The organism is Ruminococcus sp. 210702-SL.1.03 (genome assembly GCF_020559915.1).
GTDB lineage: Bacteria > Bacillota > Clostridia > Oscillospirales > Ruminococcaceae > YE71.
The window spans coordinates 1-57671 of record NZ_JAJCLZ010000014.1 but is presented as its reverse complement, the minus strand read 5'-3'; the positions used below and the strand labels follow the sequence as shown (position 1 = coordinate 57671).

The window sequence follows — 57671 nt, the reverse complement described above, 5'->3', positions numbered from 1 at the left end:
GCTAAGGTAGAAGCCGGCTACGAGCCGCCCACAAAAACGCAGGCGGCGCAGGCGTACATCACCGAGCTGCTGACCAAAATGGGCATCGAGAACATAAGCGTAGTGCCTACCGAGATCGAGAACGGAGTAAATTTCGAGATCGGCGGCGAAGGATTTGAAGAGCTTATCGGCAAAAAGGGCGAGCTGCTTGACGCGCTGCAGTACCTTTCCTCGCTGGTATGCAACAAGATCGACAGAGAGTATTTCCGCATAACCACCGATTGCAACGGTTTCCGCGACCGCAGACGCGAGCAGCTTGAAAAGCTTGCCGCAAAGATAGCCGCTGGCGTAAAAAAGACGGGCAGAACGAGCGCTTTAGAGCCTATGAACCCGTATGAAAGACGCATAATCCACGCGGCGGTATCTGAGATAGAGGGCGTTACCTCAAGATCGGTAGGCGAAGAGCCTTACAGAAAGGTAATAATCAGCTCTACCGAAAAGAAGCCTTACCGCGGCGGATACAAGGGCGGCAAGGGCAACGGCGGCAGAAGAGGCGGCAAGCGCCCGAGATCAAAGCCGCACTACGACATCACCACCAGCTTTGAGAAAGATTACAAAAAGCCGAAGCCGGAGGACGACCTCGACCTCGGTTCGGGACTTTACGGAAAGATAGAGTTCTGATAAACAAAATTTAGCAAATTTACAGCAACGGTTGACTGTTTTTGGCAGTCAACCGTTTTTTGCGCTAAAAAGCAGGACGGTGTTTTGCATTTGCTCATACTTCTCGTACTCCTTGTACTACTTTCCCGCCGCGCTGAATATGCTGTACAAAAAGGAGTAGTTGCTATGAAAAATATGTTTAAATTTGCAAATATCGCCCGCAGACTGGTCGCTGTTGTGATGGCGGCAGGCGCGGCGGCGGCTTTCGGCGGGTGCGCGCATGGGGATTCCCTCGGCGTGCCCGCTGCCGCTTCGGTCGGCGCGGTCAAGCCCCTCGTAGTTATCGACGCGGGCCACGGCGGCTCTGACGGCGGCGGCGTTTCCGTAAACGGCGTGCCTGAAAAAGGCATAAATCTCAATATAGCCGCCACCCTCTCGGATATGCTCCGCGCCTTCGGCTACCGCACCGTCCTCACCCGCACCGCCGATGTTTCTATTTACGATAAGTCCGCCGAGGGCGCGGGTCTGCGCGCGCAAAAGCTTTCCGATATGAAAAACCGCCTCGCGCTCTTTAATACTAAGGACGCAGTCTGTATCTCCGTCCACCAAAATCGCTACACCGACCCCGTCTACCACGGCGCGCAGATGTTTTTCCACCGCGAAAACGCCGAGGGCGCGCAGCTTGCTGAGTGCCTGCGGGCGCGTATCTGCTCGCTGCTCCAGCCAGATAATCAGCGCGAAACCAAGCCCATGGACGACGAACTGTACCTCCTCTGCAACTGCAAAAACCCCGCCGTCATGGCGGAGTGCGGCTTTATCTCAAACCCCGAGGAAGCCGCCATGCTCGAGCAAGAGCCGTACCAGCGGCAAATGGCTTTCGCGCTGATGTGCGGCATGAACGATTTCTGCTATAACACCGGTCGATTAAACACATAAAAAACAGCGGATAGCCCGAAAAGCTGTCCGCTGAGATTTCAGGCAACACCGCACAACTACCGCCTAGCGGCTTTGTGCGGTATTGCCTTTATCTTGTAGTGAGAAATTTGATGGCGCGCTCGATCGAGTCTTTGGAATTGCCCCAGTCTGCGTCCTTGCCCGTGTTGCGGTAGTCGTACATCTTGCAGTAGTGCGAAACGTCCTTCTCCAGCTCGTCGAGGTACTTCTTCACAAGCTCGTTGCAGGCGGTGCGAAATTCGTTCCTGTGCGCCTTATCGACGTCTGTTTCGCTGCGCTTCATCAGCATTTTGTAGTGCGGCAGGCAGATGTACTCCTGCTCGGCGAACTGCGCGCGAAACTCCCGCTCTTTGCCGTAAAGCTCGAACACGGTGTTCATCAGGCGGGACATTCCCCACTCTATCTTGTTGCAAACAAAGCAGTCGCAGGTTATCTTCGATACTTTCTCGACTGTCTTTTTGTTCTTGCCCTCGCGCGTTTCAAAGAGCTTTTTCTCGTCGAAAACGTGCTTTTGCAGCTCCTGCAAATGTGTTTGCAGCATCAGCGCGAGCGAAAGGCGGTTCTTGCAGGCGCGCATCTGCTCAAAATGCTCTTTGCAGAAGCCCGCCTTGTTTGTTTCGATGCGCACGTCCGGCTCCATCATAGCCGCGCCCATTATATATTCAATGGTGTGCTGCTCCAGCGTGTCGCGTATGCGGCATATCGGGCAGCCGCATTTCGGCTCGAATACGTCAGTGATAGGTATAGTAAGTATGCTTTCGCGCATGGCGTGTCACCTCTCGTTCTTTATTGCGGCGATAACGCCGTTCAGCTCTTCCAAAAAGCTCTGGTCGGTGCGGCTGAGTCGGTAGCTGCTCTGGTATATCAGCATATCTTTGCTTGTGTGCTTTACGTCGGCGCAGGGTATCTGCACCAGCCTGTACCGCCGCAGTATCTCTTTCGGCAGCGGCGAAACGTACATGAACGTGTTCGGTACCGAGCTTAGTATGTCGAACTGGCTGCCCCGCTCAAAGACGTATATGTGCCGCTTGTGGCACTTCATGCGGCTGTTTTTCTTTTGCAGCGCCGCCGATACGTTCGGCACGGCGTTGTCCCCGTGCAGTATCTCTATGCAGTCCTCAAGCTGGCTCTCGCTTATCGAGCGCATACCCGCGAGCGTGCTGTTTTCGCTCATGAGTATCACGTTATCGAATGTCCAAATGTCCTGCATTTTCAGATTTTTCTCGCTCAGCAGCGAGGTGAAAAAGTCCTCCTGCCCCAGCTCGCAGCGTATTATAGCGAGGTTGCATTCGCACTCCACCACCGCGTTTATAGCGTCGAGCGAGTTTGTTTCCTTGAATTTTACGTCCATAGCTTCCGTTTTCGGCAGACGGCTGAGAAATTTTGTAAATGCGTAGGTGACGTAGCTCGCGCGCGGCAGCATTAGCTGAAAATCAGTGCGCGATTCGCTGTTTTCCTTGTAAAGCGACTCCATTTTGTCCATCTGCACGATTATAGCTTTGGCGTACTGCAAAAATTCCTGCCCCTTTTCGGTAGGCACCACGCCCTTTGCCGAGCGCTTGAATATCGGTATGCCTATCTCAAGCTCCATTTCCTTTATCGCCTTTGAGAGGTTCGGCTGACCCATGTATAGCGCCGCCGCGGCTTTAGTTATCGAACCGTGCCTTTCCACCTCTACCATATATCGTAAATGCGTAAGATTCATGCTTCCGTTGACCCTCCTATATATCTTTTCACATATGCTAGCTTTAATATATTTCTATTAAATTATACATGACTTTCCCGCTTTTGTCAACACTAAAAACAATAAAGGCAACACCGCACAACTACCGCCTAGCGGCTTTGTGCACATCTTGCTTGCGTTTTTGCGAAGCCAAAACAATTTTCCGTCATATCACCCAAAACCTCCTAGCTTAACGCGAGTTAAGCGTCGTCGGCTTTAGGCAATCTGACGAAAAATCTGACGACGCGATCTGCACACAATAGTTGTGCGGTATTGCCTAAAAAAACCTGCCCCGTTTCAAAGGCAGGATAATTTTTGCATCAGTTCGTCAGTTCGTCATAGTCGGCGAAGCTTATGTCCGCGCAGGCTATAAGCTTTTCGTGGTCGCAGGCGTAGTATTCGTCTAAGCAGGCGCATACGAAAAATCCCGCGCGCTTCGCGCTCTCCGCCCCCTGATACACGTCCTCGAATACCGCGCAGTCGCTTACTCGGCAGCCCAGCTTGCCCGCGGCGTATATGTAAACGTCGGGCGATTCCTTGCTGCGGCAGACCTCGTCGGTGGAGGCGAATGCGTCGAAAAGCTCGTAAACGCCGTTGTTTTTCAGCACTGCGGTGTAAAGCGCCTTGTCCGATGCCGTCGCCAGCGCCAGCTTCACGCCATTTTCGCGCAGCGCCCTCAGAAACTCGGCGGCGTGCGGCTTCATGCAGATATTGTGCTCGTACTCATATCTTGCCATCTCGAACCACTCCGCCACTATGTCCTCCGCGCGCTCGTTCAGTCCGAAACGCGCTATCGTGTACTCCGCGCCCTCGCGAAAATTCATGCAGGAGATCTTCTTGAAATAGTCCTCAGGCACTTCAAACCCGCGCTTTGCCAAAAATTTCACGTCAATGTCGCTCCAAACGTGCGAAGAGCGTATCAGCGTGCCGTCCAGATCAAATATCGCGCCGCGTGGCAGCTTGTCTTTAAAATCGTAACTTGCCATATTTCACCTTTAAAGCTTAAAAATGCCTACTTGCTCGCCCTTGTAGTAAGCCGCACGGGGCACTCTCTCGGAAATACCGCAGACTATCTCGTAGCCGATAGTTCCCGTCAGCGCGGCTATGTCGTCCGCAGTTATGCGCTCGCTGCCCTCTTCGCCGATGAGGGTCACGGTGTCGCCCGCCTGCGCCTCAACGCCGCTGATGTCTGCCATAAATTGGTCCATACATACCCTGCCGACAATGGGGCAGCGCACGCCGTGCACCAGTATCTCGCCGACGTTTGAAAGCGCGCGCGGGTAGCCGTCGGCGTATCCGCAAGCCACGGTCGCGATCTTCATTGGCTTTTTCGAGGTGAAAGTTCTGCCGTAGCTGATGTCAACGCCCGCGTCTATCTCTTTTATCTGAGAAATGGTGGATCTTAAGGAAAGTACGGGCTTAATGTCTATCGGCAGATCAAGCCCGCGGTCGGGTGTCAGACCGTATAGGGTAATGCCCAGCCGTGCCAGCGCCGAGCGTGGGGTGTAGTGAAAAAGCCCGCCCGCCGAGTTGAGCGAATGTATGGTCTTGAGCGCCGTGCCCCTCTGCGCCGCGATGTCAGCCGCCGCGTAAATCAGCTCGGTCTGCTTGTCGGTATACGATATGCAGTCCTCGGTTAGGGTGTCAGCCACAGCATAGTGTGTGAAAGCGCCCTCCGCCAGCAGCTTATCCATCGCCGCTATCTCGCAGATGCCCTGCGCTATCTGCTCCGCCGTGCCGCGAATGCCTATGCGCGTCATGCCCGTGTCGATAGCGATATGGCAGCGCACGCCCTTTTTCAGCCCCGCTTTCGCGGCGTTTGCCGAAAGCGCACGGGCATAGGGAATGTCCAGCACAGCTTGGATTATATCATATTTCTCCAGCTCTGCCGCTTCTTCGGGGGCGGTGTAGCCGAGAATGAGTATTTCGCCAGTTATCCCCATGTCGCGCAGGCGTATAGCTTCGTCAAGATTTGAAACGGCGAACCACTTCGCGCCCAGTTCGTTTTGCAAAAAAGGCGCAGCCGCCGTGTCGGAATGGCCGTAGCAGCTCGCTTTGACAACGCACATTATGTCAGTATTTGTGTTTTTAGCCACTTTATCGTAATAATTGTGGTAGTTTTCGGCTAAATTATCAAGGCTTATCTCAGCCCAAGTGCGTTTAAAAAGTTTCATTCGCAATACCTTCTCGTATGTTTATTTTTGGTAAAACTTGCCCTGCCAAGAGCCTCTTTTTACCAATTCCTTGTCGATCTCGTTCATTACGCAAAGCTTTTTCAAGCTCCACTGCGGGGCGATGAGCCTGCCGCGCTCGCCGTCGCCTGTCAGCCGTGCTATTATCAGCTTCGGCGGCAGTACCTCCAGCTGCGAGCACACCGTCTGCACATACTCCCCGCGCTGCTGCACGGCAAATTCGCCGCGGCGGTACATCTCGGCAAGCCGCGTGCCCTCCTGCACATAAAGCAGGTGTATTTTCAGCATATGCAGCTCCAGCTTCGCGATTTCGCGCGCCGTTTCTATCATCATTTCGGGCGTTTCGTTCGGCAGCCCGTTTATTATATGCGTGCCTACGTTCACGCCGCGCTCGTGCAGCAGTCTGTACGCCGCGAGAAATTCATCGTAGGTGTGGCAGCGGTTCATAGCCGCCGCCGTTTCGTCGTGCACTGTCTGCAAGCCCAGCTCCACCGTTAGGTATGTGCGCCCGCTCAGCCCCGCCAGCAGGTCGGCGGTGCGCTCGTCCACGCAGTCCGCCCGCGTCGCGATGGATAAGCCTATCACGTTCTCAAAGCTCAGCGCCTGCTCGAAAACTTTCGCAAATTCGTTCAGCTCGCCGTAGGTGTTGCTGCCGCTTTGGAAGTAGGCGATGTACGGGCCGTCGGGGCACTTTTTGCTGATCTCAGCCCTGCCCCGCTCAAACTGCGCCCGCAGCGCCGCGCTTTCCATTCCGCAAAATTTTCCCCGCGCAGCCGCGCCCTCGGCGCAGAATACGCACCCGCCGCTGCCGCGCACGCCGTCGCGGTTCGGGCAGCCCGCGCCGCAGTCAAGCGCTATTCGGTACACTTTCGCGCCGAAACGCTCTTTCAGATAATGATTGTAGGTAAGATACCGCTTGTTATCGGCAGAATATGGGTAAGGATTGTTCATATTTTAATATTCAATAATTCGCCATTTATTCCGCCTGCGAGCTGCTGTTGTCATCGCCGTCCGCAGCCGATGTTTCGGGCTGCGAGCTTTCATCGGGGGCGGTGGTAGTCGTAGTAGTTTCGGGCGGCACGGTGGTAGTAGTGGTCGCGCCCGGCGCGTCGTTGTTCGTAGTGGTGGTCTGTCCCTCGCTGCTGTCGCTCGAGGACGATGAGCTTGAGTTCGAGGGGTCGAGCTTTATCGGGCTGATCTTGCGGTTGGTGATATTGTCCTCTTCCTCCTCCTGCGGGGGCTGAGTTTCCGCCGCGCTCTCAGTCGGCTCGGCAGTCGTGCTCGTGCTGTTCAGCGGGCTGTTGTCCGCAATGTCGTTTTCGATGCTGTAAGGGTCGTCCATATTTTTCTTCGACGTTATGTCGATGATGTCGGTCTTGTTGCCTATGCCGAAGCAGTATTTTAGGTAGCTCTCGGCGTTGTGCAGGTAGTCTTTCAGCGGCAGCGAGTCATTGAATTCTTTCTCTGCGCGCGCCAGATAGTTGCCCGAGAAAAAGCTTTTTGCGGTCAGCCTGTTTTCTGAGGCGAAGTCCTGCTTGTTTGTAAGCGCCAAAAATGCTGCGCCGAAGAATATAACAACTACCGCGAGCACCAGCAGTTCTATTATGTCGTAATGCGCGCGGGAATCCTCGGCGTTTATAGCCTCCAGCGCTTCGTCGTCCGCCGCCGCGGGGTCGGGCATTTCCGGTTCGTCTTTTACTGATTCTAAAAACCGCTGAGCCTCGTCAGGCTCGGGACGTTTTTTTCTGAAACCAAACATTTCTCTATCTTCCTTTTATATGTTTAAATCTTTAAGCTTCTTGTCGTAATTCCAAACGCTAAAACGCTCACGCGCCCGCAGTTTCCGCCGCGGCTATGATAAACGTTACTATCAGCAGCAGCGCGGTGAGCAGGGTCTTCAGCGTTCTTACCCTGCCGTAAGCCTTTGGCGACTTCTCGCCGTAAGCCGTCAGCGCGCCGTTTATGCCCCTGCCGATGGGCGTTACGCTTATCAGCGCTATCAGCAGCAGCCAGCAGTTGTTTATTATGATGTACTTTACAGCCTTGCTCAGTTGGTAAAGCGTGCCCCTGCCCATCAGGCAGCCCAGCCAGCTCTTCCATTCGCCAAAGCTGCCGAATGCGAAAGCCGAGAAGGTCAGCATAGCGATAACAAACAGCACGGGCACTTTCAGCACCGTGGGTATCTTCTCTATCGCTTCGTAGCTCAGCAGATTTTCTATCATAAGCAGCAGCGCGATTACTGCGCCCATTGCCATAGCGAACTTGCTCTGCGCGTAAAATCCCGCGCCGATAAGCCCGAAGACCGCCGTCAGCAGAAACGCCGCGCCGCCCTTGCCGCAAATGTCGCGGAAAAAGCCTGCCATGCTGGTGTTGTAGCTGTTTACCAGTCCGCCCACCATGTGCTTTGCCGTTATCGGGCGGTAGTTTACTTCGCAGTCAAAGCCGTTCATGCGCGCGCAGCCCGCGCCCATGTCTGAAAGTCCCGCGAATGAGAAGTATGCCGCGCCGAAAAACGCGATCATGCCCGCCCATGCGCCGATGAGCGTAGGCTCTTTCGGGTCAAGACCCGCGTTCGCGAGCTTGGTCAGTACAGGCACTACCAGCGTTACTTTCGCAAAGCCCAGCGCGAAGCTGCTCAGACCCGAGCTTATCTTGCTGAGGTCGGTGCCGCGCTTTCTTATCTGCGGCTCTACATCGCCGTAGCGCACCACGGGGCCTGCCAGCAGGAAAGGATAGCTCATGCCGTATGTCAGCAGGCAGAAGATGTTGCGCTCAGCCTTTATCCTGCCGCTGTAAACGTCGTAGACGTATGAGAAATTTTTAAGCGTGTAAAAGCCTACGCCCACTGGTATCAGCGCGCTGCGCAGGTGCAGCGAGGAATCTGAAGCGAAAAGCTCGTTGTGTGTAAGCCAAACGAAAAGCCCCGCGTTGAATAAAAAGTCGATGACCATAAACACCGCTGCCGACTGCTTGCTGCGCTTTAGGCTGCCCTCAGCCGCTATCGCCAGCACGAAATCTACTATTACGGATAAGAATATCGCCGCCGCGGCAAAAGCCTTGCCCCATATCACAAAAAGCAGCGAGGTAACGCAGAGTATCAGATTTTTATACTCGGCAGATCTGTCGAACATCGCGGCAAGCACCGAGATGGGCAGTATCACCGAAGCAAAAAGCAGATTTGAGTAAGTCAATTTTCATGCTCTCCTTTGTTTCTTTTTATAGATAATTTCTGTATTGTACATAAGTTTTAAATAATTACGATATTGTTAATAAGTATTATTGCAGATACCGCACCTATAATTTTATCACATTTCACAAATTTAAGCAAGTGAAATTATGAAGAAAATAAAACTTTTATTGAAAAATATAAAAAACTATTTGCAAAATCAGAAAAGTGTGGTATAATATTTATATGAATTATTACTGCTTATTATTTTTGCGCGGAAATAAAAGAAATTTAATGAAAAATTCGGCATTGATCTGCGCAGCTTAGGGCGGCGGTATATGCGGCATTTTTTTATTTATGAAAGGGAAGTATTTTGATGAGCCGCGGGCGCGTACAGCCTGCCAGAAAAAAATCATAGGGAAAGGGGTTTCATATACTATGGCAAACGTTTTCATAACAGGTGCGAGCGGAATGATCGGCTTAGCTCTCACAGAAATGCTGCTGCGCAAAAAGCACAGAGTATTCGCAGTTGATGAACGTAATAATGATCTCATAGGAACGGACCAGAACTACACCTTCGTACAGTGCGACATCACTGATAAAGAATCTATAAAAAGCATAATCGAAAGCAACCAGATCGACACGATAGCGCATTTGGCCTGCACGGTAGATAACGACCTAGACCCGCTCGTTACCGACGCTGAGATGAAGCGCAGCAAGCTCTGCGATAAATTTCTTTACGAAACGGCGGATAAGTGCGGCGTGAAAAATATAGTACTCACCAGCACTTCAAACGTTTACGGCCTGCAAAAGGGCAGAGAGCCTATCCGCGAAACTACTGCGGAAAAGGGCAGCTCTAACTATGTAGATATGAAACTGACTTCCGAAAAGCTGCTTATGAAAGCTATGAAAAAGTCAGACACCGTGCCCGTTATCGCCAGAGTAGCGCCTATATACACGGCGGAGTTTACCGATAATCTGCGCGAGCACGTTTACGATAAAAAAGAGGACGTAGCTTATATTTATAAAGAGGGCGAATACGGCTTTTCATTCTGCTGTATGTATAATTACATAGATTTCATCAGCGGAGTTATAGAGATACCCTCGGGCAGATATGAGGGCGTTTACAACGTATGCGACACCCGCCCGATAACGGCTAAAGAGATACTGGATTTTGAGCGCGAGCACCACCGCATAGGCGCGGTAATACAGCGCAATCCCCCCTCGGGCGTAAGCTTCAATAAGTCGAAGGGCAAGACCGATTACCGCTTTTTCGACCCCGGCGCGGCTTTCGGCAACTGGAATATCGACAACACCAGAGCGAAGCGTATATCCACATTCAGATGGACGCTGAGCAACACTAAATAAGCTTCCTATGATTTTTTAGGCATATGCGGCAGGCGGAGAGCTTTTCTCCACTGCCGCGTTTGTTTTTTGCGGGCAAAAAAAAAGTAACTCGCCTGAACTAACGACGAGTTACAAAATACTTGATAGTATTTTCTATTTTACTTATCCTCGTGTACGCAATAATACATGAGATAAAAAAGTAACTCGCCTGAACCAGAGGCGAGTTACAAGTTGCTTGTAAAAGCAATACGTTAACAAACCAAGGCTGTCGCCTACAAGTCTTTGGTCAAAGGGCGGTACCGGTACCAACGGCGCCGCTCTTTCTATTTACATTATATCACAGCCTTGCGAAAATGTCAACAGCCAAAGACCATATTTTTCAAAATCTCTGTACTTCTTATACTTTCCTTTTTTGAGATCACTTTATCTTTCTCAGCGCGCGCATAGCGTTGAGGATAGCCAGTACAGCTACGCCTACGTCGGCAAATACCGCCGCCCACATATTCGTGATGCCCAGCGCGCTAGTTACCAGCACCAGCGCCTTTATCGCCAACGCCAGCACGATGTTCTGCCGAACTATGTTCAGCGTGCGGCGAGAGATCTTGAATGCCGTGATGAGCTTAGAGGGGTCGTCGTCCATAAGCACTATGTCCGCCGCTTCGATAGCCGCGTCAGAGCCCGCCGCGCCCATCGCTATTCCTACGTCCGCGCGGGAGAGCACGGGCGCGTCATTTATTCCGTCGCCGACGAATACTACGCTGCCGTTTTTCGACCTGCCGCGCGTTTCTTTTATAAGCTTTTCGGTGCAGACTACTTTGTCCTCGGGCATAAGCTCGGTGTAAACTTCGTCAACGCCCAGCGATTTCGCCGCCGCTTCGCCCGCCGCTTTGCTGTCACCCGTGAGGATAACGGTCTTTACGCCCAGCGCGCGCAGCTCGGATATAGTCTTTACGCTGTTTGATTTCAGCGTGTCGCCGATCTCGATAACGCCCATGTATACGCCGTCTGCCGCGATGTGCACCGCAGTGCCGCTTATCGGCGACTTGTCGTAAGATATGCCCTCTTGCTCCATAAGCCTGCCGTTGCCCGCAAATACTTTTTTGCCGCCGCAGATACAGCTGATCCCTCTGCCCGCAAGCTCGGTGTACTCAGAGATCTCGGGCAGGGCTATCTCGCCCGCCGCTTTCGCCAGCGATTGCGCTATCGGGTGATTTGAGCCGCTTTCAGCCGCCGCCGCAAGCTTCAAAAGCTCTTCTTCCGTGCAGCCGTGCGGAGTTATCTTCTTTACCGAAAATTCGCCCTTGGTGAGCGTGCCTGTTTTGTCAAAAACAGCCGTTTGCGCGTTCGAGAGCGTTTCCATATAGTTTCCGCCCTTTATCAGCACGCCCTCGCGCGAAGCGCCGCCTATACCGCCGAAAAAGCTGAGCGGTACGGAAATTACCAGCGCGCATGGGCAGGATACTACGAGGAAATTCAGCGCACGCATTATCCACTCGGTAAAGCTGCCGCCGCCTGCCAGCGGGGGTATGAATGCCAGCAATACCGCGCCCGCAACTACCGCAGGGGTGTATATGCGCGCAAATTTCGTGATGAAATTCTCGGCGCGCGCTTTTTTAGATGAAGCATTTTCCACAAGTTCCAGTATCTTGGACACCGTAGATTCGCCGAAAGGTTTTGTTGTGGTGCAGGTGAGCGTGCCTGTAAGATTTATACAGCCGCTGAGCACCTCGCTGCCCTCAGATACCTCGCGCGGCAGGCTCTCGCCCGTGAGAGCCGCGGTGTTCACACTGCCCGAGCCGACCTTTACAATGCAGTCGAGCGGAACTTTTTCGCCCGGCTTTATCACAATAGTTTCGCCAACGGCTACCTCAGAGGGGTCTACCGTGAGCGTTTCGCCGTTGCGAACTACCGCCGCCGTATCGGGACGAATGTCCATAAGCTCGGCTACCGAGCGGCGGGAATTTGCAGTAGCAATATTCTGGAAAAGCTCGCCGACCTGATAAAACAGCATTACCGCCGCGCCCTCGCTGTACTCGCCGACCGCCATAGCGCCGATGGTCGCAAGAGTCATGAGAAAATTCTCGTCAAATACCTGACCGTGGCCGATGTTGCGAACAGCGCGCCATACAACGTCGTAGCCCGCCACGATGAAAGGCAGGAGAAAAAGCGCCGCTTCAGCGAGCTTTGGCGGCTCGGCGAAGTGAGTGATGATAAAAGCCGCCGCGAGCAGGACTATGCCCGAAATTATGCGGACGAGCATTTTTTTCTGTTTGCGTGAAAGCTGGGAAAGCTTCATAAAAAGCGCTCCTTTCGAGGTGGGATGAGTATCAGTCGAATAAAACAGTGCAGTCAGGCTCTACCTTTTTAACGCACTTTTTAACAGCCTTAACGATCTTAGCCTGCTCGGCGTCGTCAAATTCGAGGGTCATTTTCTGCATCATGAAATTGATGTCGCAAGAGGAAACGCCTTCGAGTTTACAGATAGCGTCCTGCATTTTGCGAGCGCAGTTAGCGCAGTCGAGATCTTCCATATTGTAAACCTTTTTAACCATTGCCATAAAAATCAGAACCTTTCATTATAATAAATAAATTTTAGACTTGTGATGAATGAGCAGTTGTGTTTAAACTTGCTCGACTATTTTGCCGCTTAAACGAAGTAAAAGCCGCGGAGCAAAAGCCGAGCTAAAACAATCGTAAAGCGTGAATCTAAAAAAAGCGCGTGCTCAAGCGGCGCGCCAGCCGCTTGCGGGGTCGAGGGGCAGAGCCCATCGTCGCGCTCCGCAGAGCGCGAAACTCCCCAAAATCCGAAGGGCGCTCCGCATAGGGTGAATGGGAAAGTCGGCTTCGCCGAATTTCCTAAAACAGTCCGGTGGACTGTTTTTCCAAGAGGGGCATGCCCTGCAAGGGAGGGCTGCCCCTAGTAGGTCGCCCGTAGGCACATACCTTCAAGGGCGCACGCCCTTGAACGAACTAAGTAAAAGCCCCGACCCATAGCCGAACACACTAAACCGAGAAGCAAACAGTCACTCCTCAACGTGCTCCATACCCTTCTTGATAATAGACCGCACATGATCGTCAGAAAGCGAATAGTAAACGACCTTGCCCTCGCGGCGGAAACGAACAAGCTTGTTGTTCTTTAGTACCCGCAATTGGTGCGAACAAGCCGTTTGCGAAAGCCCTAAAAGCTTCGCCATGTCGCCTACGCAAAGCTCCGCTTCAAATAAGGCGTATAAGATGCGTATGCGCGTGCTGTCGCCAAAGACCTTGAAAAACTCGGCAAGATCATACAGCGTTTCCTCGGGCGGCATATCCATCGTAACTTGGTCGATCACGTCCTCGTGCACACAGCACTCTGCCTGCTTCGTCAGCTCTTCTTCTGTCATAACCCGTCACCTCTTTTTATCATATGTTCATCTGTTCATATGTTATCATATAAAAACGTATTTGTCAATAGGCAAAACGAAATTTTATAGGGTTTTACAAATATTCCGTCAATACCGACAAAAAATTCATAAATGTATAGTATAATATGCTAAGCCGCTCGAATTTGTACGGCAAAAATTAGTAAAGTATGGAAATGGAATGAAGTAAAATGGATAACGCAAAAATAATAGGCTTGCGCGTGCTGATAATGTCGGTGATACTGGTAGTCGGCGCTATCGCTTATAAGACTAAAATAATCAGTAAGGACGGCACAAAACAGCTTTCGTCAGTGGAACTTAATATAGTAAACCCCCTGCTGATATTTATGTCCTATCAAACGGAATTTGATTCGGAAAGACTGCACGGACTGATGTGGACTTTCCTGCTGAGTATTATCAGCTTCGCCGTAGTCATACCCTTCGCTAATCTGCTGAAACGTAAGGGCAGGGAGAATTTCTCGGTCGAGCGCTTCTCCTGTATATACTCTAACTGCGGATTTATGGGAATACCCCTTATCAGCGCGCTCTTCGGCAGCGACGGCGTGCTCTACCTCACCGCATATATCACCGTTTTCAACCTGCTCGTGTTCACGCACGGCTATATGATGATGAAAGAGGAAACGGACTTCTCCGCATTCATCAAGGCGGTAAAGTCGCCGACGGTGGTCGCTACGCTTATCGGTCTGGTGTGCTATGTGGCTAACCTGAAACTCTACCGCATACCCGTGGCTGGCGACGTTATCTCAGAATCTTTCCAGTTCATCGCCGATATGAACACCCCCCTCGCGATGCTTATAGCCGGCGCAACGGCGGCTCAGAGCAGCCTGCTGCGCTCGGTGTGCGACTGGAAGATAATCACCACTACGCTCTACAAGCTGGTGCTGCTGCCGATAGTGATAATCCTCATCATGAGCGTCCTGCCCGACGCCGTGCCCGAGATGTCGAAGACAATAGTCTGCATAGCCTGCGCCTGCCCCGCCGCCACGACGGGCACGATGTTCGCCCTGCTTTTCGATAAAAACGCCCAGCGCTGCTCCGAGATATTCGCGATAACCACGATATTCTCTATGGCAACTCTGCCGCTGATAACCGCGCTGGCCAGTATGATGATCTGATATTATATATTATAATAGTATCACACCGCTTGACAAACCGCCCACAGCGTGGTATAATTAAGATAACAAAAGAGGCGCACTGCTGTAAGCGGTTCTCCTCCATAAGTGATTGATTTTTGATAATCGCCTTATGTAGCAGTTGGGCGGTTATCTTTTTTTATTGCTTAAATCAAATGTTACTTTGACAGCGTCCAGTATTAAATGAAGTAATTGTATTACAACTGATAATATGCCCACCAAGCTCACCTCCATCTCTGGAGGAAGATTTGAACCGCCTACCGTTTTTGCAGTACGCCGGACTGTTTTCGGAAATTCGGCGAAGCCGACTTTCCACGCGTCGCTTGATCCCGCGCTTTTTATTTTCACGTCGTTCGGTGGAGCGGGCTATTACTGTTGCACCGCGAAATATATATGAATTTTTAATGAATATTTTGTCAAAAAAGCGATTTTGCGCGCTTGACAATCGCCGCGGATTGTGGTAAAATTGATAAGGCGGCGCAGGAAATGTACCGCCTTTTGGAAAGGACTTGAAAACTTGGCGCGAATTTATCCGCTCTTCTCGTCCAGTAAGGGCAACTGCACATTTTTTGGCAGCCCCGAGGGCGGGATACTTATAGACTGCGGCGTTTCATGCAAAAGGGTATGCGAAGCGCTGGCAGATAACGGCATTTCGCCGCAGGCGGTGAATAGCATATTCATCACCCATACCCACTCCGACCATGTGAAAGGGCTGACGGTGTTCCTGAAAAAATACCCCGCTCATATTTATGCTCAGCAGCGCAATCTCGACATACTTTTCGAGAGCGGAAAGCTGCCGCAGGGCGCTGAATGTACGGCGATAGAAAGCGGTGCGGAGGTCAGCGCGGCGGGCTTTACGGTCAGCGCTTTCGCCACCCCGCACGATACTCCCGCAAGCTGCGGTTACAGAGTTACATACCCCGATGGCAAGACGGCGGTGCTTTGCACCGACTTGGGCGAGGTCACCGATACGGTCTGGGCGAGCATAACGGGCGCGGATCTGGTGCTGCTGGAAGCGAATTACGATCCGGATATGCTGAAAAGCGGCAGTTATCCGCCCGATCTGAAAAGCCGAATAGCTTCAGACCACGGGCATTTATCGAACGGCGAATGCGGCAGGCGGCTGGCTATGCTGGCTGAGGGCGGCACGATGCACTTTGTGCTGGGGCATTTGAGCGAAGAGAACAACACGCCCGAAAGGGCTGCAAAAGCGGCGGCGTGCGCGCTGCTGCCGAGAGAGCGCGAGCGTGATTATATGCTGTATGTCGCACCCCCATGCGGCGGCAAGGCGGTGGTCTTTTGATAAAAGTCAACATAGTATGCGTCGGCAAGCTGAAAGAGAGTTACTGGCGCGAAGCGGTGGCAGAGTATGCGAAGCGGCTGGGCGCTTACTGCGTATTCAGCGTAGTAGAGCTGAGCGAATCGAAGCTGCCCGACCACCCGTCTGAGAAGCAGATCGCCGACGGCTTAGAAAAAGAAGCGGACGCGATGATGAAATATCTGAACGCGAGGGGCGCGCTGAATATAGCTATGTGCATCGAGGGCAGAGAGCAGAGTTCGGAAGCCTTAGCGGCGCGCCTGAACAAAGCGGCGGCAGAGGGCACATCGGCGGTGAATTTCTACATCGGCTCGTCATACGGCTTAGCGGGGCGGGTAAAGAAGATGTGTTCGGCGAAGCTTTCGATGTCGCCGATGACGTTTCCGCACCAGCTAGCGCGGGTAATGCTCTGCGAGCAGGTATACCGTGCCTTTTCGATAAATGCAAACGGAAAATATCACAAGTGACGCGCGGCGCTTGACAAACCGTCCGCGGCGTGGTATAATATAGATAATAAAAGAGGCGCACTGCTGTAAGCGGTTCTCCTCCAAGTTTTATGTGCTAAAAAATAGCTGCCTTATTGAAGAGTGGGGCGGCTATTTCTTTTTGTTTTTGTCAATTAAACAGCGCATGGCTATCTTTTTCCGTAGTCATGCGCTTATATTTTAGCTATTACGTCTGTTCGTTCAAGTGCCTGCGCACTTGAAGGGTTTTGCCTACGGGCGACTCACTAGGGGCAGCCCTCTCTTGCAGGGCATGCCCCTCTTGGATAACAGTCCACCAGACTGTTATCCAATTCACCCTATGCGGAGCGCCCTACGGATTGGGGAGTTTCGCGCTCTGCGGAGCGCGACGATTGGGGCTTCTCGCCCCCCTCGACCCCCTCGGCAAAGCAGGAAAATCAGCTTCGCTGATTTCCACGCGCCTTGCAACCGCATTTTTGGATAGGCGACTCTCTTTTGTTTGGTAAGAGAAACAAAGTTGGAAGTTGGCGCAGCCAACTTCTAGGAAACTTGGCGAAGCCAATTTTCCACGCACCGCGGCTTTTACTTTGTTCGTAAATGCTATTAAAAAAGGGAAGCCGCGTTTTCCGACTTCCCTTTAAATTTCTTACTCCAATGCGGTTATCCCGCTCGTATCGCTGAACGCATACGCCGCCAGCGGGTTCTTTAGCTTGCTCTCGCTGATCGTTTCGCCTTTCTCTATCTTCAGCGCGCCGTTCTCTATCGAGATCGCGTACATCGTGTAGCTGCCGATCGCCGAAGTCTCGCTCAGCATATATCCGTCATCCAGCCCGAATTTCGAGCGCCATGATACAAAATTGCCCAATTCTACCGCCTGCTCGCCGTTATATGTATACACAGTCGCCAATCTGTCCGCTTCGCAGCTTCCGATGTCCGTTATCAGCTCGGGCGTGCCGTCGCGGTCGATGTCCGCTATGTAATAATGGCTGAAAAGGTTGTAGCTGTCTGGGTCGGTGTCGCAGATCTCCGCTCCGCTCGCGATTATATCGCCGTAAGCTTTTGTTATCGAAGCGCCGATGGTTATGTATTCCGAGGGCATAGAGCTGTCGTCCGTCAGGCTTATCTCGCTGTCAATCGCGCTCTCGTTCGCCATGCCGTTTGCCTGCGAAATGCTGTCGGCGGGGTCTAGGCTCTGCGCAGGCTCGCTCTCGGCCACGCTTTCGTCCGTAATTTCCGTCTGCGGCGCAGTTTCCGCCGCGCTGCTTTCGTCGCTCGTGTCGTCCGCGCTTTCCTCTGCGGGCGCGCTGCTGTCCTCCGCCAGCGAAGAATCGCTCTGCGGAAATACCTCTTCCAGCTTTTCTCTGTCCTCGTCACTGAGCTCTATCAAACTGCACGATGCAAGCGTGAGCGCCAGCGCTGAGGCTGCCGTTATTGCTGTAAATTTATTGTGTAATTTCATAAAAATCATCTGCTCCAGTCACTTTCGCCCGTTTATGCCGCCGCTATTATGCGTCGGTATCGGTGTTGCGGTTTTCGATAAGCTTTTTGGTGCGGCGCATATGGCGCGCTTCTACTATGCGCTGCGCCAAGTCTACCAGCTTCTTGCGGATAGGCATGAATACATAGTAAAATTCGCCGACGTAGGTAACGACTTCGCCGTTAAAGCCCTTTTTGAATTTGTAAACGCCGTAGTTGGGGTGAGTTTCGTCCTTATAAAAAGGTATGCCCATAAAGTCGTAGATAAAGTTGTTCTTTTCCATAGCCCAGTTTATCATAGTCCACTGCATAAGATAATTGGGGTAAGTGTTGCGGTGGTGGTTTGAGGAAGCGCCGTAAACGTAGCAGGTCTTGCCCGCGTAGCGCGTGGTCAGCGCACCCGAAACAGGTATCGGCTTCTCGCCCTCCTGCTCTAAGTAGCATACGAAAAGGCGGCAGTGGTCTTCGCCCAGTGCGTCGAGCATTTTCGCGAAATATTCTTTTGAGCGTATAGAGAAGCCGTCGCGCGTGCCGGTAGCCTCCATCATGGGGTAAAAGTCGTCAAGCGCCTCTTTGCCGCAGGCTTTGCATACTACGCCTTTTCTGCCCGCCTTGCGTATACGGTTGCGCCAGTCTGATTTAAAGGTAGCCATTACATCGTCCGGGGTCTTGCCCTCTATATTTCTCAGCATATAGTTGTTTCTTGCCTGAATGGTGGAAAGTTCGGGAGCGTCGTCGATGTGGGTAAAGCCCATATCGCGGTACATTTGGGTAAGCTCGGTCTCTTTTTCCTCAAAGCAGGGATCCCACATAAACTGGTAAGCCTTGTGCTTTTTCGCGAGCACCTTCACGCCCTCGAAGAGGTCTGCTACAGTCTCCTTATCGGCGGGGTCGCAGCAGGGGCCGTGCGGCGCGTAGAGGAATGTGCAGCCGAAGAAGGGTATCTTCTTGATTATGCAAAGGCAGGTTCCGCGTATCTTTCCGTCCTTATCGCGGGAGATCACGGCGTCCCAGCCCCAGTTGTCCTTGACCTTAGGCCAGTTTATCGACTGCATAAAGTTGCCGTAGCGCGAGGTGGAGGCAAACTCCTCATATTCCGCAAGCAGATTTTTATCAGATTTATTTATGATCTCCATACTGATTTTTCCAGATCCTTTCAGTTTGAATGTATTCCAAATAGTTTTTATCGTCAATTATTTTTATCAACGGGCGTGTTTCAGCCATTATAATCTCCATTATATCACATATCACAATAAAAATCAATAGCCCCGCGCCATTATTTGCGCCAACTATCCGAAATTTTACGCACCTCAGCCATTTTGTAAATTTCGGGCACGCAATTTTGTGCATTTTGCCGACTGCCCTTACATAAGCGAACAAATTTAAAATTATCCTGCACAATTGTTCATGATTTATTTTATTACTTCACTGCACTGATATGTTATAATAGTATTGTATCGTTCATAAATCATATAATTATCACATGATTGGAGTTAGAAATATGTGGAATACTATCAATAAAGCTATCGAAACTTTCGATGGCTGGCTTTGGGGTCTGCCGCTGATACTGCTGATAATCCTCGGCGGTATATGGCTGACCATTCGCCTGCGCGGCGTGCAGTTCCATAAACTGGGGCTGGCGCTGAAGTACATGGTGAAAAACGAAGCGGGCGGCGAGGGCGAAGTTACCAGCTTCGGCGCGCTCTGCACCGCGCTTTCCGCCACCATCGGCACGGGCAATATCGTCGGCGTAGCTACGGCTATGGCGGTCGGCGGCCCCGGCGCGCTCTTTTGGATGGAGATAGCGGCGCTTTTCGGTATGGCTACCAAGTTCACTGAGGGTCTGCTGGCGATAAAGTTCAGAACTTTCGACTCTGCCGGCCATGTACTGGGCGGCCCTTTCTACTACATTGAAAACGGCATGGGCAAGCGCTGGAAGTGGCTGGGCAAGATGTTCGCGATATTCGGCATCGGCGCGGGTCTGCTGGGAATCGGCACGATAACCCAGATAAACGGCATAACCTCGGCGGCGAACAATTTCTTCAACGGCGACGCTGCAAAGCACATACACCTTTTCGGTCACGATTACTCGATAGTTACCATAATCGCAGGACTTTTGGTAACGATATTCGCGGCGCTGGTAATTATCGGCGGACTCAAGAGCATATCTAAGGTATCGCAGGTCATCGTACCTTTCATGGCGGTAGCGTATGTACTCTGCGCGCTCATCATCGTGCTTACGCACATCACCGAGATACCCGGCGCGATAGTTGAGATAGTACAGGGCGCGTTCGGCATCAAGCAGATAGCGGGCGCCGGCGTAGGCGGAACGATAATCCTCGCTATGCAAAAAGGCGTAGCGCGCGGAATATTCTCTAACGAAGCGGGCTTAGGTTCCGCACCGATAGCGGCGGCTGCTGCGCAGACGAAAGACCCCGTTCGTCAGGGTCTTGTTACCATGACGGGAACATTCATCGACACCATCTGCATATGCACCATGACGGGTCTTGCTATCGTAATTTCGGGCGCGTGGGCTGACCCGAATTTACAGGGCGTAGAGATCACCACGGCGGCTTTCCAGTACGGTCTGCCCGGCCCTGACAAACTGGCGTCGTTCATACTGATGATATGCTTAGTATTCTTCGCATTCACGACTATACTGGGCTGGAGCTATTATTCCGAGAGATGCCTGGCGTATCTGACAGGCGCGAACGTATCCATAACAAAGGTATACAGATGGATATACATAGCGGCGATATTTGCAGGCCCGTACATCAGCGTTGAGGCGGTATGGAACATCGCGGACATATTCAACGGACTGATGGCGCTGCCGAACGTAATAGCGCTGATCTCGCTTTCGGGCGTAGCGGCGGCTGAAACGAAGGATTATCTGAAAAACAGAGCGCAGAGAAAAGCGCTTGAGAACACTTGACAATCCCGCGAGCGTGTGATATAATAAAATAAAAGAGGCGCACTGCGATAAGCGGTTCTCCTCCATCGTAGATTATTTTTGCAAATAACCGCCTTATGTAGGAGTAGGGCGGTTATTTCTTTTTTTATTATTGCAAATGTCGAGTATTAGATCGACTATGTTAATGACCAGTGTAAGTATTGCTACTATATCTGCCACGCTCATATATGCTCACCTCCATCTCTGGAGGAAGATTTGAACCGCCTACCGTCTTTGCAGTACGCCTTATTGGTATTATATCACACTTGTAGAATTTTGTCAATTAAAAAGCGCATGGCTATCTTTTCGGTAGTCATGCGCTTATATTTTAGCTATTACGTCTGTTTATTCAAGTGCCGCGCACTTGAAGGGGGCTATGTACGGGCGACCTACTAGGGGCAGCCCTCTCTTGCAGGGCCTGCCCCTCTTTAAAATCAGTCCACCGGACTGATTTTCAATTCACCCTATGCGGAGCGCCCTACGGTGGGGGTTTCGCCGCCTGCGGGCGGCGACGATTGGGGCTGCTCGCCCCCCTCGACCCCCTCGGCAACGGCTGGCGCGTCGTTGCATCCCGCGCTTTTTAATTTTTAGCCACGTTGCAAGGGTTCTATTGACAGGCGATTTTCAGTTGTTCGGGAGTGAAACAAACTGGAAATTAGGCGAAGCCGACTTTCCACACCCAAATTCACCACTTCCGCTCTGCCGAGGGACAGTGCATAGCCCGTTTCGCGGCGCGCAGTTCCACAAAGCACCCGCATTCACCGCATACCCCCGCGCCAAGCTGCCCGCATTCGCGGCATAACTCCAGCCGACGATGGTATTCGCCCTCGTCAACGCGCTTTTCGGGCGGCAGGGCTTCCACCATGTCCGCTACCCGCGCATATTCCTCCGCAAATCCGCTCTCGCTCAGCAGACATTTCCTGCAAAACGGCCGCGCCGTGCTTGTGTCTGCCGCGCTTATTCCGCTCATTCCGCAAAAATGCGTATCTCGGCCGCCGAGCATGGGGGCAGCTCGGCTTTCAGCACGCCGTTTTCCAGTTTGGCTTCGAGCGGCTTTATCGTCAGCTTTTCGGGGCAGTCGAAATCGTTGAGATCTCGCGCCGCGCCTGTAAGTATCCGCGCTTTCACGCTCGCCGCCGCAAACCCGTTTATGCCGCAGTTTATCTCCGCAGGTTCGCTCATCGAGCAGTTCGCCGCCGTGATGGTCAGCACGCCGTCCTTTACGGATGCCGAGGTCGAGAGCATCGGCGCGCCGCCCGCCATCTGCTCGTTCTCGCTCCAGCAGTACACCGCTTCGCCGCCCTGATGCTCTTTGTACAAGTCGAAAACGTGGTAGGTCGGGGTCTTTACCATCTTCTCGCCCTCGGTCAGCACCAGCGCCTGCAATACGTTCACTGCCTGCGCAAGGTTCGCCATCACTACCCTTCCGCTGTGGCGGTTGAAGATGTTCAGCGTGAGCGCCGCCACCATCGCGTCGCGCATCGTGTTCTGCTGATAGAGGAAGCCGGGGTTCGTGCCCTCTTCCACATCGTACCAAGTACCCCACTCGTCTACCGCCAGCCCTATCTTGTTTTCGGGGTCGTAGCGATCCATTATCTGCGTGTGGCGGGTTATCAGCTCGTCCATGTAGTTCGCGGTGTTCATCAGCTCGTAGTACTGCTCGTCGGTAAATTCCGCAGCCTTGCCCTTATTGTTCCAGTCGCGCAGGGCGTAGTAGTGCAGTGAGATCGCTTTCGCGTGCCATTCGCCGAGGTTTTTCATCATTACTTCCGTCCAGTTGTAATCGCTTGAGCTGGGGCCGCAGGCTATCTTGAAAAGCTCGTTGCCAGAGTAGTTTTTGCAGAAGCTTTGGAAACGTCTGTAAACGTCGGCGTAATATTCGGGGCGCATACTTCCGCCGCAGCCCCAGTTTTCGTTGCCTATGCCGAGGTATTTCAGCTTCCAGGGCTTTTCTCTGCCGTTTTTGCGGCGCAGGTCGGCCATCGGCGATATGCCGTCAAAAGTTATGTACTCCACCCACTCGGCAAGCTCCTGCACCGTGCCGCTGCCGACGTTTCCCGCAATGTAAGGCTGGCAGCCCACCTGCTCGCAGAGGTCCATAAATTCGTGCGTGCCGAAAGAATTATCCTCCGTAACGCCGCCCCAGTTGGTGTTCACCATCTTTTTGCGCTGCGATTTTTCGCCAATGCCGTCCTTCCAGTGGTATTCGTCGGCGAAGCAGCCGCCCGGCCAGCGCAGCAGCGGCATTTTTATGTTCTTGAAAGCCTCTACAATGTCGCTGCGTATGCCGCGCACGTTTGGTATAGGCGAGTTTTCGCCGACGTAGATGCCATTGTAGATGCATCTGCCGAGGTGCTCGGAAAAGTGTCCGTATATCTCGGGGGCGATGTGCGAGCGCACGTCGGCGGCGTTTATCAGCATGGAAAATTTCTTCATATCAAATTACCCTTTCTGTAATTGTCGATGAGTTTGTCTGTACCGTATATCTTAATGATACACCTTGACAAATTTTTTGCAATGATATATAATATTTTTTGTACTTACATATCGTATGATTATGAGTGAAAGGAAGTCCCCTCTATGATGAAGCTCCACGCGATAGGTATGGCGGTGCGCCATACGGCAGATTTCGTTATCGACCGCCCTGCAGGCTCGGGCGACGACTTGCTTATAATTTTTAAGACCCCCGCTGAGCTTATAATAGGCGGCGAGGTGCTGCGCGCTCAGGCAGGCTGCGCCATTGTCTATACCGCCGATATGCCCCAGTATTACCGCGCTTTCGGCGGTATATATGTTAATCACTTTATGCACTTCGAGGGTTACGAGCAGGCTGAGGATACGCCGCTGCCCCCTGCGGGAAAGCTCATCGCGCTGACCAATATCGGCGAGGTGGAAGAGCTGCTGCGCATGATAAGCCGCACCCGCATGGGCGATGAAAAGCATATGGAAGCCAGCCTTGACCTACTGATAAAATTGCTGATGATAAAGCTCAGCGAGGGCGCGCGAGAGCCGCGGCTTTCGGCAGATATGGGCGCGCACCACGCCGAGCTGAGCGCCCTGCGTGCCGAGCTTTACAGCAGCGCGGGCGAGTTTCGCGGGGTGGGGCAGATGGCGAAACGGCTGAATTTCAGCGTGCCCTACCTCCAGCAGCTTTACCGCGCGCAGTTCGGCGTTAGCTGCTACGAGGATATTCTCGCCGCCCGCACCAAGACCGCGAAGTACTACCTGCGCGCCACCACCCTCACCGTGAAAGAGATAGCGGCGCTCTGCGGCTACGAGAACGATGTTTGCTTTATGCGCCTTTTCAAGCAGCGCACGGGACTTACCCCAACTTTGTACCGCGAAAAGCGCGGGCTTGATGGGCTGGATATGAGCGAAATCGTTTGAAATTAACGGGGCGTTGTATGAAATGCCCAAAAGTCAGCGCGGGGATTTGTGAATAAAATAGATTTGCACGGCAAATTTACTGTACGCTATTGACAAATTAAATCGACTATGGTAGACTAATTATAGTGAATTTGATGTAATTTACATGAATATGATTTTTGTATCTTTATATTGGAGTGTTACCTTTCAGTTATAATTGATCGGGCATGACCAACTTTTTACGGACATATTATAGCTGTTCGTAACAGGTTGGTTTTTTTGTTTTTATGGGGTGTTTTCGATGAAAATTATAAAGGTGATAAACAATAATACAGTCTGCGTGCTCGACGATAAGCGCCGCGAGCAGATAATCTCGGGAAAGGGCATAGGCTTCGGCAAGAAGTTTGGCGACCGCCCCGACGCGGATAAGATAGAAAAAATGTATCTCATTACCGACTCGGCGCTGCGCAAGCGGCTCATCGAGTGCCTTGCCGAGATACCTTACGAATATATAAAGCTCACTGAGGGTCTGGCGGAGCAGGCGGCGAAAGAGCTTGACTGCGAGCTGAACGAATCGCTCATGATCTCCCTCTCAGACCACATATATTTCGCGGTACAGCGCAAACAGCAGGGCATTGAGTTTGAAAACCCGCTGATGGAGGCTATAAGCGATTATTTTCCGAAAGAGCTGGAGCTTGGCAGGCGGTGCGTAGACGAGGTGAAAAGGCAGATGGGCGTGCAGCTCGCGCCTGACGAAGCGGGCTTCGCCGCAATGCACATCATAAACGCGCGCATGGGCACGAAAATGTCGCAGATAACTGACATAACTAAGTTTGTAGAAAGCTGCGCCGCCCTTGCGGACACCTGCTTCGGCGGAAAGTTGGATAAAAATAGCGTGGCTTACGAAAGATTTTTGGTGCATCTGAAATTTCTTGCAAAGCGGCTTTTTACCGTGCAGGAGCTTCCGCAGGTGCTCAGCCGCGACGAAGATCTGCTCGAATTGATGATAGTTAAGTTTAAAAGGCAATACAAATGCGCAGAATGTATACAAGACCACATTTTGAAAAATTATAAAAAAAGCATTTCAGAGGAAGAGCTTCTTACGCTCACCCTGCACCTAAGAAGAATAAGCGCGTAAGTGCAGATTCTATATATGCTGTAAACTAATACGATCGGTACCTAAATATTGTGTTTTATGGCTTGCAACTAAATAAACTTATGTATTTGTATGGAGGATAAGCTTTATGAAAGACAAGATCTTCGGGGTGCTCCAGCGAGTAGGCAGATCGTTTATGCTGCCGATAGCGCTGCTGCCCGTAGCGGGTCTGCTGCTGGGAATAGGCAGCTCCTTTACGAACCCCACCACTATCGAAACATATCATTTGGGCAAAGTAATTTACGAGGGCGGCGTGCTTTACACCGTGCTCGACATCATGAGCAAGACGGGCAGCGCGGTATTCGATAACCTCGCACTGCTCTTCGCGATGGGCGTTGCCATCGGCATGGCAAAAAAGGAAAAAGAGGTAGCGGCGCTCTCCGGCGCGATCTCCTACCTCGTCATGAATACCGCGATAAGCGTTATGATAGACGCAAAGGGCGGCGTGGAAGCTATGGCGGCGAACTCTACAACGCAGGTGCTGGGTATAACCACCCTGCAAATGGGCGTTTTCGGCGGTATAATCGTAGGCCTCGGCGTAGCGGCACTGCACAACCGCTTTTATAAGGTAGAGCTGCCGCAGGTGCTCTCGTTCTTCGGCGGTACGCGCTTTGTGCCAATAGTCTGCACCGTGGCTTACCTGCTGGTGGGCATCGGAATGTTCTTCATCTGGCCGGTAGTGCAGCTAGGCATCTCAAAGCTCGGCGCACTGGTTCTCAGCTCGGGTTACGCAGGCACTTGGATATACGGAATACTCGAGCGCGCGCTGATACCTTTTGGACTTCACCACGTTTTCTATATGCCTTTCTGGCAGACCGAGCTTGGCGGCTCGATGGTGATAGACGGCAATACCGTTACGGGCGCGCAGAATATCTTCTTCGCCGAGCTGGCTTCAAAATCTACCGATGTTTTCTCGGTATCGGCAACAAGATTTATGTCGGGCAAATTCCCCTTCATGATATTCGGTCTGCCCGCCGCCGCGCTGGCAATGTACCGCGCCGCACGCCCCGAAAAGAAAAAGGTAGTAGGCAGCCTGCTGCTTTCCGCCGCGCTGACCTCTATGATAACGGGCATAACCGAGCCGCTGGAATTTACGTTCCTCTTTGTAGCCCCCGCGATGTACGCCGTACACTGCGTACTGGCAGGACTTTCCTATATGCTGATGCACATTCTTAACGTCGGCGTAGGCATGACCTTCTCTGGCGGCGCTATCGACCTCACCCTTTTCGGCATACTTCAGGGCAACGCTAAAACGCACTGGATATGGATAGTTGTGGTAGGTCTGATATACGCGGTGGTTTACTACTTCGTATTCTATTTCATGATAACCAAACTGAATCTCATGACCCCCGGCAGAGAGGCTGACGACGTAGAGCCGAAGCTTTACCGCCGTGCCGATATGCAGGATAAAAAGCAGGGCGCGGGCGCAGTTGCCGCAAAAGCGGAGGACATCGTGAGCGCGCTGATACTGACCGGCCTTGGCGGAAAAACTAACATTTCCGACCTCGACTGCTGCGCTACCCGCCTGAGAGTCACCGTTGCGGACTCTGATAAAGTAGACGACAAGGCGCTGAAAGAAAGCGGCGCGAGCGGCGTTATCCACAAGGGCAGCGGCGTGCAGGTCATCTACGGGCCTAAGGTTTCGGTAATAAAATCAAATCTTGAGGACTTCTTAGATACTCCGTATTCCGACCACCCAGAAGAACTTCTCGGCGGCGCGGATAATACTGCGGACAATTCAGAGAAGCAGGCTGAAAGGTCGGAAAACGCACAAAACGCTTCTGCGGAAACCGAGATCATCGGCGCGCATATGAACGGCAAGGCGATAAAGCTCAGCGAGGTGGAGGACGATGTGTTCTCGCAGGAAATACTGGGCAAAGGCGCGGCGATAGAGCCTAGCGAGGGCAAACTTTACGCCCCCTGCGGCGGCAAGATAGACAGCGTTTTTGATACAAAGCACGCGGTGAACATGGTGTCGGCAGGCGGCGCGGAAGTGCTGATGCACGTCGGAATAGACACCGTAAAGCTTGGCGGAAAATACTTTGAAGCGCACGTCAGCGACGGGCAGGAAGTAAAGAAAGGCGACCTGCTGCTGACATTCGATATTGAGCAGATAAAGGCGGCGGGCTATAAAGTCACCACGCCGATGATGATATGCAACACGGACGATTACGCGGCGGTAGAGCAGCTGAAAGAGGGCGAGACCGCGGCGGGAGAAAATATTATAAAGATAACGAAATAACAGGAGGATACCGACATGAAAGAATTTAACTACACAATCACAGACGAGATAGGCATACACGCAAGACCTGCGGGAATGCTGGCGAAGAAGGCAAAAGCTTTTGAGAGCAGCGTGACGATCGCGAAAGGCGAGAAAGAGGCTGCGCTGACGAAGCTGATGGCGGTAATGGCGCTTGGCGTGAAGCATGGCGATACCGTAACGGTGAAAGCCGAAGGCGCAGATGAGGAAGCCGCTATCGCGGAAATAAAGAAGTTCTTTGAGGAAAATCTGTAAGAAAAGCAGGCTTTCCAAACAAAGTAAAATACGCGGCAGAAACGCCGAGCACGAACAAACGAACGGCGTGAATATAAAAAGCGCGGGATGCAACGACGCGTGGAAAGTCGGCTTCGCCGATTTCCGAGAAGTTGGCTACGCCAACTTCCCACTTTGTTTCCCTTACCAAACGAAAGAGAGTCGCCTATCCAAAAATGCGGTTGCAAGGCGCGTGGAAATCAGCAAAGCTGAGTTTCCTGCTTTGCCGAGGGGGTCGAGGGGGGCGAGAAGCCCCAATCGTCGCCGTCCGCAGACGGCGAAACTCCCCATACCGAAGGGCGCTCCGCATAGGGTGAATGGGAAAGTCGGCTTCGCCGAATTTCCTAAATCAGTCCGGTGGACTGATTTTCAAGAGGGGCATGCCCTGCAAGGGAGGGCTGCCCCTAGTCCGTCGCCCGTAGACAAAACCCTTCAAGGGCGCAAGCCCTTGAACGAACAAAGTAAAAGCCCCCAACTCAAAATCCCCACACCCCCAGCAATCAACAAAACACAAAAAATAAAAAGGAGTTGACCGGATATGAAAAAGTTTAACGGAAAAGGCGTGTACGGCGCAGTGGCTATCGGAAAAATATCAGTTTTCAAAAAGCCCGACGCGGCAATAAAGAGAGTGCGCGTTGAGGATACCGAAAAGGAAAAGGAAAGGGTAGCACAGGCTAAGGCTGCCGCCGCTGAGCAGCTCCGGAAAATATACGAAAAGGCGCTCAAAGAGGTCGGCGAAACTAACGCGCAGATCTTCGAGATACACATGATGATGCTCGAAGACGACGATTATAACGAGTCGATAGAAAATATCATCGACAGCCAGAGCGTAAACGCCGAGTACGCAGTAGCCCTTACCGCCGATAACTTCGCCGAGATGTTCGCCTCGATGGACGACCCGTATATGCAGGCGCGCTCCGCCGACGTTAAGGATATTTCTAATAGGATGATCGCTAACCTTACAGGCGCGGCGGCTGACGGCGCGGAAACTAACGATAAAATGATAGTATGCGCCGACGACCTCGCCCCCAGCGAAACTATCTCGCTCGATAAGGATAAGGTGCTGGCTTTCGTTACCGCGCACGGCTCTTCAAATTCACATACCGCGATACTCGCGCGTAATATGAACATACCCGCAGTTATCGGCGTGGGCGATGAGTTTCTCGCGCAGATAAACGACGGCGATACCGCTATCGTAGACGGCTTTACAGGCGAGATATACCTCGACCCCGATGAACAGACCCTCGCAAAGATGGAGGAAAAACGCGCCGCCGATGAGGAGAAAAAACGCTTGCTCCAAGACCTGAAGGGCAAGGAGAACGTTACCCTTGATGGCAAAAAGATAAATATTTATGCCAATATAGGCGGCGTGGATAATATCGGTGCAGTGCTTCTTAACGACGCAGGCGGCATAGGCCTTTTCCGCAGCGAATTTCTGTATCTGGAAAATACCGATTACCCTACCGAGGAACAGCAGTTCCACGCATATAAACGCGTGCTCGAAAGCATGGCGGGCAAAAAAGTCATAATCCGTACTCTGGATATAGGCGCGGATAAACAGGTGGATTACTTCGGGCTGAAAAAAGAAGAAAACCCCGCCCTCGGCTTCCGCGCTATAAGAATTTGCCTTACCCGCCCCGAGATATTCAAGACACAGCTGCGCGCCCTCTACCGCGCTTCCGTTTACGGCGACCTGGGCATAATGTTCCCCATGATAACCAGCGTTTCAGAGGTTCAGCGCGTGCTCGCCGTCTGCGACGAGGTAAAGGCCGAGCTGAAAGAACAGGGTATAGAGTACAGCGAAAACGTAGAGCTGGGAATCATGATAGAAACGCCCGCCGCCGCCGTTATCAGCGATAAGCTCGCTCCTATGGTGGACTTTTTCAGCGTCGGCACAAACGACCTCACCCAGTATACCCTCGCCTGCGACCGCCAGAACCCCGATATAGAGCAGTTCTGCGATACCCACCACGAGGCTATACTTCGCCTGATAGAGATGTCCGCCGAAAACGCTCACAAAAACGGCGCTTGGATAGGCATTTGCGGCGAGCTTGCGGCAGATACCACCCTTACCGAAACTTTTCTGCGCATGGGCATAGACGAGCTTTCCGTTTCGCCGACATTTGTCCTCAAAGTGCGCGACGCGGTGAGAAAGTGCGACCTCAGCAAATAAATGCCCCGCGTATCGCGGTACAAGCAGCACGCCGACAAAAACTAAAGCATAATAACAAAGACCTGCACTTTTTACGGTGCAGGTCTTTTGCTTTTGCGTGGGGTCGTAGGTCACTCGTCGTTCGTGCCGTGCATACGCTCGAATTTGTGCGCGGGACGGGTGAAAAGCAGCGCCAGCATCATCAGCATGGCGGTCGCCGCAAGGCTTATAGGGTAGACGGTCATTATCGTTTCAAACGTTCTGCTGGTCGGGAATACGAACTTTATCCATGTAAGGCGTATTCCGCATACGCCGAGGGTGGTCAGCAGGGCGGGTACGAAGGAAATTCCGAAGCCGCGCATATAGCCCGACATCACCTCGTACAGCATACTGAAAAAGTAGCCCGAGAATATGTAGATAAGGCGCGTATAGCCTATGCTGATTACCGCGGGGTCGCTGTTGAATATCGAAAGCAGCGGCTTGCCGGCGGCGAGCACTATGCCTATCGCGAGGGCTGCCGCGGCGGTATCCTCCGCCAGACTGAGCGCCAGCGTGCGGCGGCAGCGGCGCATCTTCTTTGCGCCGTAGTTTTGTCCGACAAAGGTCGTGCACGCCTGCGCGAACGAGTTTATTATGTAGTAAGCCAGTATCTCGAGATTAAAAGCCGCGCTCGAAGCCGCTATAACGTCTGTACCCAGGCTGTTTATAGCCGACTGCACCACTATGTTTGCGAAAGAGAATACCGCGCCCTGCAGGCCCGCGGGCATGCCTATGCGCATTATTCGCAGAAATACCGAGCGGTGTATGCGCAGCTTTTTCGGGTCTACTTTGATCATCTTGTCGCTGCGGATAAGCTTTCGCAGAAGTATAGCCGAGCTGAAAAGGTTTGAGATTACCGTGGCGGTCGCAACTCCGCTGACTGTCATTTTCAGCACTATTACAAAAAAGAGGTTCAGCGCTACGTTCAGCAGTCCCGAGAAAAATAGCGCGATAAGCGGCGAACGTGTGTCGCCCACGCTGCGGAATATCGCCGCCTCGAAGTTGTAGAGGAATATTACGGGCATACCCAGCAGGTATATCCGCAGGTACTGCATGGCGTATGGGTAGACCTCTGCGGGCAGATTCAGCGCGTTCATTATCCACCCTGCCGAAAGCTCGCCCAGCAGTGCTATCACCGCGCCGCCCAGCAGAGCCGCGATTATAGAGGTATGCACCGCCTTGTGTACTGTTTTTTCATCGCCGCTTCCGATGGCGTTTGCGATTATTACGTTCGCGCCCAGCGCCACGCCTATGAAAAGGTTCAGTATCAGCCCGATGACGGGGCTGTTCGCGCCCACTGCCGCGACCGCTATCGTGCTCTTATCGCCCGTGAAATTGCCCACTACCGCGAGGTCTGAGGCATTAAAAAGCTGCTCCAGTATGGCGGTGGCAGCCACGGGCAGCGCGAAAAGCGGCAGCTTGTTCCAGATAGAGCCGTTCAGCATATCTATCTTAGCGCCGTTTTTTTCTTTTTTCATTTTCATTACTCACCCTTACAAACTTATAAAAAGTTACATCGCTTATTCTCTTCATGCTATTATTTTTGTAAGAGCAATTATATCACAAAAATTTCAAAAAAACAATGCTGAATTTTTTAATCAATTGTGTATAGGTCTGTTATTTGCTATCAGCCGCCGAAGCCTTTCAGCGCTACCAGTCGGCGGGAAAATTCCTGAGAAAATCCGCGGCTGACGGGCAGACGCACGCCGCCTGTTAGCGTAACGCTGCGCGAGGTGAATGAGATTATGCGGGCGCTGTTTACGGCGTAGCTTTTGTGGCACTGCAAAAAGCTTTTCGGCAGGTCGCGCAGCAGCTCGCCCAGCTTGCCGTTTATCGGCAGGTCGCCGCCCTCGCTGTGTATCACGAGCGTTTTGTTGCTGCTTTCGATGTAGATTATCTCCTCTGAGGGCAGGAAGAGGGTCTGCCCTCCGCTTTTCACCATCAGCGTTTCGCGCTCGGTATCGGCTAAGGCGCGCAGTTTATCCAGCGTTTTGCGCACGGCGGCGGGGTCGGCGGGCTTGGTCATAAAAGCCGCGGGGGTGAGGTCAATATCGCGCAGAAAAATATCTTGACAGTATTTCTCGGCATAGCTGCTGACAAACACCACGGGTATACTGCGGTAAGCGTGGGTTATGCAGGAGGCAAGCTCTATACCGTTGGTCTTTTTAAGCTCGATGTCGATAAAAAGCGCCGAAATATCCATGTAATTGCGGCGTATGTACTCGGTGCAGACGTCCTCGCTGCCGAAAGTTACAAGCTCGTCCCCCTCGGGCGCGGCTTCGGCGTAAGCCTCGGCAAAAAGGCGTATGTAGTTCGGGTCGTCGTCTAAAAGCACTATCTTGTTCGTTTTCAAGGTCTTGGGTTCTCCTAACAAAGAATTATTGCCAAAACAGCCATCGCAAGCAGGAACACCGCGTTCGCGGCGGTGAAGCAGGCTAGATATCTGCCCTTTTCAGCGGGCTTTTCGCGGCATATCTGCTTGTACGAGATAAGGCTCGCCATAGAGGCGATGAGCGTGCCCAGTCCGCCGATGTTTGTGCCGACTATCAGCGCGCGGACGTTATCCGTAAAGGCCGAGAGCAGTATCGCGCAGGGCACGTTGCTTATTATCTGGCTCGCAGCCGCCGCTGTAAAAAGCTCGCGCCCGCCGATGAACCTGCGCAGTGCGCCGCTGAACGCAGGTACAGCGCTGACGTTGCCGATAAAGATGAAAAATCCGCAGAATGTCAGCAGCAAGCTCCAGTCGATGTTTTTCAGCACCGCGCGGTCGGCGGATATGGTGCATATCAGCGCCGCCGCAGCCGCGACCTGCCACGGCAGTACCCGCGCTACGGTCAGCAGGCATAGCGCGAAAAGCGCGGCGTACATAGCCAGCCTGCCGCGGTGTATCTCGGGCAGGTCGGTATTGTCGGTATTATTATCGGTCGGCATATCCTGCGCGGGCAGCGCCGAGAGAGCGCCGCTTTTGCGGCAGAGCATATACGCCCACCCCGCGAGCATCGCCCCCGCCAGCAGGGTGTACGGCAGCATAAGCTTTATAAATCCCCCGACACGCATACCCGAAAGCCCGTAGAGATACAGATTTTGCGGATTTCCTATCGGGGTGAGCATACTGCCCAGGTTCGCGGCGATGGTCTGCATTACGGTAACGGGTATCGCCAGCCGCGCGCCGCCCTCGAGCCTGCTCAGCGCGGCAAGGCTCAGCGGAACGAAGGTTATCAGCGCAACGTCGTTCGTGATAGCCATGCTCGCGAAAAAGCAAGCCGCCGTCAGCGCGAGCACAAGCTGAAAATGCGTGCGTGCCGAGCGGGTCAGCAAGCCCGCCGCCCTCTCGAAAATGCCCATTCGCCTGCAACCCTCGGTCACCGCCATCAGCGAAAACAGCAGCCCCAGCGTGCGGAAGTCGATGTACCCCGCGTAAGCCCTGCTGGGCGGCACGAATACTGCCGATACCGCCGCAAGCCCCATAGCCGCGAGCAGCACCGTTTCGCGCCGCGCGAAGTCCGCAGCTTTTTTCAGTACAGCGCTCAATTTTCTTCGCCCGCCGTTTCCGCGACGCCTACGACGCCCGCTTTGTAAGCCGCGCCCCATTTCGCCATAGCTTCCAGTATCGGCGACATACTTTTGCCCAGCGGGGTGAGGGTGTACTCTACGCGCGGCGGCACTTCGGCGAATACTTCGCGCGTTACCAGCCCGTTATCCTCCATGTCCCGCAGATTTGAGGTCAGCACCTTCTGCGATATTCCGCCCACCGAGCGTTTCAGCTCGCCGAAGCGCTTAGTGCCCGTTTGCAGGTCGCGCAGTATAAGCACCTTCCACTTATCACCGATGAGCAGCAGGGTAGTTTCCACGGGGCAGGCGGGCAGTTCAGATCTGTTTATCATATCAAGTACCTACTTTCTATCTAACGCCAACGCTTATGGTTTCTAAAAGTGCGCTGGTATCTTTTTTATACGCTTGATATAATTTTAGCAGTTTTTCGGCAGATTGTCAAGAATAGCGTGAAAAAGCGACAAAAATTTTTCGCGCGGGGGCGCGGCGGTTTATGAAAATCTACGAAATCGCGCCGCGGGGCTTTACAGATACCGCAAAGTGTGATAAAATAATATCTGCAAAAAATTGAATGATTACTGGTCTTATTGGAAACGCACACGAGGGTTCTCTTTTACATTCGTGATAACGAACAACACAAAAAATTGTTCGCAGTCTATTGAAATGTAAAGGAGATTTTTTTATGCAGAAAAGTAAACTCGGAAATTTCGTATTCACCGCCGTAATGGCTTTCGTGATGGTGTACGCTATGGTGTGCTACAATATAGCGCTGGATAAGGGCGGCATGAGCAACGCCGTATTCCTGCTGGCTTTTCACGAGATACCTATAATGTGGCCCGCAGCCGTGATATTAGAACTTTTGGTGGCGGAGCGCGCCGCCGCTAAGCTGGCTTTTCGCTTCGTAACGCCGCAGAGCAGCCCCATTGCGATAACGCTCGCTATGTCCTCTATGATAGTATGCGTGATGTGCCCGATAATGAGCCTGCTCGCGACCTGCCTTTTCATGCACCCCGGCAAGCAGGTGATAGCCCTTTGGCTGCAAAAAGTAGTGCAGAATTTCCCGATGGCGCTTTGCTGGCAGATATTCTACGCCGGCCCCGCCGTAAGAAATCTGATGAAGCTTTTTGAGAAAAAGTCTGCCGAGTCTGACAAGCCGGCCGAATCAGCCGTATCCGCCGAGCGCGCCTAAAATTTGCCGTACAGAATAACGCCTATACAAAAAGAGCCTGCATTCGCTGTAATAAAAGCGTGCCGGCTCTTTCTGCATTTACAGGGGGGACTTTTTTGTTATTAAGATTGGGGTATCTTACCTCTTTCTTTTGTCCAATATCATATTACCACACCGCCCGCCGCTTTTCAAGGCTTTTGGCGAAACTGGCGCTTATAACGCGAAAACAGCAGGCTTGTTCACCTGCTGTTCATAAATTGCATTGTTCATATCTTCTCCACTTCGGCGGCGAGGTCTTGCGCGAAGCGGCGGTACAGCGCCGTGAACTGCTCGCGCTCCTCAGCAGTCCAGCGGGTGTAGAAAGCGTTTTCCGCCGCTACCAGTCGTTCGGCGGTTCTCTTCATGTGCTCGCTGCCGCGCGGGGTCAGGTATATCAGCGTGTTGCGCCCCTCGCCCTGCTTTAGGTAGATCATTCCCGCCTTTTCCAGCCGCCGCAGCGATGAATTTACCGTGGTGCGCGGCAGATTTGTCATTCGGCAGATGGTGCTTTGGCGGCAGCCCTCGCCCTGATCGTATATCATGTAGAGTATGTTCAGCTCGCTGTCTGACACGCCGAGCTTTCGCGCAGCCTCGCGGTAAATGCCGTTCACCGTGCCGATTATACTGTTTATCTCCTTCATCTCGACTTTAAGCATAGTGGTACCTGCCCCTCAGCTTTATCAGACAAGTCGCCGAAAGCACCAGCGCCAGCGCTTCCGCAACCACTATCGCGCACCAAACACCCGTAAGCCCGAATATAGCGGGCAGCAGAAGCACGCTGAATATCTGAAAGACAAGCGTTCTGCCGAAAGATATAAGCGCCGAGATAAGACCGTTGTTGAGCGCCGTGAAGAAAGACGAAGCGTAGATATTGAAGCCCGAGAGCAGGAACGAGAGCGAGTATATGCGGAAAGCCTGCTCGGTCATGGCGTAAAGCTCGGGGTCGTAGCCGACGAATATCTTCGCGAGAAGCGGCGCGGCAAGCTGCGCGATCATAGCGATGACGAGCGCCGCCGTGCCGATTATGCGCAGGCTTTTGCGCAGTATGCTTTTCAGCTCGTCATGATTTTTCGCGCCGTAGTGGTAGCCGGTAACGGGCGCAGTGCCTATCGAGTAGCCGACGTACATACCTACGAATATAAAGCTAACGTACATTATAACGCCGTATGCCGAAACGCCGTTTTTGCCCGTGAGCCGCATGAGCTGATAATTGTAGAGCATATTTACCAGCGACATAGAAACGTTTGTCATAAATTCCGAAGAGCCGTTGGTGCAGGTCTTAGCCAAAGCTTTGCCGTCGAAATGCGTTTTGCCGAGGCGCAGATCGCTGCTGTTTGGCGATATGAAATATATCAGAGGTATGATCCCGCCGATGCACTGGCTAATGGCGGTAGCCGCCGCCGCGCCCGCAACGCCTTTGTGCAGCACCGCGAGGAAAAACCAGTCGAGCACCATATTTGAAACGCCCGCCGCTATCGTGACGTACAGCCCAAAATGCGGCCTTTCGGCGGTAACGAAAAAGCTCTGGAAAACGTTTTGCAGCATGAATGGCACGAGCGCCAGCATTATAATCCTGCCGTAGGTAACGCAGTAGCCGAGCATATCTGCGTCCGCGCCGAGCGCCTGAGCTACGGGGCGCATTAGCGCTATCCCCAGCAGGGTGAACACCGCGCCCACGCTTGTCAGCGCGTATATCAGCAGCGAGAATATCTCGTTAGCCTTATCCTTCTGCTGCTGACCCAGCTTCATAGATACCAGCGCGCTGCCGCCCGCGCCGACCATAAAGCCCACCGCGCCGAATACCATAAGGAACGGCATGATAAAATTCACGGCGGCAAACTGGGTAGAGCCTGCGTAATTTGATACGAAAAAGCCGTCTACCACGCCGTATATCGAGGTGAATATCATCATCACGACAGAGGGCAGAGTAAAGCGCAGCAGCCGCGAATAAGTAAAATGATCTGATAATCTGATCTTCATATAGATATGCTCTCCTTTATGTACGAAATCGTACATTGCTTATTATAGCAGGAATAGCGGCAAAGTCAAGCGCGTTCATGATTTTTTTACAATGATGTTTTCAAAACTCACCTTTTGTAATGACCTCATGTTGAAATTTGTCAAAAAATATGCTATAATAAGACAGATAATATATTGAAACTCAAATATTCTCAAATAAAGGGGAAGAATGAAGTATGCAGGATATTGGCGAAAGGCTCAGCTCTTACGAGCCGCTTTGGGAAAACTGGTATAGAGAAAGCTTTATCGGCGGCGGCTCTTTCGGCAAAGTGTATAAGCTGCGGCGCGATTTTTACGGCGAAACAGCTTACTCGGCGGTAAAGATAATACCTATAATAGTAAACGACGCGCTGAAGCCGAAGAATGTGGATACGCAGACCTATATAGAGCAGCGGCGCAGCGCCGTGGTGCAGGAGATAAAGAATATGCACAAGCTCGAGGGCTACCCCTACCTCGTTCACTGCATAGCCGACTCTATAAAAGATATTCGCGGCGATAACGGCGAGCTTGTCGGCTTCGACGTGCTGATACAGATGAATTACTACACCGCCCTTGCCGACGAGATGAAGCGGAGCGGCGCGCTGGATACCGCGCAGGTGCAGAAGCTTGCCACGCAGATAGCCGCCGCGCTGAAAGCTATGCACGATATAAATATGCTCCACCGCGACGTAAAGGTAGAGAACATATTCATCGACGAAAACGGCGATTACCTGCTGGGGGATTTCGGCGTATCGAAACAGGGCGAATCGAGCAGCTGCTCTACCCTCGCGGGCACTCAGCCCTTCATAGCGCCCGAAGTATGGAACGTTCAGCGCACCAACCGCCGCTACGCCAATACCGCCGACATCTACTCATACGGCATAACGCTCTACTACCTGCTGAATGACAATATGCTGCCGCTGACCGAGGGCAGCTTTACGGAAAATCAGGTGAACGACGCTATATTCGCGCGGCTGAACGGAAAAGCATTCCCCCCGCCGAAAAACGGCTCGGCGCTGCTGAAAGAGATAGTTATGAAATGCTGCGCCTACCGCCCCGAAGACCGCTTTCAGGACGCGGGCGAGATAATAGAAGCGTTTAATAACGGCAAGGTCGAGAGCCGCTGTCAGCCTAAGATAATGCCGAAGCCAGCCGCTAAGGACGCTTACGCTACCGTTTACGCTGGCGAGGGCGAAGAGCCGCAGAGGGCGCAGCAGAAAAACCGTCCGCAAAACGTTTTGCCTGTTTCGCCGGTGATAAACCGCCGCACGCCTGCAAGACCTCAGCAGCGCCCGCCGCAGTATCGCGCCGGCAATGCGAATGACCCTAACCCCGGCGGGCGTTATCCCACGGGGCAAAGACCCGCGCCGCGGCAGTACGGCTCTTACAGACCAAACAATTCATACCGTCCGAACGGGCAGTACGGCACATACCCGCCGCGTGGAACATACCGCCCCGCGCCTGCGCCGAAAAAGCAAAAGCGCAGCCCTTTCGCAGTGCTCTCGGTGATCATCACGATATTCACGGTGGCGATAACGGTGCTGCTGGTGCTTTATGTGCTGGATATGGAGGACGGCGAGAGCGGTGCGCAGGCTAAGCTGTACGAATACACATACGATATGAATGAGGGAAGCTTTGAAGATGGATACGAACCGTACTATTTACTACAAACCGAAGCCCGCGAAAACGGCTTCGCTGCTGATAATAGATAAGCTCTGCAAGCCCACGGTGGTGACCCTTACGGGAGATAAAACGCTGGGGCGCGATTATCCGCAGGCAGACTGCGATATACGTCTGCTCTCGCAGATAGTCAGCCGCCGCCACGGCGAATTTATATTCGACGACTCTGACGGCGCGAATTACTATATCGACAACAACAGCTACAACGGCACATACATAAACGGCGAGCGCCTAGCGCCGTACAACGACCGCGGCTCGCGCGCATACCGCCTTTCAGACGGCGATATTATCCGCATAGACCACGCCGAGCTTCATTCGCCGCACCCCGACGCGGTGCTGATAGTTTTCAGCACGAGCTTTGATATGAACGAGAAATGGAGCACGCTGGATATTAGCCGCATGGACGCGCTGAGCATCGGCAGGGGCGAGAACTGCACCCTGCGGCTGGGCGACCTTATGGCTTCGCGCTGCCACGCTATGATGCTGCACGAGGGCGGCTGCTGGTATATAGAGGATAACGGCAGCACCAACGGCGTGGGCGTGAACGGCGAAGAGATCTCGCGGCAGACGCGGCTTTTCGACAACGACGTTATACGCATAGCGAACACCACGCTCGTCATGACCCACGGCAGGCTTTTTTACAATAACGGCGGCGGAAAAGAGCGCTCGGCGCTGATGGTGGATATACGCGCGAAGAAAGTAGACTTCGGCAGAAAGACCCTGCTGAAAGATATACGCGCCGAGTTTGAAAACGGCGACTTTGTGCTTATACTCGGCGGCTCGGGCGCGGGCAAGACCACGCTTATCCGCGCGATATTGGGCGAGAGCAAGGCTGAGGGCAGGATAATACTAAACGGGCAGGACTTATACAAAAATTTCAAGAACATGAAATCGCAGATAGGCATGGTGCCGCAGTTCCTCACCCTGCGCAAGAACGACACCGTGCGCAACACGCTGATGGATACGGCGGGCATAAAGCTGGGCAGCTGCACCAAGCAGAAGCGCGAGCAGAGGGTGGATAATATACTCGAACACGTCGGCATAAAAGAGCACCAAAACAAGCTGATAGGTCAGCTAAGCGGCGGTCAGCAGAAAAAGGCGGCGGTGGCGAACCAGCTCGTCGGCTTTCAGAAGGTATTCATCTGCGACGAGCCTGACTCGGGACTGGACGCGGCTTCGCGCACGCAGCAGATGGAGATACTGAAAGAAATATCGCAGGAAAACAAGATAGTAATGGTGATAACCCACGAGCCGGACGACGCAGTGCAGGTGATAGACGGCGTGAAAAAGAGCCTTTTCACCAAGGTGATAGTGCTGGCGCGAAACTCGGTAGACCGCGCGGGACACCTAGCCTTTTACGGAAGCGTGGAAAACGCGCTGGCGTTTTTTGGCGTGAGCAGATTGCAGGACATAATGATAGAGATAAACCCGCCTGCCGAGGGCGGCAAGGGCAGGGCGGATGAATACATCCGCAAATACAAAATGCTGACTGGGGGCAGGAACATTGGATAACGCATCATTCGCGGCGCAGACCTCGATATACTTCAAAAAGATACGGCGAATAGCGCTGAAAGAGAAGTTTTGGAAATTCGTAGTGTTCGCGGCGATAATCTCGCTGATAGTGGCGCTGGTGGTCGGAAAAGATATGTTCACTACCTACGAGGCTACGAAATCGGGCTTTTTCTCGATAGCCTCGGCGGGGATATGGATAGGCATATTCAACTCTATACAAAATATCTGCAAAGAGCACGAGATAATACGCGCCGAGTACCGCTCTGGCATGAAGATCTCGGCTTACGTCACGGCGAACGTGCTTTGGCAGTTTATCATCTGCCTGATACAGTCGGTGATAATGACGGCGGTATGCGCGGCTTTTATCGACTTTAACAGCGAAGGCATAATCATGCCCGCGATAGCGGAATATTTCATCACTATACTGCTCATCACATTCGGCGCGGATATAATGGGCATAATGATAAGCTCGATAGCGGGCACGCCCACCACCGCCATGACGATAATGCCATTCGTGCTGATATTGCAGCTAATAATGAGCGGCGTGCTTTTCGACCTTACGGGCTGGAGCGAGAAGATCTCTTACATAACTTTCAGCAAGTGGGGCATGAGCGCTTTTGGCAGCACCGCCGACCTAAACAGCGACGCTTTTCCGCTGAAACTCAGCGAGGTGTTCCCGCAGGTGGTGAAGCTTGAAACTGAGGACTGCTACGACCACACTGCGGGCAACCTCATGAGCGCGTGGGGAATGTGCGCGCTGATAAGCGCAGTCTGCTACGTCGTGAGCATACTCAGCCTGAAAATAAGAAACCACGACTCCTAACTTGCGCAGGGGGGATTAGGCAAGATGAAAGTGAAGAAAGACGAACTGAAAATAAAGGCACAGCGGGCGTTCGCCATGCCGAATATGACATTTGATATAAGCATAAGCACCCACAGCGGGCTTGTGCGCGCGGTGAACGAGGACAGCTTTTCGCTGAACGGCTACCGCAGGCGGCGGGAGAAGAGCGCGCTTACCTACCGCGAGCAGATGACGGGCGGGGCTTTTATGCTGGAAGTCTGCGACGGCATGGGCGGCGAGGCTTGCGGCGACCTTGCGGCTGAAACGGCTGCGGTGCACAGCGCGGCGCTTTTTGAAAAGCTCAACACCCTGCCCGCCGAAAGGCTCGAGGGCGCGGTGAACGAGTACGTCGCGGAGGTGAACGGCGAGATATGCCGCCTGCTGGGAAACAGCGGCTCTCATCGCGGCGGCACTACCTTTGCGCTTGTGTATATCCGCGGCGGGGTGGCTTACCCCTTTTCATTGGGCGACAGCAGGATATACCTCTGCGCGGGCGGGAACATCGACCAAATAAGCTTTGACCACACGCTTGCTATGCGCAAGTACATGGCGAACATCTACACGCTCGAGGAGGCGGAAAACAGCCCCGACAGCCACAAGCTTACGCTTTTTCTGGGCGTAGACGCAGAGGGCAGAGGGCTTACGGCGCAGACCTACGAGCCTATACAGCTCGAGCGCGGCATGAAGCTGCTGCTTTGCAGCGACGGCCTTTACGATATGTGTCCGCAGGAGGAGATAGCGCGGATAATGTCGGGCGAAACGCTCGGCTGCGCGAAAAAGCTTGTAAAAAGTGCGCTGGCGCACGGCGGCATAGACAACATAACCTGCGCGGCGGCGGGATTTATAAAGTAAAACAGCACCAAAAACGGGAGAAAGCTTCAAAAAGGCTTTCTCCCGTTTCTTAATATCAGTACCTAAAAATCACTTTTCGCATTTATGCCGAATGTGTATGATCTGCGGTTTACTTGGTGGTGATGACCTTTACGTCAGACCAGTCGCCGTATATCTTCTTGCCGCCTACGGTGGTGTAGCTGCGTACTTTTACGAAACATGTCTTGCCCGATCTCAGCTTGCTTACGCTCAGCGAGGTCGTGCTGTTGGTCTTTACATACTTCGATCTGCCGTTCTCAAAGTCGGAATTGTTGGCGTATTTGAGCTGGTAGCCGTCAGCCATGCTCTGCTTTTTCCACTTTGCGGTAAATCCGCCCTTAGCCGCCTTTATCTTGGTTATCTTCTGCTTAGCGGTGGATATTTTGAAAGTTTTGCTGAAGCTTCCGCTGTATTCGCCGCAGCCCTTTACGGTAACGGTCGCCATGCCTATATTCTTGTTATTGGAGTAAGAAACGGTGAAGTCTTTATTTAGTGTGAGCTTTTTGCCGCCGAGGTATGCGCGGACTTCGGGGGTCTTGGTCTTGCCGTCGTAAACGTACTTGCTGCTGGAAAGTTTTATGCGCGCTTCGGAGATGAGGCGCAGGCTCTCGGGCTTGTTGCAGTGCATTTTTGCGGACTTTATGTCTTTTCTGAAATCGCCCTCTATGGCGTTCCACTCGTCGGCGCTGCCGGTGTACCAGATGTTCTTTACGGGCGAGTCGGCGAAAGCTTCCGTGCCGATGGTCTTTACGCTCTTAGAGATTATGACGGTCTTGAGCGAATCGCAGAGCGAGAATGCGGAGCTGCCGACGCTCTCTACGCTTTCTGGTATCTTTACGGTCTTGAGCGAGGTGGCGGCGAACGCCGCTTCGCCAATGGTCTTTACGCCGGGCTTGATGTCAACGCTTTCGAGGGATAAGCACATCGAGAAAGCCGCGTCGCCTATGCTTTCAACAGATGCGGGTATGGTTATGCGGTAAAGCGCCATGCAGAGCATGAAAGCGCCATCATCTATCTTCGTAACGCTGTCAGGTATCTTGACGCTGAAAACCAGCGCGCCCGCGAATGCGCCGCTGCCTATGCGCTTTACGCCATCTGGTACTTTAGCCGTGCCGACAACGTAGTTTGCGCTTACGAGTACATCGTTTACCACAACGTACTGGTTTTCTGCGACCTTATTGTTCAGCCATGCGCTCTCGAGAAAAGCCAACATGCCGAAGTCCTGCACGGTAGAGGGTATGGTAATATCGCTGAGGTTTTCGCAGGCGTAGAAAGCCATATCGCCGATGCTCTCAACGCCCTCGGGGATAACTATTTTCTCGAGGGTGGTGTTTTCCTGAAAAGCGGCCTCGCCTATAGCGGTAACGGGCTTGCCGTCTATCTCAGCGGGAATGGTGAGCGACTTAGCCTTGCTCTTAAAGCCGGTGATGGTGATATTGCCGTCGTTGTCGGCTTTATATTTCAGACCCTTAGGCACACTTGCCTCAGCGGTGATGTCGGCGGTGTTCACGTCAGCGGCGCTTTCGTCGGCAGACTTAGTATCAGCCGCGCTGTTCTCCTCTGTTTCGGACGAGGTATCTTCAGCAGAGTCGGCAGAATCATCGGTATCCGCAGCAGTGGAAGTATCGTCCGCGAGCGAGCTGTCATCTGCGCTGTCAGAAAGAAGGCTTTCGTAAGCGTCGATCAGGTCGGGCGAAGCCGCAGGCTCAGCAAAAACGGCGGCAGAAGAGCCGAAAGTAAGGGTAACGGCAAGCGCCGCAGCCAATATTTTTTTCATAGTGCATATCTCCTTATATCAGTAACGTTTGAGTTGCCTTTTGTTTTATGAATAAATTATAACATCTCAAAGCGTGGATGTCAATGAAGATAAGGAGAAATTAAGATTTTTCAAGGGGAAAACCAAGAAAATTGGAAAATATAAGAGTAAAAGTATTAATAAAATATTCGATATGTGTCAATTTCGCCGTAAAAATGCAAGTTTCGCCGCAATTATTGAAAGACGTGTCGAAAAATGGTAGAATAAAAGAGGGCAGGGGGTCAGCCGTGGTGGGTCTCGATACCCGCGAGGTAATCGGCGGACACCTTATAGAACTTTGCGAGTTGGATAAAGAGGTGAAGGGGTATCTCGCGCTTGCCGCTTTCGTAAAGCTGGTACTGCTGGCGGGTGATGCCGAGGATCTTTGCGACTTTTTCCTGCGAGAGGTCGTTATCCTCGCGCATATCGCGTATACGCTGATAAAAATACATACAAACTGCTCCTTAGCTATTTAGTTATTATGTAGATTTTATCACATATAGCGCGTAAAAGGCTTGATTTGCATTCATACAAATGCTATAATTATCTTGCACGCAAATAAATGCAAATATACTGATACAACGGAGGTAAAAACTATGAAGAAATTAACAGCGGCGGTATGCGCGGTGGTCATCGCAATTAGTATGGCGGGGTGCGGAAGCGGGGACAGCGGAAGCAGGAGCAAAGATAAAGACAGTAATTCTGATGGATCGGCTGTTGGAAAGATAATTGGCACTGAAACAAGCAAAGATCTTGAAACGGCGAACAGCAAGACAAAAACAGTTTATAATTGTCTTGCGGAAATAGTTGCCGATGCCGAAGTGAACGGTATCTCATTGTCAAAACTGCTTGAAGGAAAAGGCGAGGGCGACTACAAACTCAGCGCGGATAAAACGTACAACGCCGCTGAAAGCATAGATGACAGCGCCGCGCAGAAGATCGCAGACAAGCTTGATAACAAGGGCTGCTTTATCATTATAAAATGTCAGATAGGCGGCAACGATACATACGCGGTGCAGTGGAAAGCCGACGAAAACAGCACTGTGTTTGGGCAATACCCATACTCCATCGAATGGAAAGACCACACCTCGGGCGAACCTGAGTGGGGAAAATTATATATATCGAGCGGCAACAACGATATAAACACCGATTACAAATATATAACCGACGACACGGTATATCTTCAGACAGAGGAAGTAAGCGAACTTGCCGAAACTTCCAAAAAGCAGGCGAGGGCTATATGCCGTAAGGACTTTGATACCTTTAAAAGTACGATAGATCTTTCCGTTATCGGCGAGGAGGACATGACCGACAGCGAGCTTAAAGAAACGTTCGATTCATTCTGCGAGTACGCCGAAAGCAGCGGGCTTACGGAGGAAAAGCTGGAACAGCGCGTAACGGAAATAAAGATATATGACGGCTGCGAGGACGAATTTTACATGGATATATGGTTCGGTACAGATACGGTGCTGACTCAGCAGTGCCAAAAAACTGAGAGCGCAAGCTTTGTAATGATGGACAGCGTCACAATAAAATAAACGGAGGTAAAGACTATGAAAAAATTAACAGCGGCGGTATGCGCGGCAGTCATCGCGCTTAGCATGGCGGGGTGCGGAAGCAGCGGCTTGTCAAGCAAAAAACACAGCAAAAACAACGCAGGCTCTGCAAGCGCCGGCGCGGGCGATAACAGCGCTTCAGACTCCAAAAAGTCGGTAATGGACGTTATTGCAGGCGGCGCGGCAGCAGACGATGCGGATATCGAGATAAACACCGACTACGAATACAAGACCTTACTCGGCGATGGCGTAAACACCGATAAGGCGCAGCTCGACAGATATGTAAACTCCTGCATGAATTTGGCTAAGGCGATAGCGGCTGACGATTTTGAGGCTTACAAAAAAGCATCAAATTTTGAGCTGTTGAAAGAGCTTGAGCCTGAAGATACCGAGAGCGATATGCAGGAGAATCTTGACGATGACCGCGATACTTTTGAAAGCGCAAGTGTAAGGAGCGAGCTGCTGGAACAAAACAAAATAATGAAAGTGTATTTGCAGGAAGAAAAAGAGGATGCTCCCGACGGATATTCTTACTGTACCACAGCATTTGTGATGATGGTAATGGAATGTGAGAACAATATGGGATATTTGTCTTTTGGCTTCATTTTACTCAACGTTGATGGAAAGCTATTGCCTTTTCTTAACGGTACCGACACCGTAACGCTCGAAGAAATGGAAGAAGCAGACAGCGAATTTGACGCTGAGAACGGCTCGGGTGATTCCGAGTACGATAAAAAATCGCAGCTGAAAACCGCAAACAGCAACAGCAAGACGGCTTATGTTGCTTTGGCTGAGAATTTGGCGGACGCCGAAACTTGCGGCTACCCGATGGACAGCGTATTTTCGGGCAGCTGCGATGAAAGCTGGCAGGTAACGCCAGACAAGGTGTATGACGCCAGCGACCCCGAAAGTATCAGCGAGGGCGGCGCGAAAAAGATAGCTCAGGCGCTTTGCGACAACGCCGACGCGGGATATTTTATAGTGCTGAGGGTACAGCTCAACGGCAGCGACGGGTTTGCAGTGCAGTGGACGAGCGACCCCTCGGGCGGCGTTTTCGGGCATTATCACTGTGGACGCGTCCTGCGGTGGTGGTCGACCACAGTGCCGCCGATACATCTAGCAATACTGTGATACCCATGAATACTGAGCAAAAGACGTATGACGAAAACAACATCGGCGAGCTGTATTGCAAAGCCGTAGATGAAGAGCATATAGGCAGTTCGGAAGCGGTTCAGTTTATGGATGATGAGCTGCTGGTAGTTGCGCAGGACGGCGTTGCAAAAAGCTACATAGAAGAGCTTGCGGAAAAATACGGCGCAGAGATAGTCGGTGAAATAGAGCAAACGGGCGATTATCAGTGGCAGCTTTCAGACATAAAGACCCTTGATGAGCTTAAACAGCTTGCCGAGCAGGTGAAGCAGGAAGAAGCCATAGTGTCAGCAGATGTGAATTATGTAAGCAATATCGGCAGCGAAAGCGTAGACTATGATGTAAATGTGGGAAAAGAATGGAGCGATGATTTTCTTAAAGGATATGATCCATTAAAAAACAAAGTCAAACTTTCTGCGGATGATAAATTGTGGAATATGAAAGCAATAAATGCCCCAATGGCTTGGAAATCAATGGAGTTGAAAAAAGATAATATCGAGCCAGTCAAAGTCGGATTGATAGACACAGGTTTTGATACAAAACACGAGGATCTTGGTTTTGCAGATAATGGTGTGTTCTATTTGAATGGAGCAAACAGCAATGAGGATAGAGATATAGATACAAATGTTAAAACAGAAGATATTCTTTCCCACGGAACACACGTTGCCGGAATAATGGCTGCAAAAAGCAATAATAAAGAGGGTATTTGCGGTGTATATCCATATGGAAACTCACTTTTATATGGGGTATCGTTTTGGGGTTCAGCCAAAAAAACGGAAGATATATATGAGGATAAGTACTCAGAAAATGCCGTTTCTTCAATGATGGAAAAAATTTATTTTTCAGAATTGATATTAAGAAATGTAAAGGTGATAAACTGTTCATATGGTGACGAATCCGGCGTGTTAGTTGAATATGGAAATGAAAAAGAAAAGGAAGCAGAATTAGCTGATTTGGAAGACAGAGCAAATTTGCTTGGAGATTTCCTTAATAGACTAATAGATAAAGGATATGACTTTGTTATTTGTTCATGTGCGGGAAATGATTCGAATAATGCTGTTGAAATAAAGAAAAAAGATTTTAGAAAAACGATAAATACCAAAAATGTAGATTCTAAATATGCTTCTACTCTGAATTACATAAAAGCAAATAATAAATTTGAAAAAGTTTCATCAAGGATAATTGTTGTAGGAGCTGTAGATGTAAATTTAAAAAGATCATATTATTCAAATCTTAATTGTGATATATATGCTCCGGGAGGAATTGAAAAATGCAGAATATTCTCTACTGTCCCAGACATGGAGAATATAGCTAAAGCAGAGAATTATACTGGAACATATGGTTATAAAATGGGCACTTCCATGGCTGCTCCGCCGTTGCGGGCGTATGCGCTGACGTTTGGAGCATTGATAATACCCTTACCGGTGAGAAGGTAAAAGAGATAGTCTGCGGGTCTGTTACCGACGCTTCAAAAAAGGATTATCCGGTGGTGGATTGCTTTAAGGCCGTAGAATGGGCATTCAAGGAAAAGAAAGAAAACGGCGGCCCTGTTGCAGAGCCGCTGTATGGCGAAGTTATGGGCTGGGTCACGGACAGCAGCAATAAAAAGCTTAAAGGCGCTGTTGTAACGGCTGTGAACAAAGCCGACAAATCTGACAAAACTACCGTGAAAACCGACCGCTACGGACATTTTGAGCTGCTGCTCGCTGCTGGCGATTATAAGCTTAGCGTTACAAAGAGCGGTTATCAGAAAGCCGGTACAGAGGTATCTGTAAGCGGCGGAGAGGTAAATTATCTTTCGGATTACATCAAGCTAAAGAAAAATCTTACCAAAGCCGAAAAGTATGCTAAAGCGGTAATGGATAATGAAGATATGTGGCTGGACAAATGGAATAATTCATATATAGGCTCGACAGACAACGTTTATTGCTGGTTTGAAGACATTGATTTTGATGGAGATCCCGAGTTTATAGTGGGCGGAGCTTTGGCTCAGCAGGCTCAGGGCGGTATCAATTATGATTATTTTAAAGTTACGGACAATGGAAAGCTAAAACATATTGTAAACGCTAATGACCCGGATAGGGAATACTCGGCGAGCGTATTCGCAAACTACGCCCCTAATCCGGGACTGGGATATATAGATGCGATGATAATGAAAGATAGGAAAACGGGAGAACACATATATACATACAGCGGAACATTTCCGGATCTGCAAGCTCGAAATATTATAAAAATGGATTTCAGCGGCGGAAAATACAGCGAGGAGATGCTTTGCGGATATACATCGGACGATAGATTTGAAGATGTTGAAGATAGTTTTTATCTTGATTCCAGTACCGAAAAGATCTCAAAAAGCCGACTTATCGCGTATCTGAACGATAAAAAGGATAATTATACTTTCTCAATAAGCAGCATAGGAACTATACCATGCACATGGACTATGAAGAACGAGGTTTATTACGAAGGCGGGATGAATGACGGTGCTGCGTCTACTATATCTAACTGCTATGACGGATTGAGCAAGGCGGAGAGAAAAGCGGCTCTTGTGAAATCATTTAATAAGTATAGTCTTACCGATACTGACGACAACGCATATGTATTTGACAATATGATAAATGCGCTGAATAATTTAGCAAGCTAAGTGTATCAGATGAAATAAAAGGAGGTAACAACAAATGTCTGCAAATAGATCTAAAATATTACTCTTCACATTGGCTCTCACCCTCACCCTCTCCGCCTGCGGCAGTACTGAAAATGACGACACCCCCTCGCGTGAAACTGCGGCTGCTACCGCGCAAAACGGCTCTCAGCAGTTGGTGGACGGGCAGGGTCAGCAGACCACTAAGCAGTCCGAATCGTCTGATACGGCTAAGGATAAGCTTGACGAAGCGCTGGGACTGAAAGAGCAGTCCCCAGCCCTTTCCGAGGACGAACTGAAAGAAAAGCTGGAAGCCGAAGCGGGCGCGGCGGCGAGCAAGTGGTACTATGACGATTACGACGGCGATGGTACTAAGGAGGCTTACGCAATAATAGGCGGCGAAACAATAACCGCGGTATACGCCGTAGACCGTGATGGAAACGTCAGCCTTATGCGAGATGAATTTTGGGGAACGAATTATAACGTAAACTATGATTCGCTGGTGGAATTTAAGGGAAAGAAGTATCTTGCGATAAACACCCACAACGGCGGCTCTGGCTCGGTAACATATCTTTTTTCCGTAAAAAACGGCAAGATGCAGGAGCTGGCGGTTTCGGGCGAACTTCAAGGCTTTACAGTGGAGGACGGACACGCCTATACCACATACAACGATTTCAGCAAAGGCTATCACGATTGGGTACAGCTTGAACTTGATTACGACAGCGATTCGCAGGAGTTTGCCATTGAAGATAAACCCGTCGACAGCGGCGAATGGAAGCAGGCGTATATCGACTACATAGATAATACGATAGCCGAAAATTTCAGCGATTCTTCTATGTTTTTCGAGGTTTCGCAGTTCGCGATAATTGATATTGACGGCGACGAAGTGCCTGAGGTATTTTACGATTCGGGCTTCGGCGCGGGCGGTTCGGGTCTGCTGACGTATGCCGACGGCGAGGTCTCAGAGATACACGGCGGCAACAGCTCGGGCATTTACTATATTGAAGCGGGCGGAATATTCAAGTACAACAGCGGACATATGGATTCTTTTACTGACGATGTTTACACGATAAGCGGCGGCAAGCCTAAACTGAAACTCAGCGGAAAATATTATCTGCCTGACGGTGCATATACAGGTACGGGCGATGTGCAGGACTATTACGAATACTACATAAACGATGCGCAAGTGCCGAGGGGAGTGTACGAAAAGAAGCTCGCGGCGGCTTTCGACCAGTCGTCCGCGAAGTGTGCGCTCGACGGCGAAACTTACACATATTACGACATAACGAGCGCGATACAGGGATATTGAATTGAATGGAGTGATGAAAAATGTTTTGTCCGAAGTGCGGAAATCAATTGGCAGACAGCGCAAAGTTTTGCGATAAGTGCGGCGCGGTAATGCCGCAGACGAATGGAGAGAATGCGGGCGAGTATGAAAATATGAACACGCAGAGCGCACAGCCCTATATGGGCGGTGCACAGCAGTCAGCGCCCGCGCAGAACGGCGATATGATACCAATGGTGCTCTCGCTGGTGTGCGCGGTGGTAATGCTAATCTCGCCATTCATCAAGCTTTTCAACGTCGATTATCTTTTCGGCGATGAGGACTTTTCGCCCTCGCAGATGTTCAGCATAATAAAAGACATCACGGGCGAGGCGAGCGAGTATGGCGACCTAGATGGCGACGAGCAGACTATCGTGGTAGTTTCGTACGTCATCATCATCGTTTACGCAGTAATGGCTATACTTGCGCTGGCTTCTATCGTGAAATGTCTACAGCGGATATCGGCTTCCGACAGCGGGCAGAGGGCGGAGTATTTTAAAAACGCATACTCGGCGAACCTCGCGGTATTTTTTGCGAACCTGCTGTTTTTTGGCGTGCTTGAGCTGATAAACGTGCTCGTCACGGCGGAGCTTGAGGCGGATAGTTTGGTGCAGGTATTCACGGGAAACACGGCGTTTTTCGTGATGGAGATAATAGGCATCATCGGCTACATACTTGCCCGCACGAGATACAGAGCGTACAAATGATTTGGCGGCGGTATATTAAAATATGAACACGAAAAATATAAACATCTTCTGTATGAACTGCGGCCGCAGGCTTACTGACGAAGCACAGTTTTGCCCGAGCTGCGGCGCTGAGGTGGTGCGGTCAGAACAGCCCAAACAGCAAGAGCAGCCCGAGCAGACAGACCGCTACGCCACGCAGTATGCCGAAGACCCCGCGCCATACGAGCAGTTTGAGCCGTACGACACGCCGAGGTACGCTCCCCCGCCGAGCGAACCTGCTGCCCGCGGGCAAGAAGTGCCGAAGAGCCTTTACGCGATAGTGCTCTCGCTAACGCTGGCGGGCATGATAGTCGTAGGCGTTATCGGCGGAATGATAATACATTTCACGAGGTCGGGCGGGAGAAAGGTGCAAACGGAAGCGCAGGTCGAAAGCGCGGAGTTGGCTCAAACAGCGCAGATCACACAGACCACACAGCCCGCGCAGACCACCACTGCTGCCGCGCAGAAGCAGGAAGCGCAGACCGAGAAGCAGACAAAGGCGGCGACGGCTAAGCAGACATCTGCGCCGAAAGCGGCTGTAACCACCAAAAAGACCACCAAAAAAACCACAACCACTCAGCCTCAGACCGCTCCTCAGCCCTCAGGCGACGAAAGCGCGGCGGCGGCACGGTCGGGCAAGTCTAATATCGTCAACGGCGGATACGCGGTGTCTGACGGCGAATACATTTACAGCTCGTGCGGCACGCTTACCCGCAGGCGCGCTGACGGCGGGGGCGAAGAAAAGCTGCTCGATACGCAGGTGTACTACCTAAACGTCAGCGGCGGCTGGCTGTATTTCACATCGGTGGACGAAAACAACGCCGTTTGCCGTATGCGCACCGATGGCAGCGGGTACGAGGTGCTTTGCTCAAAGTACAGCTACGAACTTACCCTCTACGGCGGCAGACTGTATTTCTCAGCCGATATGGGCGGCGCGGGGTACGAGATATGCCGTATGGATACCGACGGCGGGGACTTCACCGTGCTGGCGGCGAACCGCGCTTGGTATATGAACATCTGCGATGACCTGATATTCTTCTGCGATTACAACGGCGATAAGTACAGCCTAAAGTCAATGGCGCTGGACGGCAGCGGTATGCAGACGCTTTACGCTTCGCCCTGCTCCGACATATGCGCGGCGAACGGCAGGGTGTACTTCTCCGCCGACCGCGATAAACGCTCGCTTTACAGCATGGCTTACGATGGCTCAGACCTCAAAAAGCTGCGCTCGGGCTACACTAAGCACACCAACTATACAGAGGGCAGGCTGTATTTCACCGATAAGAACGGCAATATATGCAGCATGAACACCGACGGCGGCGGTGAGGAAACGCTGAAAAGCCCCTCGGGCGGCGCGGCGTACTTAGTATTTATCCTGCCCGACAATTATTTCTATATGGACAACAGCGGCGATATGCACAACGTGCAGTAGCAGAAAAGCTCCCCCGAAATCAGAAATCGAGGGGGCTTTATGCCGTTATGTTCACCCGCTCAAAACACCAACTGCGCAAACTCTCCCCCTAGGACAATATTCTTATTTGTCAAACTTGAAAGCGCCTTTCTCCATCATTGACAGCTTTTACGCCTGTCAAGATTGAAAACACATAGCATTTGCAGGAGTTTGCGCCATCTTTGACAAATAACTTTATTGACTGTGCCCCGTGACAATCGCCGTCAAACCGTCAAACCGTCAAACAAAAACGCCGACCGTTTATCAGCGCGGACAAACTCGGTCGGCAAATTTTCTGCATAAATGAAAAACCGCCTAACGAATAAGCGGTCTCTCAAAAAGGAAAGTATGAAAAAGAAAAAATTTCGGGAATGCGAAAATTATTCAGCTTCGGGCTCGCTCTCAGCGCTCTCCTCAGCCTTTTCTTCCTCGGCGGTGTCAGCCGCGTCTGCCTTTTCGGCAGTATCTGCTTCGTCAGCAACGTCTGCCGCAGTTTCTTCAGCTTCCTGCTCTTCGCCGCAGTCGCAGCAATCATCGCAGCAGCAGTCGTCAAAATCGTCGTCTAACTCTTCGTAATCGTAATCTTCAAGCTCTTTATGCTTCTTATATGCTATCGCAGCGGCAACGCCGAGAGCGGCAACGCCAACTGCCGCAGCAGCCTTTAATGCTTTTCCCATATTAAACAACTCCTTGTCTGATTTTTACACAATTGATACGGAAGCCTCGCCTGCGGCTCTCAGCGGCTCGTGAAAAGCCTGCCGCGTTCTAAACATCGGCTTCGTTTCATTGGTCTTATTATACCACGTTTTGCGCTGTAAATCAAGTATTTTTCAAAAAAATAAATTCTTTAAACCTTTTTTTGTGAAACTTGCACAATTGCACTCAAAGATAAACAGCAATTTAGCCGATACAAATTCCAATTTGCGGCAATTTCAAATTTGTTACATACTTACAAATCTGCAAATCACATATTGCCCGTGAGGTTCATGATTATCGCCGCCGCCGCCAGCGGAGCAGTTTCGCAGCGCAGTATACGCCTGCCCAGCCCCACGGGCTGCACGCCCGCCGCCGATATTCGCGCGGCTTCTTCTTCGGAAAAACCGCCCTCGCTGCCTATCAGCAGACCTATCTCGCTGCCGCTTTTCAGCCCCAGCTTCGCCATCGGCACGCCGCCCTTTTCGTAGCACCATACCGCGCTGTCGCACTCGCTAAGCTTCTGCACCGCCTGCGATAGGGTGATAAGCCCGTACACCTGCGGCACTATCCCCCGCCCCGACTGCTTTGCCGCTTCTAGCGAGATCTTGGCGTAGCGTTTCAGCTTTTTGGCGAAGCTTTTTTCGTCCGGCCGCGATATGCAGCGCGAGGTCAGCACGAACGTAATGTCGTAAACGCCCAGCTCTACCGCTTTCTGCACTATTATCTCTGCCTTCTCGCCTTTCGGCATGGCTTGAAATAGGTGCAGGCGCACGTCCGCTTCGGCTTGGCATGGCTCTGTACGCAGCACTCGGCAGGTCACGTTTTCGGGCGTTATCTCCTCCAAAACGCATTGGTAGTCTACACCGTTATTGCATAGTGTGACCTCTTCGCCCGTTTTCATACGCAGGCTGAGGGCTATATGGCGCGCGTCCTCGCCGGTAACAAGACCGTGAGAACCATCTATACGGGAGGTGAAAAATCTAGGCATACAAATATTTCCTTTCGTGGCGCGCTGTGTGAACGCGGCTTAATATAATTAACTCAATTTTAATTTCCACAAACAGTATATCATATTTTCAAAAAATCTTCAATAATTTTCATAATAAAAACGATAAGTTTTCACACGCATATCACAATGGTAGGGTATCATATAATTGTCGAAAGGGACAAGGGGCGTAAGACCCCTGAGGATAACTTTTCGGCGCAGCATTTCATTTATGGTATGTAGGCTTTTACCCCAAGCCTTCATATATACAGCACGGCAGAGCAATCTGTCGGCTTCTCCCCTATAATTTTTTATTTTTTGGCCCCCGTCCTTACCCGACGGGGGTTTTTTTGCCCAAAAATACTGACAAAATGCGCCCGCTTACCCCTTTACAAATCCCGCGGGATATGTTATAATATATGTGTATGCACGCGCAGGTTATGCGCCTAATTTAGATAATAATTTTTCAGAGGAGAGTATTCATATGGCAAATACAGTATCAAAAGCAGGTAAGAAAAAACTGGAAGCTGACCTTGATTATCTCATTACCGTCCGCAGAGGCGAAGTAGCGCAGAAACTTAAAGAGGCGCGCTCTTTCGGCGACCTTTCCGAAAACGCTGAGTACGACGAAGCCAAAAACGAGCAGGCTATTCTCGAAGCCCGCATAAACGAGTTGCAGAATATCATCGAAAACTCGGTAGTAGTTGACGACGACGATATTTCCGTAGACGAGATCTCGGTAGGCTCTATAATGAAAATACGCGATCTGGAATTTGACGAGGTGGAAACTCTTCAGATAGTAGGCTCTACCGAATCTGATCCCGATAACGGCAAGATCTCTGACGACTCGCCCATAGGCAAGGCGGCGCTGAAAAAGAAAGTAGGCGAAGTATTTGAAGTAGAAGCCCCCGCAGGACTTCTGAAGTTTGAGGTACTCGAGATCTCGAAGTAAATATTTGAAAGGACGTTTTACATCTATGAGCGAAGTAAATACCAAGCCCGCCGCTGAGAATGCAGAGGGCGAGGCTGCTGAGCAGACCGAGCAGGATATAAATATATTAAAGAAGATAAGAATGGATAAGCTCGAGGAAATGAAGGCCAAGGGCAGAGATCCTTTCCAAATAACCAAGTTTGACGTTACTGCGCACGCGGCTGAAGCTAAAGAGCAGTACGAAGCGCTGGAGCAGAAGCTTACCGAGCAGGCGGGCGGCGACGAAGAGAAGCTGAAAGAGCTGCTCGAGGAAAACAGGATGACTGTAAGCGTGGCGGGCAGAGTAATGTCACGCAGACTTATGGGCAAGGCGAGCTTTTTCGATCTGCGCGACAGATCTGACAAGGTGCAGGTATATCTGCGCATGAACGAGGTAGGCAAGGAAGCTTACGACCAGTACAAGAAGGGCGATATAGGCGACATCGTGGGCATAACGGGCTTTGTTTTCAGAACGAAGATGGGCGAGATCTCTATACACGCTAAGAGCATAACGCTGCTTTCAAAGAGCCTGCTGCCGCTGCCCGAAAAGTGGCACGGACTGAAAGACCAGGACACAAGATACCGCCAGAGATACACCGACCTCATCTGCAATCCCGAGGTAAAGGATACATTCATCAAGCGTTCGCAGATAATATCTTCTATAAGAAGGTATCTTGACGGACAGGGTTTTATGGAAGTAGAAACGCCCATGCTGGTATCCAACGCAGGCGGTGCGGCGGCGCGCCCGTTTGAAACGCACTACAACGCGCTGAACGAGGACGTAAAGCTGAGAATATCGCTGGAGCTGTATCTGAAGCGCCTTATCGTAGGCGGACTAGAGAGAGTTTACGAGATAGGCAGAGTATTCAGAAATGAGGGCGTAGACGCGCGCCACAATCCCGAGTTCACGCTGATGGAGCTGTATCAGGCGTACACCGACTATTACGGCATGATGGATCTGACGGAGAATATGTTCCGCCATGTAGCGCAGGAGGTATGCGGCACTACCTGCGTACCCTACGGCGACGTTATGATAGACCTCGGCAAGCCATTTGAGCGCATGACGATGATCGACGCGGTAAAGAAGTATTCGGGCGTAGATTTCGCGCAGGTAAAGGACACTGAGGAAGCGAAAGCGCTGGCCAAGGAGCACCACATAGAGTATGAAGAGCGCCACAAGCGCGGCGACATACTGAACCTATTCTTTGAAGAATATGTAGAGGAGCACCTTGTACAGCCGACGTTCATCATGGATCACCCGATAGAGATCTCGCCGCTGACGAAGAAGAAGCCGGAGAATCCGGACTATGTAGAGCGTTTCGAGCTTTTCATCACGGGCAGAGAGATGTGCAACGCATATTCCGAGCTTAACGACCCGATAGACCAGCGAGAGAGATTTGCGGCGCAGGAGGAAGCGTTAAAGCAGGGCGACGAGGAAGCGAACCACACGGACGAAGATTTCCTGAGAGCGCTGGAGATAGGAATGCCCCCGACAGGCGGCATAGGCTACGGCATAGACAGACTAGTAATGCTGCTGACCAATTCGCCGGCTATCAGGGACGTACTGTTGTTCCCTACGATGAAGACGTTGGAGTGATAAGCCCTTGATCTTGCGGGGTTTTCAGCAGGTCTAACCGACGGCTTACGCCAATTTTACGCCAATCGGTGCTTGAAACGGTGCAGAGCCTAAAAAATCGCATAATTTTCAAAATATATGGGCAGTCCCAATCGGGATTGCCCATTTTCAAAAGTATGATGAAAGTCTAAAATGGAATTTGAAAGAGTGGTTGCTATGAAGATTCGGAAAATCAAAGAAAATAAAAAACAATTCCTTTCATTATTGCTTTTGGCAGATGAACAAGAGAATATGATAGACCGTTATCTTAAAAGAGGCTCTATGTATGTACTTGACGATAACGGCGTGAAAGCTGAATGTGTCGTCACCGATGAAGGCGACGGTATCCTTGAGATAAAGAATATTGCAACCGTTCCCGAATATCAAGGCAAAGGCTATGCCAAAGCTCTGATTGGTTTTATTGTTAAAGAGTATGCCGACAAATATTCCGTTTTACAGGTCGGAACAGGCGACAGCCCTCTGACGGTTCCGTTCTATGAAAAGTGCGGTTTTGTTCGTTCTCATATCATACCGAACTTTTTTACGGATAACTACGACCGCCCGATATTTGAATGCGGAGTCAAGTTGGTGGATATGGTGATTTTTCAAAGAAACCTATAAACTAATTCATTCAAGCCCTTTGAGAGAGGAGAAATCTTTTCTCAAAGGGCATTTTTTGTACGTTCATCAAACTGCCTGCGCTTGATAAGCCTTTTGTTCCCCACCCACAAAACGAACGGACAGCGTTCGTCTGCCGTGAGTTCTCTCAGCTTGTGCTGACCGATGTTTGAATAAACGGCGGCTTCCTCGATAGTGAGGTTTTGCTTTTGAAATATAGGGACGTTGAGTTCCCTTTCTCTGACCATATCCATAATTGCTTACCTCCTTGGTATCTTGAAAATAATGTATAAGTTAAATCATTGCTTTTTCCGTTTGTTCCAGACTCCATACTGTTTTGGTAGCGGGAACATGCCCGGTTCACGCTTTTTAGGCTTTTTAGGCTTTTTAGGCTTTTTAGGCTTTTGATTTTGTCAATAAAACTTGACACATTGACCGCAAGGATTTGAAGTTAAGCAGC

At 51.4% G+C, this 57671-nt stretch carries 52 protein-coding genes (1 of these 52 running past the window's edge); 27 read left to right on the top strand and 25 right to left on the bottom strand.

Features of this window, described 5'->3' with window-relative positions:
• Positions 1–660, top strand: the 3' portion of a protein-coding gene (gene jag / locus LI114_RS08950; RefSeq protein WP_227220390.1) for an RNA-binding cell elongation regulator Jag/EloR. The gene continues 141 nt to the left of window position 1, outside the view; the window shows 660 of its 801 coding nt (coding positions 142–801); its start codon lies off the left edge, out of view; the stop codon is at positions 658–660.
• Positions 661–825: 165 nt separating this feature from the next.
• Positions 826–1575, top strand: a complete 750-nt coding sequence (locus tag LI114_RS08945; protein WP_227220389.1) for an N-acetylmuramoyl-L-alanine amidase — start codon at positions 826–828, stop codon at positions 1573–1575.
• 88 nt (positions 1576–1663) lie between these two features.
• Here the strand turns inward: LI114_RS08945 and LI114_RS08940 are convergent, their stop codons facing one another.
• The 7 genes from LI114_RS08940 to LI114_RS08910 all read right to left on the bottom strand — a co-directional run bounded on the left by LI114_RS08940 (position 1664) and on the right by LI114_RS08910 (position 8699).
• A complete protein-coding gene (locus LI114_RS08940) occupies positions 1664–2359 on the bottom strand; it encodes a DUF6062 family protein (protein ID WP_022126652.1) in 696 nt (231 codons plus the stop codon).
• 6 nt (positions 2360–2365) lie between these two features.
• Positions 2366–3298, bottom strand: a complete 933-nt coding sequence (locus LI114_RS08935; protein WP_227220388.1) for a LysR family transcriptional regulator — start codon at positions 3296–3298, stop codon at positions 2366–2368.
• Between the two features lie 338 nt (positions 3299–3636).
• Positions 3637–4302, bottom strand: coding sequence for an HAD family hydrolase (locus tag LI114_RS08930; RefSeq protein WP_227220387.1), 666 nt, complete (start codon positions 4300–4302; stop codon positions 3637–3639).
• A gap of 9 nt (positions 4303–4311) precedes the next feature.
• Positions 4312–5490 (bottom strand): alanine racemase, encoded by a 1179-nt coding sequence (gene alr / locus LI114_RS08925; protein WP_227220386.1) that lies wholly within the window; start codon positions 5488–5490, stop codon positions 4312–4314.
• 21 nt (positions 5491–5511) lie between these two features.
• Positions 5512–6459 (bottom strand): TIGR01212 family radical SAM protein, encoded by a 948-nt coding sequence (locus tag LI114_RS08920; protein WP_227220385.1) that lies wholly within the window; start codon positions 6457–6459, stop codon positions 5512–5514.
• Positions 6460–6484: 25 nt separating this feature from the next.
• Complete coding sequence (locus LI114_RS08915) at positions 6485–7267, bottom strand: hypothetical protein (RefSeq protein WP_227220384.1); 783 nt, start codon at positions 7265–7267, stop codon at positions 6485–6487.
• A gap of 67 nt (positions 7268–7334) precedes the next feature.
• Positions 7335–8699 (bottom strand): acyltransferase, encoded by a 1365-nt coding sequence (locus LI114_RS08910; RefSeq protein WP_227220383.1) that lies wholly within the window; start codon positions 8697–8699, stop codon positions 7335–7337.
• Positions 8700–9112: 413 nt separating this feature from the next.
• Here LI114_RS08910 and LI114_RS08905 point away from each other — a divergent pair, with 413 nt between their 5' ends.
• Positions 9113–10042 carry an NAD-dependent epimerase/dehydratase family protein gene (locus tag LI114_RS08905; protein WP_022126769.1) on the top strand — a complete coding sequence of 310 codons (930 nt, stop codon included), beginning with the start codon at positions 9113–9115 and terminating at the stop codon, positions 10040–10042.
• Between the two features lie 397 nt (positions 10043–10439).
• Here LI114_RS08905 and LI114_RS08900 read toward each other — a convergent pair whose 3' ends face one another.
• From LI114_RS08900 to LI114_RS08890, 3 genes are all read right to left on the bottom strand, one after another.
• Positions 10440–12317 (bottom strand): heavy metal translocating P-type ATPase, encoded by a 1878-nt coding sequence (locus LI114_RS08900; RefSeq protein WP_227220382.1) that lies wholly within the window; start codon positions 12315–12317, stop codon positions 10440–10442.
• A gap of 31 nt (positions 12318–12348) precedes the next feature.
• Positions 12349–12579 (bottom strand): heavy-metal-associated domain-containing protein, encoded by a 231-nt coding sequence (locus LI114_RS08895; protein WP_227220381.1) that lies wholly within the window; start codon positions 12577–12579, stop codon positions 12349–12351.
• A 465-nt stretch (positions 12580–13044) separates the two neighbouring features.
• On the bottom strand, positions 13045–13404 hold the full coding sequence (locus LI114_RS08890; protein ID WP_227220380.1) for an ArsR/SmtB family transcription factor: 360 nt from the start codon (positions 13402–13404) through the stop codon (positions 13045–13047).
• A 209-nt stretch (positions 13405–13613) separates the two neighbouring features.
• On the opposite strand from LI114_RS08890, the gene LI114_RS08885 reads away from it, so the two are divergent.
• From LI114_RS08885 to rlmH, 3 genes are all read left to right on the top strand, one after another.
• Positions 13614–14558: an AEC family transporter gene (locus LI114_RS08885; protein ID WP_227220379.1), complete on the top strand. Its 945-nt coding sequence runs from the start codon at positions 13614–13616 to the stop codon at positions 14556–14558.
• A gap of 535 nt (positions 14559–15093) precedes the next feature.
• Positions 15094–15879 carry an MBL fold metallo-hydrolase gene (locus tag LI114_RS08880; RefSeq protein WP_227220378.1) on the top strand — a complete coding sequence of 262 codons (786 nt, stop codon included), beginning with the start codon at positions 15094–15096 and terminating at the stop codon, positions 15877–15879.
• Positions 15876–16361 carry a 23S rRNA (pseudouridine(1915)-N(3))-methyltransferase RlmH gene (gene rlmH / locus LI114_RS08875; RefSeq protein ID WP_227220377.1) on the top strand — a complete coding sequence of 162 codons (486 nt, stop codon included), beginning with the start codon at positions 15876–15878 and terminating at the stop codon, positions 16359–16361. The genes LI114_RS08880 and rlmH overlap by 4 nt, the downstream gene beginning before the upstream one ends.
• A gap of 643 nt (positions 16362–17004) precedes the next feature.
• On the opposite strand, the gene LI114_RS08870 is transcribed toward rlmH, so the two are convergent.
• Together LI114_RS08870 and LI114_RS08865 are read right to left on the bottom strand one after the other, a co-directional pair.
• Positions 17005–17817, bottom strand: coding sequence for a hypothetical protein (locus tag LI114_RS08870; RefSeq protein WP_227220376.1), 813 nt, complete (start codon positions 17815–17817; stop codon positions 17005–17007).
• 46 nt (positions 17818–17863) lie between these two features.
• Positions 17864–18970 carry a lipid II:glycine glycyltransferase FemX gene (locus LI114_RS08865; RefSeq protein ID WP_227220375.1) on the bottom strand — a complete coding sequence of 369 codons (1107 nt, stop codon included), beginning with the start codon at positions 18968–18970 and terminating at the stop codon, positions 17864–17866.
• Positions 18971–19335: 365 nt separating this feature from the next.
• Between LI114_RS08865 and LI114_RS08860 the strand changes: the two genes are divergently transcribed.
• Positions 19336–20766: an alanine/glycine:cation symporter family protein gene (locus tag LI114_RS08860; RefSeq protein ID WP_227220374.1), complete on the top strand. Its 1431-nt coding sequence runs from the start codon at positions 19336–19338 to the stop codon at positions 20764–20766.
• A 703-nt stretch (positions 20767–21469) separates the two neighbouring features.
• Here the strand turns inward: LI114_RS08860 and LI114_RS08855 are convergent.
• Together LI114_RS08855 and LI114_RS08850 are read right to left on the bottom strand one after the other, a co-directional pair.
• Positions 21470–21754 carry a DUF6171 family protein gene (locus LI114_RS08855; RefSeq protein WP_227220373.1) on the bottom strand — a complete coding sequence of 95 codons (285 nt, stop codon included), beginning with the start codon at positions 21752–21754 and terminating at the stop codon, positions 21470–21472.
• The gene (locus tag LI114_RS08850) at positions 21751–23220 is read right to left on the bottom strand and encodes an alpha-N-arabinofuranosidase (protein ID WP_227220372.1); all 1470 of its coding nucleotides are present in this window, start codon (positions 23218–23220) and stop codon (positions 21751–21753) included. Before LI114_RS08850 ends, LI114_RS08855 begins: the two co-directional genes overlap by 4 nt.
• Before the next feature lie 144 nt (positions 23221–23364).
• On the opposite strand from LI114_RS08850, the gene LI114_RS08845 reads away from it, so the two are divergent.
• The 5 genes from LI114_RS08845 to ptsP all read left to right on the top strand — a co-directional run bounded on the left by LI114_RS08845 (position 23365) and on the right by ptsP (position 30012).
• The gene (locus LI114_RS08845; RefSeq protein ID WP_227220371.1) at positions 23365–24171 is read left to right on the top strand and encodes a helix-turn-helix domain-containing protein; all 807 of its coding nucleotides are present in this window, start codon (positions 23365–23367) and stop codon (positions 24169–24171) included.
• Between the two features lie 280 nt (positions 24172–24451).
• Positions 24452–25288: a PRD domain-containing protein gene (locus LI114_RS08840; RefSeq protein ID WP_227220370.1), complete on the top strand. Its 837-nt coding sequence runs from the start codon at positions 24452–24454 to the stop codon at positions 25286–25288.
• Between the two features lie 106 nt (positions 25289–25394).
• Entirely contained in the window at positions 25395–27548 is a 2154-nt protein-coding gene (locus LI114_RS08835) for a PTS transporter subunit IIABC (RefSeq protein ID WP_227220369.1), read from the top strand.
• Between the two features lie 15 nt (positions 27549–27563).
• The gene (locus LI114_RS08830) at positions 27564–27821 is read left to right on the top strand and encodes an HPr family phosphocarrier protein (protein WP_022128121.1); all 258 of its coding nucleotides are present in this window, start codon (positions 27564–27566) and stop codon (positions 27819–27821) included.
• Positions 27822–28377: 556 nt separating this feature from the next.
• The gene (gene ptsP, locus LI114_RS08825) at positions 28378–30012 is read left to right on the top strand and encodes a phosphoenolpyruvate--protein phosphotransferase (RefSeq protein ID WP_227220368.1); all 1635 of its coding nucleotides are present in this window, start codon (positions 28378–28380) and stop codon (positions 30010–30012) included.
• 110 nt (positions 30013–30122) lie between these two features.
• On the opposite strand, the gene LI114_RS08820 is transcribed toward ptsP, so the two are convergent.
• From LI114_RS08820 to LI114_RS08805, 4 genes are all read right to left on the bottom strand, one after another.
• Positions 30123–31508 carry an MATE family efflux transporter gene (locus LI114_RS08820; protein WP_227220367.1) on the bottom strand — a complete coding sequence of 462 codons (1386 nt, stop codon included), beginning with the start codon at positions 31506–31508 and terminating at the stop codon, positions 30123–30125.
• Between the two features lie 149 nt (positions 31509–31657).
• Positions 31658–32383, bottom strand: a complete 726-nt coding sequence (locus LI114_RS08815; RefSeq protein WP_022126712.1) for a LytR/AlgR family response regulator transcription factor — start codon at positions 32381–32383, stop codon at positions 31658–31660.
• A gap of 14 nt (positions 32384–32397) precedes the next feature.
• Complete coding sequence (locus tag LI114_RS08810; protein WP_264468261.1) at positions 32398–33561, bottom strand: SLC13 family permease; 1164 nt, start codon at positions 33559–33561, stop codon at positions 32398–32400.
• The gene (locus LI114_RS08805) at positions 33558–33914 is read right to left on the bottom strand and encodes a winged helix-turn-helix transcriptional regulator (protein ID WP_227220366.1); all 357 of its coding nucleotides are present in this window, start codon (positions 33912–33914) and stop codon (positions 33558–33560) included. The genes LI114_RS08810 and LI114_RS08805 overlap by 4 nt, the downstream gene beginning before the upstream one ends.
• 350 nt (positions 33915–34264) lie before the next feature.
• Between LI114_RS08805 and LI114_RS08800 the strand changes: the two genes are divergently transcribed.
• On the top strand, positions 34265–34771 hold the full coding sequence (locus LI114_RS08800; protein ID WP_022126716.1) for a DUF2798 domain-containing protein: 507 nt from the start codon (positions 34265–34267) through the stop codon (positions 34769–34771).
• Positions 34772–35016: 245 nt separating this feature from the next.
• On the opposite strand, the gene LI114_RS08795 is transcribed toward LI114_RS08800, so the two are convergent.
• Together LI114_RS08795 and LI114_RS08790 are read right to left on the bottom strand one after the other, a co-directional pair.
• On the bottom strand, positions 35017–35445 hold the full coding sequence (locus LI114_RS08795; protein WP_227220365.1) for a MarR family winged helix-turn-helix transcriptional regulator: 429 nt from the start codon (positions 35443–35445) through the stop codon (positions 35017–35019).
• Positions 35438–36769 (bottom strand): MATE family efflux transporter, encoded by a 1332-nt coding sequence (locus LI114_RS08790; RefSeq protein ID WP_227220364.1) that lies wholly within the window; start codon positions 36767–36769, stop codon positions 35438–35440. The genes LI114_RS08795 and LI114_RS08790 overlap by 8 nt, the downstream gene beginning before the upstream one ends.
• Before the next feature lie 215 nt (positions 36770–36984).
• Between LI114_RS08790 and LI114_RS08785 the strand changes: the two genes are divergently transcribed.
• The 4 genes from LI114_RS08785 to LI114_RS08770 are packed head-to-tail and all read left to right on the top strand — an operon-like array spanning position 36985 to position 41672.
• Positions 36985–38499: a serine/threonine protein kinase gene (locus LI114_RS08785; protein WP_227220363.1), complete on the top strand. Its 1515-nt coding sequence runs from the start codon at positions 36985–36987 to the stop codon at positions 38497–38499.
• Entirely contained in the window at positions 38429–39979 is a 1551-nt protein-coding gene (locus LI114_RS08780; protein WP_227220362.1) for an FHA domain-containing protein, read from the top strand. The genes LI114_RS08785 and LI114_RS08780 overlap by 71 nt, the downstream gene beginning before the upstream one ends.
• Positions 39972–40802 carry an ABC transporter permease gene (locus LI114_RS08775; protein WP_227220361.1) on the top strand — a complete coding sequence of 277 codons (831 nt, stop codon included), beginning with the start codon at positions 39972–39974 and terminating at the stop codon, positions 40800–40802. Before LI114_RS08780 ends, LI114_RS08775 begins: the two co-directional genes overlap by 8 nt.
• A gap of 24 nt (positions 40803–40826) precedes the next feature.
• On the top strand, positions 40827–41672 hold the full coding sequence (locus tag LI114_RS08770) for a PP2C family protein-serine/threonine phosphatase (protein ID WP_227220360.1): 846 nt from the start codon (positions 40827–40829) through the stop codon (positions 41670–41672).
• A 109-nt stretch (positions 41673–41781) separates the two neighbouring features.
• Here the strand turns inward: LI114_RS08770 and LI114_RS08765 are convergent, their stop codons facing one another.
• Complete coding sequence (locus LI114_RS08765) at positions 41782–43467, bottom strand: leucine-rich repeat domain-containing protein (protein WP_227220359.1); 1686 nt, start codon at positions 43465–43467, stop codon at positions 41782–41784.
• A gap of 260 nt (positions 43468–43727) precedes the next feature.
• Positions 43728–43937 carry a helix-turn-helix domain-containing protein gene (locus tag LI114_RS08760; RefSeq protein WP_022126724.1) on the bottom strand — a complete coding sequence of 70 codons (210 nt, stop codon included), beginning with the start codon at positions 43935–43937 and terminating at the stop codon, positions 43728–43730.
• Between the two features lie 144 nt (positions 43938–44081).
• Between LI114_RS08760 and LI114_RS08755 the strand changes: the two genes are divergently transcribed.
• From LI114_RS08755 to LI114_RS08725, 7 genes are all read left to right on the top strand, one after another.
• Positions 44082–45023 (top strand): hypothetical protein, encoded by a 942-nt coding sequence (locus LI114_RS08755; RefSeq protein ID WP_227220358.1) that lies wholly within the window; start codon positions 44082–44084, stop codon positions 45021–45023.
• A 15-nt stretch (positions 45024–45038) separates the two neighbouring features.
• A complete protein-coding gene (locus tag LI114_RS08750; protein WP_227220357.1) occupies positions 45039–46172 on the top strand; it encodes a hypothetical protein in 1134 nt (377 codons plus the stop codon).
• A 107-nt stretch (positions 46173–46279) separates the two neighbouring features.
• Positions 46280–47626 (top strand): S8 family peptidase, encoded by a 1347-nt coding sequence (locus LI114_RS08745; RefSeq protein ID WP_227220356.1) that lies wholly within the window; start codon positions 46280–46282, stop codon positions 47624–47626.
• 53 nt (positions 47627–47679) lie between these two features.
• Positions 47680–48831 carry a carboxypeptidase-like regulatory domain-containing protein gene (locus LI114_RS08740; protein ID WP_227220355.1) on the top strand — a complete coding sequence of 384 codons (1152 nt, stop codon included), beginning with the start codon at positions 47680–47682 and terminating at the stop codon, positions 48829–48831.
• A 34-nt stretch (positions 48832–48865) separates the two neighbouring features.
• Positions 48866–50137 (top strand): hypothetical protein, encoded by a 1272-nt coding sequence (locus tag LI114_RS08735; RefSeq protein WP_227220354.1) that lies wholly within the window; start codon positions 48866–48868, stop codon positions 50135–50137.
• A 20-nt stretch (positions 50138–50157) separates the two neighbouring features.
• On the top strand, positions 50158–50859 hold the full coding sequence (locus tag LI114_RS08730) for a zinc ribbon domain-containing protein (protein ID WP_227220353.1): 702 nt from the start codon (positions 50158–50160) through the stop codon (positions 50857–50859).
• A 22-nt stretch (positions 50860–50881) separates the two neighbouring features.
• Positions 50882–52309, top strand: a complete 1428-nt coding sequence (locus tag LI114_RS08725; protein ID WP_227220352.1) for a zinc ribbon domain-containing protein — start codon at positions 50882–50884, stop codon at positions 52307–52309.
• Between the two features lie 398 nt (positions 52310–52707).
• On the opposite strand, the gene LI114_RS08720 is transcribed toward LI114_RS08725, so the two are convergent.
• Together LI114_RS08720 and LI114_RS08715 are read right to left on the bottom strand one after the other, a co-directional pair.
• A complete protein-coding gene (locus tag LI114_RS08720) occupies positions 52708–53004 on the bottom strand; it encodes a hypothetical protein (RefSeq protein ID WP_227220351.1) in 297 nt (98 codons plus the stop codon).
• 287 nt (positions 53005–53291) lie between these two features.
• Positions 53292–54011, bottom strand: coding sequence for an RsmE family RNA methyltransferase (locus tag LI114_RS08715; protein WP_227220350.1), 720 nt, complete (start codon positions 54009–54011; stop codon positions 53292–53294).
• Positions 54012–54492: 481 nt separating this feature from the next.
• Here LI114_RS08715 and greA point away from each other — a divergent pair, with 481 nt between their 5' ends.
• The 3 genes from greA (at position 54493) to LI114_RS08700 (ending at position 57214) form a co-directional block, all read left to right on the top strand.
• On the top strand, positions 54493–54960 hold the full coding sequence (greA, locus tag LI114_RS08710; protein ID WP_022126731.1) for a transcription elongation factor GreA: 468 nt from the start codon (positions 54493–54495) through the stop codon (positions 54958–54960).
• Positions 54961–54985: 25 nt separating this feature from the next.
• A complete protein-coding gene (gene lysS / locus LI114_RS08705; protein ID WP_319638300.1) occupies positions 54986–56575 on the top strand; it encodes a lysine--tRNA ligase in 1590 nt (529 codons plus the stop codon).
• Between the two features lie 195 nt (positions 56576–56770).
• Complete coding sequence (locus LI114_RS08700; protein WP_227220393.1) at positions 56771–57214, top strand: GNAT family N-acetyltransferase; 444 nt, start codon at positions 56771–56773, stop codon at positions 57212–57214.
• Between the two features lie 41 nt (positions 57215–57255).
• Here LI114_RS08700 and LI114_RS08695 read toward each other — a convergent pair whose 3' ends face one another.
• Positions 57256–57465 (bottom strand): excisionase, encoded by a 210-nt coding sequence (locus LI114_RS08695; protein WP_227220349.1) that lies wholly within the window; start codon positions 57463–57465, stop codon positions 57256–57258.
• Positions 57466–57671: the final 206 nt, after the last annotated feature.

What these genes read in the sequence shown, in the direction of transcription:
- LI114_RS08785 (WP_227220363.1), top strand. Translation starts at nt 36,985, where the DNA reads ATGCAGGATATTGGCGAAAGGCTCAGCTCTTACGAGCCGCTTTGGGAA.
- LI114_RS08860 (WP_227220374.1), top strand. Translation starts at nt 19,336, where the DNA reads ATGTGGAATACTATCAATAAAGCTATCGAAACTTTCGATGGCTGGCTT.
- LI114_RS08770 (WP_227220360.1), top strand. Translation starts at nt 40,827, where the DNA reads ATGAAAGTGAAGAAAGACGAACTGAAAATAAAGGCACAGCGGGCGTTC.
- LI114_RS08895 (WP_227220381.1), bottom strand. Translation starts at nt 12,579, where the DNA reads ATGGCAATGGTTAAAAAGGTTTACAATATGGAAGATCTCGACTGCGCT.
- LI114_RS08905 (WP_022126769.1), top strand. Translation starts at nt 9,113, where the DNA reads ATGGCAAACGTTTTCATAACAGGTGCGAGCGGAATGATCGGCTTAGCT.
- lysS (WP_319638300.1), top strand. Translation starts at nt 54,986, where the DNA reads ATGAGCGAAGTAAATACCAAGCCCGCCGCTGAGAATGCAGAGGGCGAG.
- LI114_RS08755 (WP_227220358.1), top strand. Translation starts at nt 44,082, where the DNA reads ATGAAGAAATTAACAGCGGCGGTATGCGCGGTGGTCATCGCAATTAGT.
- LI114_RS08940 (WP_022126652.1), bottom strand. Translation starts at nt 2,359, where the DNA reads ATGCGCGAAAGCATACTTACTATACCTATCACTGACGTATTCGAGCCG.
- LI114_RS08745 (WP_227220356.1), top strand. Translation starts at nt 46,280, where the DNA reads ATGGATGATGAGCTGCTGGTAGTTGCGCAGGACGGCGTTGCAAAAAGC.
- LI114_RS08840 (WP_227220370.1), top strand. Translation starts at nt 24,452, where the DNA reads ATGAAAATTATAAAGGTGATAAACAATAATACAGTCTGCGTGCTCGAC.
- LI114_RS08930 (WP_227220387.1), bottom strand. Translation starts at nt 4,302, where the DNA reads ATGGCAAGTTACGATTTTAAAGACAAGCTGCCACGCGGCGCGATATTT.
- LI114_RS08765 (WP_227220359.1), bottom strand. Translation starts at nt 43,467, where the DNA reads ATGAAAAAAATATTGGCTGCGGCGCTTGCCGTTACCCTTACTTTCGGC.
- LI114_RS08850 (WP_227220372.1), bottom strand. Translation starts at nt 23,220, where the DNA reads ATGAAGAAATTTTCCATGCTGATAAACGCCGCCGACGTGCGCTCGCAC.
- LI114_RS08915 (WP_227220384.1), bottom strand. Translation starts at nt 7,267, where the DNA reads ATGTTTGGTTTCAGAAAAAAACGTCCCGAGCCTGACGAGGCTCAGCGG.
- LI114_RS08795 (WP_227220365.1), bottom strand. Translation starts at nt 35,445, where the DNA reads ATGCTTAAAGTCGAGATGAAGGAGATAAACAGTATAATCGGCACGGTG.
- LI114_RS08830 (WP_022128121.1), top strand. Translation starts at nt 27,564, where the DNA reads ATGAAAGAATTTAACTACACAATCACAGACGAGATAGGCATACACGCA.
- LI114_RS08725 (WP_227220352.1), top strand. Translation starts at nt 50,882, where the DNA reads ATGAACACGAAAAATATAAACATCTTCTGTATGAACTGCGGCCGCAGG.
- ptsP (WP_227220368.1), top strand. Translation starts at nt 28,378, where the DNA reads ATGAAAAAGTTTAACGGAAAAGGCGTGTACGGCGCAGTGGCTATCGGA.
- LI114_RS08750 (WP_227220357.1), top strand. Translation starts at nt 45,039, where the DNA reads ATGAAAAAATTAACAGCGGCGGTATGCGCGGCAGTCATCGCGCTTAGC.
- LI114_RS08800 (WP_022126716.1), top strand. Translation starts at nt 34,265, where the DNA reads ATGCAGAAAAGTAAACTCGGAAATTTCGTATTCACCGCCGTAATGGCT.
- LI114_RS08790 (WP_227220364.1), bottom strand. Translation starts at nt 36,769, where the DNA reads ATGAAGATCAGATTATCAGATCATTTTACTTATTCGCGGCTGCTGCGC.
- LI114_RS08855 (WP_227220373.1), bottom strand. Translation starts at nt 21,754, where the DNA reads ATGAGCGGAATAAGCGCGGCAGACACAAGCACGGCGCGGCCGTTTTGC.
- LI114_RS08865 (WP_227220375.1), bottom strand. Translation starts at nt 18,970, where the DNA reads ATGGAGATCATAAATAAATCTGATAAAAATCTGCTTGCGGAATATGAG.
- LI114_RS08805 (WP_227220366.1), bottom strand. Translation starts at nt 33,914, where the DNA reads ATGATAAACAGATCTGAACTGCCCGCCTGCCCCGTGGAAACTACCCTG.
- LI114_RS08735 (WP_227220354.1), top strand. Translation starts at nt 48,866, where the DNA reads ATGTCTGCAAATAGATCTAAAATATTACTCTTCACATTGGCTCTCACC.
- LI114_RS08730 (WP_227220353.1), top strand. Translation starts at nt 50,158, where the DNA reads ATGTTTTGTCCGAAGTGCGGAAATCAATTGGCAGACAGCGCAAAGTTT.
- LI114_RS08835 (WP_227220369.1), top strand. Translation starts at nt 25,395, where the DNA reads ATGAAAGACAAGATCTTCGGGGTGCTCCAGCGAGTAGGCAGATCGTTT.
- LI114_RS08870 (WP_227220376.1), bottom strand. Translation starts at nt 17,817, where the DNA reads ATGAAATTACACAATAAATTTACAGCAATAACGGCAGCCTCAGCGCTG.
- LI114_RS08920 (WP_227220385.1), bottom strand. Translation starts at nt 6,459, where the DNA reads ATGAACAATCCTTACCCATATTCTGCCGATAACAAGCGGTATCTTACC.
- LI114_RS08780 (WP_227220362.1), top strand. Translation starts at nt 38,429, where the DNA reads ATGGATACGAACCGTACTATTTACTACAAACCGAAGCCCGCGAAAACG.
- LI114_RS08715 (WP_227220350.1), bottom strand. Translation starts at nt 54,011, where the DNA reads ATGCCTAGATTTTTCACCTCCCGTATAGATGGTTCTCACGGTCTTGTT.
- LI114_RS08700 (WP_227220393.1), top strand. Translation starts at nt 56,771, where the DNA reads ATGAAGATTCGGAAAATCAAAGAAAATAAAAAACAATTCCTTTCATTA.
- greA (WP_022126731.1), top strand. Translation starts at nt 54,493, where the DNA reads ATGGCAAATACAGTATCAAAAGCAGGTAAGAAAAAACTGGAAGCTGAC.
- LI114_RS08695 (WP_227220349.1), bottom strand. Translation starts at nt 57,465, where the DNA reads ATGGATATGGTCAGAGAAAGGGAACTCAACGTCCCTATATTTCAAAAG.
- LI114_RS08900 (WP_227220382.1), bottom strand. Translation starts at nt 12,317, where the DNA reads ATGAAGCTTTCCCAGCTTTCACGCAAACAGAAAAAAATGCTCGTCCGC.
- LI114_RS08760 (WP_022126724.1), bottom strand. Translation starts at nt 43,937, where the DNA reads ATGTATTTTTATCAGCGTATACGCGATATGCGCGAGGATAACGACCTC.
- LI114_RS08945 (WP_227220389.1), top strand. Translation starts at nt 826, where the DNA reads ATGAAAAATATGTTTAAATTTGCAAATATCGCCCGCAGACTGGTCGCT.
- LI114_RS08720 (WP_227220351.1), bottom strand. Translation starts at nt 53,004, where the DNA reads ATGGGAAAAGCATTAAAGGCTGCTGCGGCAGTTGGCGTTGCCGCTCTC.
- alr (WP_227220386.1), bottom strand. Translation starts at nt 5,490, where the DNA reads ATGAAACTTTTTAAACGCACTTGGGCTGAGATAAGCCTTGATAATTTA.
- LI114_RS08890 (WP_227220380.1), bottom strand. Translation starts at nt 13,404, where the DNA reads ATGACAGAAGAAGAGCTGACGAAGCAGGCAGAGTGCTGTGTGCACGAG.
- LI114_RS08820 (WP_227220367.1), bottom strand. Translation starts at nt 31,508, where the DNA reads ATGAAAAAAGAAAAAAACGGCGCTAAGATAGATATGCTGAACGGCTCT.
- LI114_RS08885 (WP_227220379.1), top strand. Translation starts at nt 13,614, where the DNA reads ATGGATAACGCAAAAATAATAGGCTTGCGCGTGCTGATAATGTCGGTG.
- LI114_RS08935 (WP_227220388.1), bottom strand. Translation starts at nt 3,298, where the DNA reads ATGAATCTTACGCATTTACGATATATGGTAGAGGTGGAAAGGCACGGT.
- LI114_RS08845 (WP_227220371.1), top strand. Translation starts at nt 23,365, where the DNA reads ATGATGAAGCTCCACGCGATAGGTATGGCGGTGCGCCATACGGCAGAT.